General features: G+C 64.8%; 73 protein-coding genes (2 of these 73 cut by a window edge). 68 read left to right on the top strand and 5 right to left on the bottom strand.

Translation table 11 applies throughout. The annotated features are described in order from the left end of the window. On the top strand, window positions 1-661 hold the 3' portion of the coding sequence (locus RQG77_RS14530) for a GNAT family N-acetyltransferase (protein WP_311245348.1). Its footprint begins 5 nt before the window's first position; only the last 661 of its 666 coding nucleotides appear in the window; the start codon falls outside the window, past its left edge; it ends in the stop codon at window positions 659-661. An 86-nt stretch (window positions 662-747) separates the two neighbouring features. Here the strand turns inward: RQG77_RS14530 and RQG77_RS14525 are convergent, their stop codons facing one another. Continuing rightward, window positions 748-1,533, bottom strand: coding sequence for a hypothetical protein (locus tag RQG77_RS14525; RefSeq protein WP_311245347.1), 786 nt, complete (start codon window positions 1,531-1,533; stop codon window positions 748-750). 2,376 nt (window positions 1,534-3,909) lie between these two features. Here RQG77_RS14525 and RQG77_RS14520 point away from each other — a divergent pair. From RQG77_RS14520 to RQG77_RS14445, 16 genes are all read left to right on the top strand, one after another. Next, a complete protein-coding gene (locus tag RQG77_RS14520; protein WP_311245346.1) occupies window positions 3,910-4,278 on the top strand; it encodes a hypothetical protein in 369 nt (122 codons plus the stop codon). Between the two features lie 2 nt (window positions 4,279-4,280). After that, window positions 4,281-4,574, top strand: coding sequence for a hypothetical protein (locus RQG77_RS14515; protein WP_311245345.1), 294 nt, complete (start codon window positions 4,281-4,283; stop codon window positions 4,572-4,574). Beyond that, complete coding sequence (locus tag RQG77_RS14510; RefSeq protein ID WP_311245344.1) at window positions 4,574-4,756, top strand: hypothetical protein; 183 nt, start codon at window positions 4,574-4,576, stop codon at window positions 4,754-4,756. The genes RQG77_RS14515 and RQG77_RS14510 overlap by 1 nt, the downstream gene beginning before the upstream one ends. 18 nt (window positions 4,757-4,774) lie before the next feature. Then, a complete protein-coding gene (locus RQG77_RS14505; RefSeq protein ID WP_311245343.1) occupies window positions 4,775-5,254 on the top strand; it encodes a hypothetical protein in 480 nt (159 codons plus the stop codon). Window positions 5,255-5,256: 2 nt separating this feature from the next. Next, complete coding sequence (locus tag RQG77_RS14500; protein WP_311245342.1) at window positions 5,257-5,835, top strand: DUF3846 domain-containing protein; 579 nt, start codon at window positions 5,257-5,259, stop codon at window positions 5,833-5,835. 22 nt (window positions 5,836-5,857) lie between these two features. Then, window positions 5,858-6,274, top strand: coding sequence for a DUF6283 family protein (locus RQG77_RS14495; protein WP_311245341.1), 417 nt, complete (start codon window positions 5,858-5,860; stop codon window positions 6,272-6,274). 98 nt (window positions 6,275-6,372) lie between these two features. After that, a complete protein-coding gene (locus tag RQG77_RS14490) occupies window positions 6,373-7,344 on the top strand; it encodes a DNA-processing protein DprA (protein ID WP_311245340.1) in 972 nt (323 codons plus the stop codon). Window positions 7,345-7,414: 70 nt separating this feature from the next. Continuing rightward, on the top strand, window positions 7,415-7,576 hold the full coding sequence (locus RQG77_RS14485; protein ID WP_311245339.1) for a hypothetical protein: 162 nt from the start codon (window positions 7,415-7,417) through the stop codon (window positions 7,574-7,576). Between the two features lie 73 nt (window positions 7,577-7,649). Further along, complete coding sequence (locus RQG77_RS14480; RefSeq protein WP_311245338.1) at window positions 7,650-8,126, top strand: hypothetical protein; 477 nt, start codon at window positions 7,650-7,652, stop codon at window positions 8,124-8,126. Further along, window positions 8,123-8,566: a hypothetical protein gene (locus RQG77_RS14475; RefSeq protein WP_311245337.1), complete on the top strand. Its 444-nt coding sequence runs from the start codon at window positions 8,123-8,125 to the stop codon at window positions 8,564-8,566. Before RQG77_RS14480 ends, RQG77_RS14475 begins: the two co-directional genes overlap by 4 nt. 40 nt (window positions 8,567-8,606) lie before the next feature. Beyond that, on the top strand, window positions 8,607-8,777 hold the full coding sequence (locus RQG77_RS14470; RefSeq protein WP_311245336.1) for a hypothetical protein: 171 nt from the start codon (window positions 8,607-8,609) through the stop codon (window positions 8,775-8,777). Continuing rightward, the gene (locus tag RQG77_RS14465) at window positions 8,774-9,046 is read left to right on the top strand and encodes a hypothetical protein (RefSeq protein WP_311245335.1); all 273 of its coding nucleotides are present in this window, start codon (window positions 8,774-8,776) and stop codon (window positions 9,044-9,046) included. Before RQG77_RS14470 ends, RQG77_RS14465 begins: the two co-directional genes overlap by 4 nt. 27 nt (window positions 9,047-9,073) lie before the next feature. Further along, a complete protein-coding gene (locus tag RQG77_RS14460) occupies window positions 9,074-9,496 on the top strand; it encodes a hypothetical protein (protein ID WP_311245334.1) in 423 nt (140 codons plus the stop codon). Window positions 9,497-9,533: 37 nt separating this feature from the next. Then, window positions 9,534-9,851 carry a hypothetical protein gene (locus RQG77_RS14455; protein WP_311245333.1) on the top strand — a complete coding sequence of 106 codons (318 nt, stop codon included), beginning with the start codon at window positions 9,534-9,536 and terminating at the stop codon, window positions 9,849-9,851. A gap of 41 nt (window positions 9,852-9,892) precedes the next feature. Continuing rightward, complete coding sequence (locus RQG77_RS14450) at window positions 9,893-10,330, top strand: hypothetical protein (RefSeq protein WP_311245332.1); 438 nt, start codon at window positions 9,893-9,895, stop codon at window positions 10,328-10,330. 19 nt (window positions 10,331-10,349) lie between these two features. Further along, window positions 10,350-10,985 (top strand): hypothetical protein, encoded by a 636-nt coding sequence (locus RQG77_RS14445; RefSeq protein ID WP_311245331.1) that lies wholly within the window; start codon window positions 10,350-10,352, stop codon window positions 10,983-10,985. Here the strand turns inward: RQG77_RS14445 and RQG77_RS19385 are convergent. Next, window positions 10,982-11,449: a nuclease-related domain-containing protein gene (locus RQG77_RS19385; protein ID WP_396653419.1), complete on the bottom strand. Its 468-nt coding sequence runs from the start codon at window positions 11,447-11,449 to the stop codon at window positions 10,982-10,984. The genes RQG77_RS14445 and RQG77_RS19385 overlap by 4 nt on opposite strands. A 285-nt stretch (window positions 11,450-11,734) precedes the next feature. On the opposite strand from RQG77_RS19385, the gene RQG77_RS14435 reads away from it, so the two are divergent. The 12 genes from RQG77_RS14435 to RQG77_RS14385 all read left to right on the top strand — a co-directional run bounded on the left by RQG77_RS14435 (window position 11,735) and on the right by RQG77_RS14385 (window position 21,964). After that, window positions 11,735-13,018, top strand: coding sequence for a replication-associated recombination protein A (locus tag RQG77_RS14435; protein ID WP_311245329.1), 1,284 nt, complete (start codon window positions 11,735-11,737; stop codon window positions 13,016-13,018). 2 nt (window positions 13,019-13,020) lie between these two features. Further along, window positions 13,021-13,449 (top strand): hypothetical protein, encoded by a 429-nt coding sequence (locus RQG77_RS14430; protein WP_311245328.1) that lies wholly within the window; start codon window positions 13,021-13,023, stop codon window positions 13,447-13,449. Next, window positions 13,446-14,150: a hypothetical protein gene (locus RQG77_RS14425; protein ID WP_311245327.1), complete on the top strand. Its 705-nt coding sequence runs from the start codon at window positions 13,446-13,448 to the stop codon at window positions 14,148-14,150. The genes RQG77_RS14430 and RQG77_RS14425 overlap by 4 nt, the downstream gene beginning before the upstream one ends. 97 nt (window positions 14,151-14,247) lie before the next feature. Then, entirely contained in the window at window positions 14,248-16,191 is a 1,944-nt protein-coding gene (locus RQG77_RS14420) for a DHH family phosphoesterase (RefSeq protein ID WP_311245326.1), read from the top strand. Between the two features lie 7 nt (window positions 16,192-16,198). Further along, window positions 16,199-17,002, top strand: coding sequence for a type II CAAX endopeptidase family protein (locus RQG77_RS14415; protein ID WP_311245325.1), 804 nt, complete (start codon window positions 16,199-16,201; stop codon window positions 17,000-17,002). Window positions 17,003-17,264: 262 nt separating this feature from the next. Beyond that, window positions 17,265-17,627, top strand: coding sequence for a hypothetical protein (locus RQG77_RS14410; protein ID WP_311245324.1), 363 nt, complete (start codon window positions 17,265-17,267; stop codon window positions 17,625-17,627). Between the two features lie 140 nt (window positions 17,628-17,767). Next, the gene (locus RQG77_RS14405) at window positions 17,768-18,235 is read left to right on the top strand and encodes a hypothetical protein (protein ID WP_311245323.1); all 468 of its coding nucleotides are present in this window, start codon (window positions 17,768-17,770) and stop codon (window positions 18,233-18,235) included. A gap of 78 nt (window positions 18,236-18,313) precedes the next feature. Continuing rightward, complete coding sequence (locus RQG77_RS14400; protein ID WP_311245322.1) at window positions 18,314-18,868, top strand: hypothetical protein; 555 nt, start codon at window positions 18,314-18,316, stop codon at window positions 18,866-18,868. Window positions 18,869-18,920: 52 nt separating this feature from the next. Then, a complete protein-coding gene (locus RQG77_RS14395) occupies window positions 18,921-19,850 on the top strand; it encodes a hypothetical protein (protein WP_311245321.1) in 930 nt (309 codons plus the stop codon). A 557-nt stretch (window positions 19,851-20,407) separates the two neighbouring features. After that, window positions 20,408-21,148 (top strand): primase-like DNA-binding domain-containing protein, encoded by a 741-nt coding sequence (locus RQG77_RS19380; protein ID WP_396653417.1) that lies wholly within the window; start codon window positions 20,408-20,410, stop codon window positions 21,146-21,148. Then, a complete protein-coding gene (locus RQG77_RS14390; protein ID WP_311245320.1) occupies window positions 21,141-21,659 on the top strand; it encodes a hypothetical protein in 519 nt (172 codons plus the stop codon). Before RQG77_RS19380 ends, RQG77_RS14390 begins: the two co-directional genes overlap by 8 nt. Beyond that, complete coding sequence (locus RQG77_RS14385; protein ID WP_311245319.1) at window positions 21,656-21,964, top strand: hypothetical protein; 309 nt, start codon at window positions 21,656-21,658, stop codon at window positions 21,962-21,964. The genes RQG77_RS14390 and RQG77_RS14385 overlap by 4 nt, the downstream gene beginning before the upstream one ends. Here RQG77_RS14385 and RQG77_RS14380 read toward each other — a convergent pair. Next, a complete protein-coding gene (locus RQG77_RS14380; RefSeq protein ID WP_311245318.1) occupies window positions 21,961-22,197 on the bottom strand; it encodes a hypothetical protein in 237 nt (78 codons plus the stop codon). The genes RQG77_RS14385 and RQG77_RS14380 overlap by 4 nt on opposite strands. Window positions 22,198-22,305: 108 nt before the next feature. On the opposite strand from RQG77_RS14380, the gene RQG77_RS14375 reads away from it, so the two are divergent. The 27 genes from RQG77_RS14375 to RQG77_RS14245 all read left to right on the top strand — a co-directional run bounded on the left by RQG77_RS14375 (window position 22,306) and on the right by RQG77_RS14245 (window position 43,713). Beyond that, entirely contained in the window at window positions 22,306-22,788 is a 483-nt protein-coding gene (locus RQG77_RS14375) for a hypothetical protein (RefSeq protein WP_311245317.1), read from the top strand. A gap of 40 nt (window positions 22,789-22,828) precedes the next feature. Further along, on the top strand, window positions 22,829-23,125 hold the full coding sequence (locus RQG77_RS14370; RefSeq protein WP_311245316.1) for a hypothetical protein: 297 nt from the start codon (window positions 22,829-22,831) through the stop codon (window positions 23,123-23,125). A 32-nt stretch (window positions 23,126-23,157) separates the two neighbouring features. Then, window positions 23,158-23,817 carry an HNH endonuclease signature motif containing protein gene (locus RQG77_RS14365; protein WP_311245315.1) on the top strand — a complete coding sequence of 220 codons (660 nt, stop codon included), beginning with the start codon at window positions 23,158-23,160 and terminating at the stop codon, window positions 23,815-23,817. Window positions 23,818-23,892: 75 nt separating this feature from the next. Next, window positions 23,893-24,159: a hypothetical protein gene (locus tag RQG77_RS14360; protein WP_311245314.1), complete on the top strand. Its 267-nt coding sequence runs from the start codon at window positions 23,893-23,895 to the stop codon at window positions 24,157-24,159. Beyond that, a complete protein-coding gene (locus tag RQG77_RS14355) occupies window positions 24,156-24,851 on the top strand; it encodes a PIN domain-containing protein (protein ID WP_311245313.1) in 696 nt (231 codons plus the stop codon). Before RQG77_RS14360 ends, RQG77_RS14355 begins: the two co-directional genes overlap by 4 nt. 81 nt (window positions 24,852-24,932) lie before the next feature. After that, window positions 24,933-25,076, top strand: coding sequence for a hypothetical protein (locus RQG77_RS14350; protein WP_311245312.1), 144 nt, complete (start codon window positions 24,933-24,935; stop codon window positions 25,074-25,076). A gap of 42 nt (window positions 25,077-25,118) precedes the next feature. Beyond that, window positions 25,119-25,625: a hypothetical protein gene (locus RQG77_RS14345; RefSeq protein ID WP_311245311.1), complete on the top strand. Its 507-nt coding sequence runs from the start codon at window positions 25,119-25,121 to the stop codon at window positions 25,623-25,625. A gap of 288 nt (window positions 25,626-25,913) precedes the next feature. Beyond that, window positions 25,914-27,056, top strand: a complete 1,143-nt coding sequence (locus RQG77_RS14340; protein WP_311245456.1) for a tyrosine-type recombinase/integrase — start codon at window positions 25,914-25,916, stop codon at window positions 27,054-27,056. A 29-nt stretch (window positions 27,057-27,085) separates the two neighbouring features. Continuing rightward, entirely contained in the window at window positions 27,086-28,036 is a 951-nt protein-coding gene (locus RQG77_RS14335; RefSeq protein ID WP_311245310.1) for a hypothetical protein, read from the top strand. 122 nt (window positions 28,037-28,158) lie between these two features. Next, entirely contained in the window at window positions 28,159-28,479 is a 321-nt protein-coding gene (locus RQG77_RS14330; protein ID WP_311245309.1) for a DUF4190 domain-containing protein, read from the top strand. Window positions 28,480-28,521: 42 nt separating this feature from the next. After that, a complete protein-coding gene (locus RQG77_RS14325; RefSeq protein WP_311245308.1) occupies window positions 28,522-29,019 on the top strand; it encodes a hypothetical protein in 498 nt (165 codons plus the stop codon). A 180-nt stretch (window positions 29,020-29,199) separates the two neighbouring features. Next, window positions 29,200-30,843, top strand: coding sequence for a phage/plasmid primase, P4 family (locus RQG77_RS14320; protein ID WP_311245307.1), 1,644 nt, complete (start codon window positions 29,200-29,202; stop codon window positions 30,841-30,843). A 92-nt stretch (window positions 30,844-30,935) separates the two neighbouring features. Continuing rightward, complete coding sequence (locus RQG77_RS14315) at window positions 30,936-31,682, top strand: DUF2786 domain-containing protein (RefSeq protein ID WP_311245306.1); 747 nt, start codon at window positions 30,936-30,938, stop codon at window positions 31,680-31,682. A 51-nt stretch (window positions 31,683-31,733) separates the two neighbouring features. After that, a complete protein-coding gene (locus RQG77_RS14310; RefSeq protein WP_311245305.1) occupies window positions 31,734-32,486 on the top strand; it encodes a hypothetical protein in 753 nt (250 codons plus the stop codon). Between the two features lie 31 nt (window positions 32,487-32,517). Beyond that, window positions 32,518-35,733 (top strand): hypothetical protein, encoded by a 3,216-nt coding sequence (locus RQG77_RS14305; protein WP_311245304.1) that lies wholly within the window; start codon window positions 32,518-32,520, stop codon window positions 35,731-35,733. A gap of 236 nt (window positions 35,734-35,969) precedes the next feature. Then, the gene (locus tag RQG77_RS14300; RefSeq protein WP_311245303.1) at window positions 35,970-36,323 is read left to right on the top strand and encodes a hypothetical protein; all 354 of its coding nucleotides are present in this window, start codon (window positions 35,970-35,972) and stop codon (window positions 36,321-36,323) included. 35 nt (window positions 36,324-36,358) lie between these two features. After that, window positions 36,359-36,793 carry a hypothetical protein gene (locus RQG77_RS14295; RefSeq protein WP_311245302.1) on the top strand — a complete coding sequence of 145 codons (435 nt, stop codon included), beginning with the start codon at window positions 36,359-36,361 and terminating at the stop codon, window positions 36,791-36,793. Next, window positions 36,790-37,008, top strand: coding sequence for a hypothetical protein (locus tag RQG77_RS14290; protein ID WP_311245301.1), 219 nt, complete (start codon window positions 36,790-36,792; stop codon window positions 37,006-37,008). Before RQG77_RS14295 ends, RQG77_RS14290 begins: the two co-directional genes overlap by 4 nt. 8 nt (window positions 37,009-37,016) lie before the next feature. Next, window positions 37,017-37,262 (top strand): hypothetical protein, encoded by a 246-nt coding sequence (locus tag RQG77_RS14285; RefSeq protein WP_311245300.1) that lies wholly within the window; start codon window positions 37,017-37,019, stop codon window positions 37,260-37,262. 100 nt (window positions 37,263-37,362) lie between these two features. After that, window positions 37,363-37,536, top strand: a complete 174-nt coding sequence (locus tag RQG77_RS14280) for a hypothetical protein (RefSeq protein ID WP_311245299.1) — start codon at window positions 37,363-37,365, stop codon at window positions 37,534-37,536. A 264-nt stretch (window positions 37,537-37,800) separates the two neighbouring features. Beyond that, a complete protein-coding gene (locus RQG77_RS14275) occupies window positions 37,801-38,118 on the top strand; it encodes a VRR-NUC domain-containing protein (protein ID WP_311245298.1) in 318 nt (105 codons plus the stop codon). A gap of 224 nt (window positions 38,119-38,342) precedes the next feature. Continuing rightward, a complete protein-coding gene (locus tag RQG77_RS14270) occupies window positions 38,343-38,906 on the top strand; it encodes a hypothetical protein (RefSeq protein ID WP_311245297.1) in 564 nt (187 codons plus the stop codon). A gap of 127 nt (window positions 38,907-39,033) precedes the next feature. Continuing rightward, the gene (locus RQG77_RS14265; protein ID WP_311245296.1) at window positions 39,034-39,411 is read left to right on the top strand and encodes a glutaredoxin family protein; all 378 of its coding nucleotides are present in this window, start codon (window positions 39,034-39,036) and stop codon (window positions 39,409-39,411) included. Further along, window positions 39,392-39,796 carry a hypothetical protein gene (locus RQG77_RS14260; RefSeq protein WP_311245295.1) on the top strand — a complete coding sequence of 135 codons (405 nt, stop codon included), beginning with the start codon at window positions 39,392-39,394 and terminating at the stop codon, window positions 39,794-39,796. Before RQG77_RS14265 ends, RQG77_RS14260 begins: the two co-directional genes overlap by 20 nt. A 41-nt stretch (window positions 39,797-39,837) precedes the next feature. Beyond that, window positions 39,838-41,937 (top strand): DEAD/DEAH box helicase family protein, encoded by a 2,100-nt coding sequence (locus tag RQG77_RS14255; RefSeq protein ID WP_311245294.1) that lies wholly within the window; start codon window positions 39,838-39,840, stop codon window positions 41,935-41,937. 82 nt (window positions 41,938-42,019) lie between these two features. Beyond that, on the top strand, window positions 42,020-43,510 hold the full coding sequence (locus tag RQG77_RS14250) for a DEAD/DEAH box helicase (protein ID WP_311245293.1): 1,491 nt from the start codon (window positions 42,020-42,022) through the stop codon (window positions 43,508-43,510). Beyond that, window positions 43,507-43,713, top strand: a complete 207-nt coding sequence (locus RQG77_RS14245) for a hypothetical protein (RefSeq protein WP_311245292.1) — start codon at window positions 43,507-43,509, stop codon at window positions 43,711-43,713. The genes RQG77_RS14250 and RQG77_RS14245 overlap by 4 nt, the downstream gene beginning before the upstream one ends. Before the next feature lie 35 nt (window positions 43,714-43,748). On the opposite strand, the gene RQG77_RS14240 is transcribed toward RQG77_RS14245, so the two are convergent. Beyond that, window positions 43,749-44,072: a helix-turn-helix transcriptional regulator gene (locus tag RQG77_RS14240; RefSeq protein WP_311245291.1), complete on the bottom strand. Its 324-nt coding sequence runs from the start codon at window positions 44,070-44,072 to the stop codon at window positions 43,749-43,751. A 121-nt stretch (window positions 44,073-44,193) separates the two neighbouring features. After that, entirely contained in the window at window positions 44,194-44,607 is a 414-nt protein-coding gene (locus RQG77_RS14235; protein ID WP_311245290.1) for a LysM peptidoglycan-binding domain-containing protein, read from the bottom strand. A gap of 140 nt (window positions 44,608-44,747) precedes the next feature. Here RQG77_RS14235 and RQG77_RS14230 point away from each other — a divergent pair, with 140 nt between their 5' ends. The 12 genes from RQG77_RS14230 to RQG77_RS14175 form a co-directional block, all read left to right on the top strand. Next, window positions 44,748-45,812, top strand: coding sequence for a hypothetical protein (locus RQG77_RS14230; protein ID WP_311245289.1), 1,065 nt, complete (start codon window positions 44,748-44,750; stop codon window positions 45,810-45,812). Between the two features lie 84 nt (window positions 45,813-45,896). Continuing rightward, entirely contained in the window at window positions 45,897-46,208 is a 312-nt protein-coding gene (locus tag RQG77_RS14225) for a hypothetical protein (RefSeq protein ID WP_311245288.1), read from the top strand. Next, on the top strand, window positions 46,208-46,900 hold the full coding sequence (locus RQG77_RS14220; RefSeq protein WP_311245287.1) for a hypothetical protein: 693 nt from the start codon (window positions 46,208-46,210) through the stop codon (window positions 46,898-46,900). The genes RQG77_RS14225 and RQG77_RS14220 overlap by 1 nt, the downstream gene beginning before the upstream one ends. Before the next feature lie 31 nt (window positions 46,901-46,931). After that, window positions 46,932-47,354 (top strand): hypothetical protein, encoded by a 423-nt coding sequence (locus RQG77_RS14215; protein ID WP_311245286.1) that lies wholly within the window; start codon window positions 46,932-46,934, stop codon window positions 47,352-47,354. Then, window positions 47,351-47,818 (top strand): hypothetical protein, encoded by a 468-nt coding sequence (locus tag RQG77_RS14210; RefSeq protein WP_311245285.1) that lies wholly within the window; start codon window positions 47,351-47,353, stop codon window positions 47,816-47,818. Before RQG77_RS14215 ends, RQG77_RS14210 begins: the two co-directional genes overlap by 4 nt. Beyond that, window positions 47,815-48,135: a hypothetical protein gene (locus RQG77_RS14205; protein ID WP_311245284.1), complete on the top strand. Its 321-nt coding sequence runs from the start codon at window positions 47,815-47,817 to the stop codon at window positions 48,133-48,135. The genes RQG77_RS14210 and RQG77_RS14205 overlap by 4 nt, the downstream gene beginning before the upstream one ends. 26 nt (window positions 48,136-48,161) lie before the next feature. Beyond that, window positions 48,162-49,124, top strand: coding sequence for a hypothetical protein (locus tag RQG77_RS14200; protein WP_311245283.1), 963 nt, complete (start codon window positions 48,162-48,164; stop codon window positions 49,122-49,124). Window positions 49,125-49,227: 103 nt separating this feature from the next. Continuing rightward, window positions 49,228-49,668 (top strand): hypothetical protein, encoded by a 441-nt coding sequence (locus RQG77_RS14195; RefSeq protein WP_311245282.1) that lies wholly within the window; start codon window positions 49,228-49,230, stop codon window positions 49,666-49,668. A gap of 234 nt (window positions 49,669-49,902) precedes the next feature. Further along, complete coding sequence (locus RQG77_RS14190; protein WP_311245281.1) at window positions 49,903-50,292, top strand: hypothetical protein; 390 nt, start codon at window positions 49,903-49,905, stop codon at window positions 50,290-50,292. A 50-nt stretch (window positions 50,293-50,342) separates the two neighbouring features. Next, a complete protein-coding gene (locus tag RQG77_RS14185; protein WP_311245280.1) occupies window positions 50,343-51,596 on the top strand; it encodes an AAA family ATPase in 1,254 nt (417 codons plus the stop codon). 88 nt (window positions 51,597-51,684) lie between these two features. After that, window positions 51,685-53,367 carry a hypothetical protein gene (locus RQG77_RS14180; protein WP_311245279.1) on the top strand — a complete coding sequence of 561 codons (1,683 nt, stop codon included), beginning with the start codon at window positions 51,685-51,687 and terminating at the stop codon, window positions 53,365-53,367. A gap of 132 nt (window positions 53,368-53,499) precedes the next feature. Then, window positions 53,500-54,275: the start of an AAA family ATPase gene (locus RQG77_RS14175; RefSeq protein WP_311245278.1), read on the top strand. Its footprint extends 1,150 nt past the window's final position; only the first 776 of its 1,926 coding nucleotides appear in the window; it begins with the start codon at window positions 53,500-53,502; its stop codon lies beyond the right edge, outside the window.

Here is a 54,275-nt window from a genome sequence, read left to right as displayed (position 1 = left end):
CACGAAGAAAGCAGTCCGGCGCGAGAAGGTCGACCTCTCCGAGATCATGTGTGAGGTCGCTCTCAGTGCGCAGCCCTTCGGCGCTGGGGAGTACTCGACGTGGACGAGCTACGCCGCCATGACGACCCCTGTCACCCTGACAGCGTCGCGCGTCAGCTTCAGCGAGGCCACCCCAGGCGAACTTTCGGCCCGGCCGCTCGGTCGCATCAACGGATTCGTCATCGACTTCGATGCCGACGGCGGGAGCAACCAGGACCCCGCGACCGGCCTCAAGCACAACAATCCGACGGCGCATGCCATCGTGCAAGAGCTGTTCACCCCACCGACGATTGATGAGGCCATCAACCTGGACTCAGTCTTCGGGGAAGACATGACACGGCTCATCGTCATTGACGAGATCTTCATCGAGCCGGAATACCGCGGGCAGAAGCTCGGCCCCCGTCTCCTTGCTACGCTCGCCAACGCGGTGGCCGGTAGCAGCTTCACCTCGGTGGTCGCGCTGAGCACTGTGCCACGCGAGGGTGACCTCGACGGCGCCGACCCGCTGATGGCTCAGCTGAAGATCTCAGCTGCATTCGAGGCGGCCGGTTTCTCCCACTTCCGAGACGGCATCTTCTTTCACCACACCGCATACGAAGGCCCGGAGAAGCTGGACGTCTGATCAAGTCGTCCCGCCACATGCCCTCGTCACCCTCACCGGGTGGCGGGGGTTCTTCTTTTCCGCCGGCACGGTAGTGGGTTCGCGAGCTAATTCCGCCAGCCGGTACGGGCGACCATCTCGTTGTCGATTCCGAGGATCGCACCATTCACGATGATGTGGAGATGGCTGTGCATGATGTCGCGAGCGAATCGCGCCGCCCCCATCTGGGTGAGAGCCTTGGTCGCCGCGGGTCGAAGCTCTTCTGCGACGACGCCCTCGTTCAAGAAGGCGTTGATGTGGCCATCGTGCGAGATGAGAAGGAACCCGAGATGAACGTGATGCTCGGAGTGGTCGACCTCGAACACATCGAAGTACCGTGACTCCTCCGTGTCGAGTTCCTCGACTTCGTTGAGGTGGATCGTCACTCCCGCTGTGACCCACTCAGGGACTGGGACGCGAAAGTCCGGAGCGTAGAGCCGAGGCTGCCCGGGCTCAGGAAGAGGCTCCGTACCTGCCGCCAGCGCGTCGTTCTTCTCATGCGCGACCCTGTTGAGGTCAGCGGCGAACTCCCAGTAACGCGCGTGGACTTTGCGCAGCCAGTAATCCAGATCGGTATGACGGTCGACGCCCGGAACCGTGAGATCCCCTCCGGGCTGACCCACGACCTCGACTTCATACTCCTCGTTGTAGATGTGGACACGGCCCGTCTCCTCGTCGCCATCGATGGTGACGTGCGGACCGAAGACGTGGGTGAACGGCGACGATTCGGGCAACGGCTTCGGGGCGCGGTCAACGGCGAACGGTCGCCACCGGGACGACGTCGCGCGCTCGAGCTCAGGTCGGATGTAGAGCGTGCGATCCAGGATGCTGTCGATCTCGTCTTCGATGTTCATCGTGCGCCTTTCGAGCCGCTGCCGTCCAGAACATCATCGCGCAGGTGGCTCTCCCGATCCACTGCATCGCGGCTGTTGGGTCGCCCCGGCAGTAGTGACCGCCTCCTGGCCGCCTGGTGGTCATGGCGCGGTCGCTTTGCGCCCACAAAACGACTCGAGAGCGCAGTCCGACGCCAGTTTCGACGGTAATGGCCGCCCAGTGACCGTGATCTGGCCGCAGAGAGGTCACCGCGCGGTCACGGGCGCGTTTCGAGGACAGTCTCCCTCGGACGGAGCCTCGGTCCTGGTGATGGGGGCGTCAGGCGGTCACCTGACGGTCACGATGCGGTCACCATACGCCCGGTAGTGGGCGTGAAGTGACCGTGGCATGGCCGAGAAGTGACCGCCGAGCGGTCACGGTTTCCGATGCGATGCATCGGATTCTGAGGCGATGTAGGTGCGATAGGTGGGCGGGGCCGTGGAGCGATTAAGTCTCGCGAAGGGACTCGAGCTCTACCGTCCCAGGAGCCTTACCAGCTTCCTTCGTCGCCCGCTTCCGTGACTGCGTCACTCGGCGTTCTCCTCCTCGCTGGACGGCACCTACGCCGTTAGAGCGACCACCTGGCGGGTGGGCAAACCGAGTCCCAATACTGCACAGAGGATCCACGGCTGACGGGCCGCTCCCCGCCCCCGCCGATGAGATCTCCTCGAGGAGAGTGAGCCCTCGGCCGACGTCCGAGGGATGCTGCGAACGGGATCTTCGGCGGCGGAGCCTGATCCTGCACAGGCCGTCCCCGGGGCTTCCGCCCCGGAGGCATACAGCACCCGCGCGCTGCCGACTTCGTCCCCAGCTCAACCCCAGAACCCGATCCTGCGATGGCGTACTGATCCCTTAATTTCGAACTGCTCGACAAGGTGTGACAGGGGCCGATGAGGCCTTGTCGAGCAGTTCGAAATGACATGCTCCAACGGGTCCGAACCGATGCGGTTGGATACCGAAAGCCGTGTGAGGTGACAACGCCTCCGGGGCGGAATCTGAGACGGTTCTGCAGCGGATTCTGTGACTCGGCGCAACGGCGATGAAGCGCTGCGCGCGCCGGCTCAGAGACGGACGAAGCACCGGTCTTCCGACCGGCGATCGCATCTGATTCTGAGGCCACCTCAGCGTCGCAGAGGTGGCGCCCTGGTCACTCCATAGTCGTGACCGATCCTTCAACGGAAGTGACTACAGGTGTCGCTGCGCTCCGTGTCGACGGTGTTCCGATGACGGCTCCTACGTCGCCCCCATCGATGCTGTGACGGCCGTCACAAAGGAGGTCTCCGCTGCGCTTCGACCTGCGCTGCTGCGATGCAAGGGCGGCCACCTCCGGGCGGCCGCGGCGGGTTCACAACGGCTCGCTGCGCTCCCCTGACGTCGCTGCGCTCCACCATGGGCCCACGGTGCCACTTCGTTCTAAACCGTGGTCCCATGGGAACCCGCCTGACCAGGGAAAAAGTATGGCCGCGGTCCCACGACCCCCTGCGGGCCCTTCGGGTTCGGTCGTGGTCCCATGACTCATGGGCCCATACTTTTTCCCAGATGCAGCAGCAATTCCAAAGGCGTTTCCTCGCTGAAGCTCGTAAAGCGCCAAGAAAGAGAAAAAGAGCATAAGGGGAGGTGGCACCGCGCGTCGTTTCCTTCCTCGCTTCGCTCGTTGAAATCTCGCTTGGTGGTCGGCACAGCCGACACCTCTTCGGTCACCCGTTCGATCATCGCTTCGCTCCATCTCTCGGCCTCCCTCACCCTCTTCGCTGCGCTTCGAGGGCCCACACTGCGGAGCTGCGCTCCTTGCCCTCCAACGCCCCGTCGGGGGCCTTGTCGGGTGCTCCCGTCGATGCCGCGATTCCGCTTCGCTTCATCCCGGACATCACCGGTTGACCCCCGCCCTTCACGGGCGCGGTGCACGAGCGCGGCAAGCCGCGGGAGCATCCATCAGGAACCAGCGGCGCGGTGCATCGCGACCCTTCGGGATCGATGAAGCGAAGGCGTTGCGCGCCAGTGTCAGGAGGTCGGCGGGTGCCGACCCGGGGGTTGGTTCGATGTCCGTCACAGGCCTGGTGTCTGTGACGTATCGAAGACCGTGATGACCGATATGCCGAGGAGGATTTCCGACCATGGCGAAGAGCAAGGACAGGGGTCATCGCGAGACGAGAAAGCCCCCTCACGAGGTTCCCGAGATCCCGGATCTCGGACGGCTCTCGATGCCCCGAAAGACGAACCGTCGTGCTGCGTACCGCATCGCTGAGGGAGGTCTCCTCTGGGACCGCCGGCGAGTGGCTCGCGCTGCGGAGCGGAAGGCGCGACGACGATATCGCTTCGACCCGCCAGTGCATCTGGACAAGGGGCAGCGTCAACAGATGCTGACGACCATGGTGAACTGGGGATTCGATCGGACGGCACAGCACTTCGTGACGGATGACGTGTCGGCGGAGCGACTGCAAGAACTCATCCACGCCGTGATCGCCCTCGGACCGATCTCGATCCGTCTGAGTATCTCGCACCTCACGCGAGCCCAGTTCGTCGAGGTCTTCGAGCACCTGCATCCGGGGTCTGAGCTCACGCTCACGACCCTGGACCCCACACCTCATCCTTTGCGCCCAACGCACGCGGAATCGACGGAAATCGTTCCGTCGTATTTTCCCCGTAATTCAGCGCGCAGAATTTCCCCGCGATTGCGGCGCACACGGCACGCCTCTCCGCGTGCCCCGATCACTCCGAAGGACTGACCATGGAGACCCCGACGAAGGCTGCTCCCGTCTCGTGCGAGCCGTCAGACGCCCGCACTGTGGAGCTCACGACCGATCAGATATCGCTCGTCATCGGCGCGCTGTACGACAAGCTCGTCGAGACCGAAGGCTACCTGCGCGGATCGCGTACGCCGGCCACACCTCGCCCCGAGCACAAGTGCTGCCCTCACCATCTGGCTCAGTACGAGGCGCAGGTCGACATCTATCGGGCCATGAAGGCGCGACGGAAAGCGGTGAAGCGAACGATCCGTCTCTTCGAGCGGAGTGGCCACTGATGGCGCGCGCGTACACCGCGATTCGCAAGGACTACATCAACGCCCGTCAGGACACTCTCCTGCTCGAGGCGCGCGGGCGCATCAATCGCCGTGACGCCAAGGAGCTCGCCTGTCGCGAGTTCGACGAACTCATCCATCAAGAACGCGAAGCCGCCGTCGCCAAGGCGCTGGCTGGCCGCTGACACAGAAGGGCGATCTTCATGACCGCACCCGACGCACCGATCTTCCACGGCACTCCCGACCAGTGGTGGGAGCAGGCCGAGGTCATCACCTATGCCGAGGCAGCCGATCGCACTCTCGGCAGCTGGTACATCATGCAGGACACCAACCGAGGTGAACCGACGGGGGCTTTCCGCGTCGCCCAGCCGTCGCCGCACAGCAACCACACCCGCAAGGACGAGCTGAACAGACTCGCCCACCTCGGCCAGCGTGACCCTCAGGCGGTCGCCCCACACGTGCGTGCCCTCATTCGCGTTCCCGCGGCGCGTGACGACTGGATGGACGCTGACCTCGTCATCGCGGACGCTGCGGTGGGAAGCGACGAGCGCGTCGCATGGCGTCGCGCGAAGGGTCAGTGGCGCCAGGTGTTCGCCGGCGGCAAGTCGATCAGCGAACGCCGCATGGCCGAGCTGAACCCGATCATCGCCAACATCTCCGAACTCACCTCGAAGGAAGGATGACCATGGCCGTCCGCAGCATCATCATCCCCGCTGACCCGTCCGACGTTGTCGAGATCATCGACATCCTTCCCGGACGGTTCGACGCACGCGTCAACGAGATCGTCCTGGGCACCTACCTGTGCGTGGACCTGAACGAGAACGTCTCGCTCTGGCTCAACGACGAGGGCAAGCACCTCGAGCTCATGTTCAACCAGCGTGCCCAATCGCTCTGGACGCAGCGGCACGGCTCGAACACCGACGTGATCGTCGGACCCGCTGTTCTCACTGGACCTGCGGACTCGAACGGGGCCACTCTCGGTCTGTCGGATGATCAGCTCGCCGCAGTAGAAGCTCGACTCGGAGCCGTGCGCGTCGAGGTCGAGAACACCTACGAGGATGGCCACTCATCGAAGCGCCTGTTCCTCCTCCCGGCGCCCGTCGACATCGAAGACCCCGATGAGATCGAGGGGTGGCTGGAAGACGAGGTCTTCACATGCCTCGGCGACGGGCACGGCGTCGAAAACCCGAAGCTCGGGTCCCTCCACGAAGTGAAGGTTCTCACCGGGCCGGAAGCCCTCGTAGGGAAGACTTACGAGTTCTGAGAAGCGAGAGAGGTGGCGCACAGTGAGCGAGCAGATTCGTCCACGCAAGACTCCGTGCGCCACCTGCCCCTTCCGCCGCGGCAGCTCCCAAGCTGTCTGGGATCGTTCCGAGTACGAGAAGCTCGAGCGATACGACGGTGACATCGCCGACCAGACAGCTACCGGCGTCTTCCTCTGCCACCTCCAGGACGGATGCGCCTGCAGCGGCTGGCTCGGACACCGTGATCCAGCCGAGATGTTGGCTGTGCGGCTTGCGATTGTCAGCGGCCATCTCGCGCCGGAGTCGCTCGACTACTCCACTGACGTGCCACTGTTCTCCTCTGGCCGCGAGGCCGCCGAGCACGGCATGACGAACTACACAACACCCGGCCCTGAGGCCGTCGCATCCATCGAGAAGCTGCTCCGCCTGGGGAAGCTGCGAGAACGCGCTTCGGACTGACCCTTCCCTGCTCTCCCACGACCCCTTCGGCTGACAAGTCGAGGGGGTCTTCTGCTGGTCGCCCCCGGCATAGCCGCGACCCTGACGAACGGAACATCATGCTCGACGACATCATCAGCCAGAAGAACGTTCGCGACGCTCTCGAGATTCTGCGCCCAGGGCGCGACGACAACGAAGACGCCGTCGCCCGGGTTGCTTGGTCGATGATCGCCGATGCAAACGACGCACAGGTCGGTGCGCTGATCGCCGAGCGCGGCGCCGCAGAAGCTCTCCGGGCCGTGCTGCAGCCTGGCGTGCGCACTCCCGGCGCTCGTGACTCCCGTGAGCTGATCGAGAAGATCCCGCGTTGGCGTAGCAACGCCGTAACGGCAGAGGTCGCGGCCGCGATAGTGAAGTCCTCCCACCTGATCGGTGTCCGTCTCATCCTCCCCGGTGATGCAGGGTGGTCGACTGGAATGGATGCTCTCGGCAACCACCGACCGCTGCTGCTGTGGACGCTCGGTGCCGCAGAGCTCCTGAACGCACCTCGACGCATCGCGGTCATCGGCGCGAGGGCTGCGACATTGGACGGTGAGCGGCGCGCCCACCACTTCGTCACCGACCTCGCCGCAAGTGGTGTGGTGGTGAACCATTCCGGTCAGTACGGGATCGACGCCGCCGTTGCGCGAGCCGCCCTGGCCGTCGACGCACCGTCAGTCGCATTCCTCGCCGGCGGACTCGACCGTCTGACCCCGTACGGACACGAGGCGCTGTTCAGCCGACTGGCGGAGACAGGACTCATCGTCACCGAACAGTCGCCGGGCTCCACCGCTACCCGGTGGAAACTCCTCGCCCGGAACAGGCTGCTCGCAGCCAACTCGCACGCGATCGTCATCGTGGAGGCGGGCATGCGGTCGTCGAACCTGAACGTAGTTGGTCACGCCGCCCTCCTGGATATCCCCGTCGCTGCCGTAGAAGGTCCCGACGATGCCCCCGCATCGGCCGGCTGCAACTTCCTCGTGCGAGAGCAGGGTGCGATCAGCGTCGCCTCGCGCGCCGACGTGCGCGCACTGCTTGAACCAACACCCTGACCCGGACCGACCGGGTTCCTTCGGCCGCGCGCTGAGGGGACCCGGTGTCCTCGATCGAAGGAGATCACCCATGGCCCATGACGATCGCGACCAGCGCGGCGGGCACAGGCGGCGCAAGAGCGACTGGCTCAGTTGCGGTTGCTGCCCGAACCTCACCAAGAACTCCCGTGGCCGACGACGCCGCAACCGCGAGCTCGACCGGTTCGAGCGCCGAGCCAACGGAACCGACTGACCATCACGAACCACTCCCCTGCGCCGAACGTCGGCGCGAACATCCACCGCGTCATCGTCCGAAGGAGGACCAGATGTCCAGCCCCACCATCACCGCACCATCCCTGCTGAGCCTCAGCGTGAAGGGTACTGCCGAACGGCCAGCCCTCTCGTTCCGTCTCAGCCATGACGTGAAGTCCGGCGTCTACACCACCATCCACTTCACCGCTGAGCACCCCGATGTGCCGATCACCCCGACACGTCTCGCGAAGATGCGGATCGGAAGCGTCCGGCGCGATGCGCTTCGCAGCGCGCTCAGCGAGAAGAACGCCGAGCTCACCGGACGCGCCGCGGTCAAGAGCTACTTCCGCGGATCTGCGGGCCGGGCCGTGGGCGAGAAGATTCGCCTCGAGCCGAGTGACGAGCACCTCGAAACCGCCGGGGTCATCTACCGACTCGCTCGCCTCGTCGGGGACTTCCCGGTACAGGCTGTCGCACGCAGCTTCGGCCTGGAGCGAGACGACGCCCAGCGCTGGGTCGCCCTGACCAAGAAGAAGGGACACCTCGCGTGAGCACCCCCACCTTCATCGCGCCCCCGACTCTGAGCGACGTCGCGATCCGCGGCGCCGCGATGATCGCCGCTGCCGCGGAGGCCGAGGCGCCCCATCTGACGCGAGTGGCCATCGAATCTCCGTACTCGACCGGATCCTCGACGGGAGCGAAGTACAACCAGCTCTACGGTCGAGCCGCCCTTCGCGACTCGCTTCTGCGAGGCGAGGCCCCAATGGCCAGCCACCTGCTGTACACGCAGACCTTCGTTCTCGACGAAGCCGACGCGACCGAGCAGGCCCTCGGGGTCGCTGCGGGCCAGAGCTGGTTCCCGCTGGTGGAGTCCATCGTGGTCTACACCGATCGAGGCATCACCCCCGCGATGCAGCAGAGCATCGACAGGGCCAAGGCTCTCGGGATCCCCGTCGAAGAGCGATCGCTGCCTGAGTGGCAGCGAGGCTAAACGCCCGCACATCACCACGAACACGAAGGGAGGCCCGGCGATGGGCTCCAAGAACCGCAACCCCCATCGCTGGGCCAACCCCGAGTGGAACCGGACGCAGCACGCGATCGGCAGCTCGAACACCACCCAGCCTCACGTGCCCGCCCCCAAGAAGGGCACACGAACCGCTCACGACCGCCGAGCGATCAACGACCAGAGAGACTCCGCATGACCACGCACGCACCCGCCGAGAACCCGAACGTCTGGGTCGTGGAAGGCGATGACCACGAGGTTCGCCTCGTGGAAGCTCTCAGCGCGAACGAAGCCACGGAGATGGCCGCCTCCGAGTTCGCCGATCAGTACGGCGAGTACGACGAAGATCTCTGCCGCGTCGTCGGCGCATTCACGGGAGACAGCTTCGACACGAGCACCCTCGTGTTCATCGCTACAGCCGGCGCAGACGACGAGTCGGCGGCCCGTGAGGCGCTCGATCGCTGCTGATCCCACCCCCACCACACGAGGAGAACCATGGCGAAGACCACATTCGACCGGGCGCGAGACACGCTCGTCGCGAGCATCCGATCCGCAAGCACCCCGCTCGTCTTGGCGAGCGTGCTGAACGACACCTACGGGCTGAAGGTCGGCTCCCACACCTTCATGGACACCGTAGGCGTCGAGCCGCTGCTGGCCGTCGTGGAGCGGGTCTCAGACGGCCACCGCTACGTCAAGAGGCTCGACCCGTTCTCGCTGAGCGAGGCCGTCGGATCTTCGCTGATCCGCGAAGATCAGATCGACAGTCGCCTCTCACAGTTCACCGCGCAGGAACTGTTCTACATCGACTACAAGTGCAAGATGTCGCCCGCACTGTCCGAGGGGCGAGGCTGGCGATACCTACGGCTCGCCACTCGTGCTGACTTCGCTGACAGAACGATCGCCCACGCCCGTGGGTAACCTCCGCCGCATTCGCCGTGACGCCATCGGAATCTTCGTGAGAACCGACGGCTACGCCTTCCGTCCTGCCGAGGTGGCCGCGCGGCACTTCCCGGACCATGGTCCCGAGCAAATCATCGAACTGCTGAGATCGACACCGACGCTTCACCCGAGCGTGGAGGAGCACAAGGCGGCCGAGATCGCCCGGCTCGAGAACGAACGGGTAGCGCTCGACGCGGCGGCCAAGCGCCCCTCCTCCCACGCCGCAGGCGACATGGTGCCCGCCCGACACATCGGCGGAAGCACCCTCGCGCGCGTCGGGGCCGAACTGTGGGTCAAGTGCCCATCGGACCCTCAGAACCCATCAGACCCGTAGGCACCGCCACGCGGCCGCCTCACCGAACCTGGAGCATCGTCATGATCCGCACCCCGCACACAGTCCTCGTCCGCGACCTTGGCGAGATCGTCGCCGATCCCCAGCGCGGAATGATCAGCCTCGTCGGAGACCACGGGGGCCTGGCCCTCATCACCGGGGACGTCGAGGAGTCGCATGTCATCCGAGACACCATCGGGATCGAGACCGAGCACGGCACCGTCCATCTCGAGCCCGACCTGGAGATCACGATCAGTGAAGAGTCCGCCGTTGACTCCGAGCACGAGTACCTCATCGAATGGTCGATCAACGCCGAAGGTTTCACGCCCGAACAGGCTGCAGCAACCATCTGGGCCGACGTCTTCGGGCGTACCTCGACCACCGAGAGTGACGCATGTGTGTTCAGGGTCACCGACCTCGGGACCAAGGTCGTTCGCACCGTAGACCTGTCCGAGCACGACATACGCGCCCTCCGGGCCTGACACCACCCAGGAGCACCTCATGCCCCGCATCGAGCACCACATCCACGCAGGGGACCTCGCAGCCTTTCTTGAGAACCCCGCGCACGGAGCCCTCTCGCTCGTCGGGCGACGAGGGGGACGGTCTGCCATTCTTCGGGTCGACGTCTACGACCTGATCATCGTCATCGAAACCGAGCACGGCGATCTGAAGTACCCGCTCGACCAACCCGTGATCGTCAGCGAAACGCTGCCCGCCACGGAAGACCCGAGCCACCCATCTCTGCGCGACCGGCTCATCGGGGTGATCAGCAACGCAGAAGCCGGAGGCACCGCGCAGCTGGCCGACGCCATCGTGACGGAGCTGGTGTCCTCCAGCACCCTCCTCGTCTCCTTCGAAGTCATCACCGATCACGAGAACGGCGACTGGGAGTCAGGGATCCAGGGATGGGACTGGTCCACCCTCGGCAACCCCACGATCGTCGGACACGACATCGGAGAAGGCGAGATGGCCCGGCTCTACTTCGAGATCGAAGGCGCCGGCACCCTCAACGAGGGGGACGGCTATGCGCAGCTCGACAAGCTCATCGAGAATCTGGCGGAGCCGACGGCTACCGCCGTCCGGGAGAGAGAGGCTGAGCGCCGGCGCGGCGGTTTCGACCTCCTTCCAAGGAGCTAGGCAGACGGCAACATACGGGCCAGGCGAGCGGACGCCCAATCGACGTCGATGACTGGTTCATCGCCCTCTTGCGAGGTCAGCCGCTTCCTCAGCATCTTGGGGCTTCCCACAAAGACACCTTGAACGGTGAAGGCTCCTCCGAAGAGAGGCCAATCTGCGTCCACGAAGCAGAGCGCTGCGGAGACGGGCACTGAGTGCCCCAGCGCCGCGGTCACGAGTTGTGCTTGCCCGAGAACGCCGTCAACGAGACGGTCGCTCGCGCGGCCTGCGATCCGAAGGCGCTCGGTGCCCCCGAAGCCGAAAACACCCCCTTCGTGCGACAACCTCGGACGCTTGCCTACGTACTTCTTTGCGTCGACAACCCACACTCCGCGTGGCGAGACGAAGATGTGGTCGATGTTCGCGCGACTGCCCGGGATCTTTCGATCGTGCAAGGCCGTGCCCGTTTCTATGGAGTCGAGCATCGCCGCAACGGTTTCTTCTCCAGCGGCACCGACTGCCCACACCGTGGTCCTCGATCGGGGTGTGTCGTCGACCGTCACAGCAGCGACGAAGCGGCCAAGGAGTCCATCGCCCCAGCGCGCGTGTATGTCGGCTTTCTGCTGCAATACGCGGCGCTCATCCCGTTTCGTGCGTCGCTCATACTCTCGCCGAGCGGACTCACCGGCGACACCTCGGTCTGCGCTTCCCGTCATCCCATAAGCATGGCGTAGACCTCAGACACCTCCCCCTGACGAAAGGCGGATCGCGTGACCACCCAACCCCTCGCGGCGCGCATGCGTCCACAATCCCTCGACCAGATCGTCGGGCAAGATCATCTGACCTTCGAAGGATCGCCGCTGCAGCTGCTCACGACAGGTGACGGTGGCGCCTCCGTGCTGCTCTACGGGCCTCCCGGATGCGGCAAGACCACGATCGCCAGCGTCATCGCCAAGACCACGAACCGGAAGTTCGTCGAGCTGTCCGCCACCTCCGCCGGCGTCGCCGATGTTCGCAAGGTGCTCGCGGCTGCGGAGAAAGACCGGGCGGAAGGTGTATCTACACTTCTGTTCCTCGACGAGATCCATCGGTTCTCGAAGGCCCAGCAGGACGTGTTCCTCCCGGCTGTCGAAACCGGCCTCATCTCTCTCATCGGCGCGACGACGGAGAACCCGAGCTTCTCGGTGATTGCGGCGCTCGTATCGAGGTCGATCCTTCTCGTACTCCGACCTGTGGAGAAGGACGACATCGTCGTGCTGCTTCAGCGAGCACTGCGCGATGACCCCGAGCTCGCCGACAAGGTGACTGCCGAGGTTGAAGTCCTGGAGATCCTCGCTGACCTCTCCAGCGGAGATGTCCGCCAGGCGCTCAGTCGTCTCGAAACTGCAGCTGCGACCGCAGTCGCAAGCGGCGCCTCGAGCATCACCGTCGAGACCGTCGAACAGACCACGGGTGCCGCGATCCAGCGATACGACCGCCAAGGCGACCAGCACTACGACATCATCAGCGCGTTCATCAAGTCCATGCGCGGATCCGACCCTCAGGGTGCGATCCATTGGCTCGCGCGCATGATCGAGGCCGGCGAAGACCCGCGCTTCATTGCCCGGCGGCTGGTCGTGCATGCCAGCGAGGACGTCGGCATGGCCGATCCCACGGTTCTTCCGATCGCCGTAGCAGCGGCATCCGCCGTCCAGCTCATCGGGATGCCAGAGGCGCGCATCAACCTCGCCCAGGCGACGATCGCGATCGCCACGGCGCCGAAGTCTCCGGGAGTCATCGCCGCGATCGATTCCGCTCTCGCTGACGTCCGCAAGGGGCGGACCGGGTCCGTACCGATGCATCTGCGCGATGCGCACTACCCCGGCGCCAAGGCGCTCGGCCACGGCCAGGGATACCTCTTCCCACACGACTTCCCGCACGGGATCGTCGCCCAGCAGTACCTCCCCGACGAGATGCTCGGCACCGAGTACTACTCCCCCACCGACAACGGCTTCGAAGCCACGGTGGGACACCGAATGAGCGCCATCGCGCGCACGACCCACCAAGGAGCATGACCATGTCTGTACTCATCGAGATCCCGAACCCGTCCCTCACGGAGATCAAGATGGCGCGCAACCTCGTCGAGACCCACCTCGCCGAGACGAAGCGGGTCGCTGACCACATCCGAGTTCAGCAGGCCCGCGCCGAGCTCAACGCTGTCTTCCTGCAGCGATCCACCGCGGTGTTCATCCGAAACTGGGAGACCGACGAGTACTACCTCGGACAGCTGACTGCGGCGCAGCCGGGCGTCCAGGACCTCGACATCGCAGAGGACGGTACGCACGACCTCTCGGACGACCAGGTGCGCGCGATCGTGAACGCCCAGGAGGCAATCCAGGCGATCGGAGTCGACAACGACATCTGGGCCTTCCTCGACGCCCCCGAGGTGCAGAGCGATGGCTGGTACGAGTTCATCCTGCCCCTCACGGGCGAGGAGAGCGCATGACCGATCCAGCGCGGTTCGAGTCCGAGGCATCCGATGCTCCAGACTGGGATGCGGCCCCACACGATGAGGCCACCACGCCGAGAGAGGGAGCCGTAGTGACGGACGAACAGGAATCCACCAACGAGACGATCACCACGGAGCGAACGCTCGCGTTCTTCGCCGATCCGCGCGCGACGGACCTTCTCCTCGAGGAAACTGTCCAGAAGGTCATCGAGTCCCTCGAGATCCAGCGCGGACTCGTCGACCTGTCCAGCGTGGCGGGTATCACGGTCGCTCAGGCGTTCTACGATGCCGGCATCCCGTTCGATGCCCTCGACTACGGCCAGGATGGTGAGTTCGCCGAAGCTGCTCCCACCGTGCATGGCAGCTGGGCATCTCTCGCAGACGGCATCACGCTCAAGACGCTCACCGACAAGGCCGAGAGTCTCCGCACCCTCGCCTCGAGCGTGGTCGAGGTACCGATCGCAGAGATCGGGGCCATCGACGCCAACGTGATGCTCATCCCGGCGATGGTCGGCAGCGACGAGAAGCTCATCGACTTCAGCCCCGAGACGATCTCGGGTGTCGCGATCACCCAGCTGCAGGAGACGAACCGCGAGTTCACCGTCGTGCTCCCGCCCGAACGAGGTCTCCGCGGACTCGACGACGGATCCTACGAGCGCATCGTGATCCACGTCTCCGAGCACGGAGCATCCGTCTGACCTGACGCCACGCGCATCACGGCGCCGCATCCCACATCGGGGTGCGGCGCCGTTGTGCGTGCACCCACACCTCTACCTGTTTCCGCGAAGGAGCACCATGACAGACCCCGGAGAACCCGGAACCACCGCCGTGGCGGAACCCGACTTCGGAGGGTTCGAGGACAACTCGCTCTTCGCCATCCTGTGCAAGAACCGCGGCTGGACCACCGACTTCCTCCTCTCGATCAACGACCCCAGTCACGACGAGCTCAAGGACGTCGACCGAATGGCTGCGGAACTGCACCGCATCCGCCTCGCCGGCGAGCAGATCGTGGTGCTGCCCGACTACGACATGGACGGCATCACCTCCGGTGTGCTCGGTTGGGCCGGACTCAACGAGATGGGCTTCGACGCTCAGCTCTACGTCCCCGACTACCGCCGCGGTCACGACGTCACTGTCGAGGCTGTTCGCGAGCTGCGCGCCCAGTTCCCCGACGCCCGCGCCATCATCACCTGCGACGGTGGCATCAACAGCAACGAAGGCATCCAGGAGGCTCGTGACCTCGGGCTCATCACCCTCGTCACCGATCACCACATGGAGCTGCCGCCGGGCAGCGTGGCTGACATCGCCGTCGACCCCGTGCGCATCTCAGAGACGTACGCCCACGAGGGCATCTGCGGGGCGTTCGTGCTCCACCAGGTCCTCACGGCGTACGCCACCCACTACGCGCCGGACAAGCTCAGCAGCATCGCCAAGCTCAAGCTCTTCGCGGGAATCGGCACCGTCTCCGACGTCATGCCGCTCTTCTACGAGAACCGTAAGATGGTCCGCGACTCGCTGTCCCTGGCGCGCCTGCTCTACGTGCCCCTCCCGGAGGACGACGAGACCACGCCGTACGACGTGAACCAGAGCACGCTCCTCATGCTGCTGCGATCGCAGCAGCATCACCCGGCGTTCGTCTCGGTGTTCGAGGGCTTCGCTCTCATGATGCGCGCGTTCAAGGAACACCGGAAGCCGGTACTCGACGACAAGGGCGAACCCGTCCTCGATTACGCCGGAAACCCGACATTCAAGGCGGGGAAGCTCCAGAAGATCTCGGAGCTGGACGAGGAGTTCTACGCCTTCTACCTTGCCCCGGCGTTCAACGCGATTCGTCGCGTCGAAGGTTCGATGCACGACGCGTTCGGCGTCTTCACCGCCGCCTCGGCCTACGAGAAGTTCGAGCACGCCAAGGCAGTCATCGCGGTCAACGAGAAGCGCAAGGAGATGAGCGAGTACTACATCGACCGTCTCTGGGATGAGCCGCAGCCGCTCGAGGAGAAGGGCGTCTTCTTCACCGACGCTCCCACGGGCATGCTCGGCCTCATCGCGTCTGACGTGATGCGTGATACGGGTCGTCCGACCGTCGTCGTTCAGCGCACCATGGATCCGTCAGCGCCGTGCGGTGGCTCAGCACGATCGCCCGAGTGGTTCCCGATCATCTCCACGATGACCCCGCTGGGATTCACTGCGGTCGGGCACGAACACGCGTGCGGTGTGCGCGCGGCGAACCTCGAGGAACTGGTCACCTTCGCGGAAGTGATGAACGACACCGCGTCGTCCATCCACGCGCGGATGGTGCTCAGCGGGGAACTCAGCGAAGCCGACAAGGCCGACCTGGTGCTGGGACCCTCGCCCGACTGCGACGCGGGCCTCACCGACCTCGAAGATCTCATGGAGCTCGTCGTCGGGATCGAGACCCTCACTCCCTACGGCCACGGATTCCCGCGGCCGGAGATCGAGCTGGTCATCGATCTCACGCGATCTGCGATCGGGCTCCTCGGCAAGGACAAGAAGCACATCCGCATCATCCTGCCGATCGGGATGAAGCTGCTCTGGTGGAACTCCGCTGAGCACCTGGATGCGCTCGAATCGCTGGCGAAGAACCCCGAGCGCGGTGCGACCACGCTGCGGGTTCGTGCGAAGCTGTCCATCAACGTGTTCCGCGGTCACGAGTCCGTGCAGGCAGTCGTCGAGCGGCTGGTGGAGCCGCTGGAAACCGGAAGCACCGACGAGGAGTGATCGAGCGATGAAGGACCTCTTCGCCACCCTTCCCGCGCCCATGCGGCGCTGGGGGAAGACGCTCGCGATCCTGGGGGCGGCCCTGGCCACGTATGTGGGCACGGCCCTCCTGGGCACGCTGCTGACCGGCGACCCGATCGCCGGCGCGGCGTTATCGAGCCTCGTCGCTCTCGTGATGGCGCTCGCATACCGATGGGGTTCGACTGGTTCACTCCGGGCCGGTCGAGCGTCGCCACGAGCTAGGACCGGACAGTTCTGGCTCGCCGCCGCAGCGGGACTCGTGTCGTGCTGGCTGCTCGGCCAGACCGCCGCGGTCTGGTTGTACTCGGCCATCGGCTCGGAAGGGTTCGATGCGGTGAGCCAGACCCGCATGGACTCCCCTGTCTGGCTTGTGCTCCTCACGGGCATCCTCCTCGCACCGATCGGTGAGGAGGCGCTCATCCGCGGCATCGCATACCCGGTGCTGCGCCGTCATTGGCCTGTGATGGCTGCGGCGGTGCTCTCGGCCGTCGTGTTCGCGCTCCTTCACGGCAACCTCGTGCAGATCGCCCTCACGGTGCCGCTGGGCGTGCTTCTCGCCCTCGTCTATGAGCACAGCCAACGCCTTTGGCCGGTCATCGCGATGCACGTGCTCTTCAACGTCGCGTCGACCCTCACGCCTCCCGCGTTCGTCTCGGCGATCGCGAATCCGTTCATGATCGTCGGGTTCGCCGCGATGGTCGTTCTGAGCATGTACGCACTCGCCCGTGCCACGAGTGAGTCGGCGGCGGAGCAGGGCGATCAGGAGACCGCAGGTGCGGGTTCCCGCTGAGCGTGGGGCGCTGACGCGCCGATATTGGCCAGCAGGTGCTGGCCGACCCGCTCGGGTGCGCTGGTGCGCATTCGAGCGGGTGCATACGTGCAACACGGCGGCACCGAACGGCTGATGCCGTTCGGTGCTGTTCGCCGTGGAGGGTCTTGTGGTGACCGGGGTTGCCGGTCACCCGGGTGGGTGGGTGAGAAGAATGACCAGAGATTCTGGGTAGAGTCTTCTCACGGATCTTCCGCAAGATCAGCCTAAGGAGGTGAGTGCGATGAGGATCGGACGCACTTCCTACACGGCTGAAGGCGAGCTCATGATGCCTCGCGCCCTCGACGTGAAGCTGGCAACGAACGTCGCCAGCGACGTCACCCTCGACGTGGGCTACTACCACCTGGTTCGTCTCTCGGCGTCTAACGCCCGCGAGCTGGGCGCACTTCGGCAGCGTTTCATCAACACGCTCGCCACGGCCCCCACAGGCTCCGTCCTCAAGGTGCGAGACTACGAAGTCCGGATGGACTCGTTCCACACCGTCAACGTCGAGCTCATCTACGTCGTCGAGCCTCCGGTCTCCGAGCGCCGAACGATGACTCCTCAGGACTACCTGATGGACAGCCTGACTCAGTATCAGCGCTGACACCTAGATTCCCCGAGCCTCCCTGAGCGGAGGCTGCCCCTGGGTACCCCCGCGAGGGGCTCTCACCGAGCCCCTCGCACTCTCTCTTCCGCCACATGCCGGCGACCATCCGACCTCGCGAATCCTGGGAGGATGACCGCATGAACAACACCAAGCCCACGCGCCGACAGTTGACATTCCTCAGCCTCACGCTGGGGCTGATCCTCCTCGGCTACGTGATCGCCTTCGTGCTCACGCTCAACCGCATCGACGGCGCAGGGGTAATCGTCGCGACGCTTCCGAGTGTCGCGCTGACTGTGTTCACCCCCGCTCTCGGCGAGGCGACCCGGACGTTCAGATCATGGACGCTCGCCCTGCTGCTCCTCGTCGTCATCCTCGGACAGATCGTGATCGGCATCCAGATCGCCGGCGCATCCGAGAACCCGTGGCCATCGATCATCGTCGCGATCGTCGCCCTCATCATCACAGCCACCGTGTCCTTCTTCGACTGGACGCCCGCTGCTCCAACGAGGTTCTCTCCCGCCGACACGGTAGACGACCAGGACGAGCCGTCGCCTGCCGCAGTTCCTGCGGATGACGAGATTCATGAGGCTGCCGGAGAGCGGTAAGTTAGCTCCGTACGGGCACCCCCAGAACGCTCGTAAAGCAACCAGAACGCGCTTTTCGCAAGCGAGATCGGATTCACCATGTTCCTCGCCCGAAAGGCGCGCCTCGTCGCCGTCGGCGTCCTCGCCGCCCTCATCCTCACCGGGTGCACCTCGGCTCCTTCTGAGCCGGCCGCGCCCTCCAGCGAGCCCTCCGAGGCTGCGCAGACCCGTCCTGAGAATCGGTCGGTCACCGTCGTAGAGGTCACCGACCTCTCCACGCTCGTCGTCACGCCCTCCGAGGAGAGCGATGAGCTGTTCGGTGAAGAGTTCACCGTGCACCTCTCTGACATCGAAGGGCCCGCCGAAGGCGAGTGCGGCTTCGATGAGGCCGTCGCCCACGCCGAGGAGAACCTCTTCGGCGGTCCTCGCAAGATCATGTACGAGTCCGAGCCCGCTGGTGGCGAGTGGATCGATGCTGCCGGGGATCACTACGGATTCCTCGGAGGCGCCGGACTTCCCTACGCCCAGCGGATGATCGTCGACGGTATGGCGCTCACCACCGACGCCTGGAGCGGCTCGTACGAAGGCAACCAGTCCACTGCTCAGGCCAACAACACCGGCCTGTGGGCTCAGTGTCCTGACTTCGGCGCCTGACGTCGCCCTCTTCCCAATACCCAACGTTTCCGAGTCCCCATAGGAGATGACCATGTCTGACGAGATCAGCACACCGCCGGACGCACCGGCCGCGAAGCGCCGCTCGAAGAAGCGCGCCATCGCGATCATCGCTGCCGCAGCCGTCGTGCTCGCCGGCGGCATCACGGTCACCTCCGTGACGGTCGCTCAGGCTGAGGCCGAAGAGACGCTGCGCCAGTGCACCGTCGCCCTCGACGCAGGAGCCACTGCTGCCGAGGCGGCCGCGACGTCCGTCGAGAACGCCAACACCGCCCTCGAGGCTGTCGCCCAGACGGCGCTCCCCGACACCGACGGCTGGGTGAGCGGCAACTACGCCGACCGCGCCGGAGCAGAGGCAATCGACGCGGTCGAAGCCGTCGAAGCGAGTGAAGGGGTCGAGGCTGTCGAAGCCGTCGACGCCGTCCCCGCTCGCCCCAGCGGTGCCGAGCAGATCGCGAACGTCACCGATGGCAGCGTCTCCCTCGCGAACGTCATCATCCCTGACGAGTGCGAGGACCGCACCGAGGCCGCGGCGATCACCAAGCTCGCCAAGTCGACGACCGCTGACGCGGCCGACCTCGACGGGAGCACGCAGGTGCTGACCGACGACTTCGCCGTCTTCCAGGCGGAGGAGACCGCACGCATCGCTGCCGAGATCGAGGCCGCACGCATCGCCGCAGAGCAGGAAGCCGCACGTCTCGCCGCCGAAGAGGCTGAGCGCCAGCGTGCCGCTGAAGAGGCCGCGCGCCAGCAGAACGCCCAGCAGAACTGGAACAACAACGGTGGTTCCAGCAACAACGGCGGCGGCTCCAACAACAACGGCAACAGCGGCGGGAGCCGACCCCCGGCCAACAACGGCGGGACGAAGCCCGGCGGCGGAGGCCCTCCCGGTGGCGGTCAGGTCGGAGGCGGCCCTGGCGGCTGTGTCGTGGACAACGGCATGGGTGGCACACGCCCCTGCTAAGACCGGGGATGGCTGGACCATCCCGCATCTCGTCTACCAACGGTAGAAGGAGAATCCGAGGCCGTCGCTCAGCGGCGCCCTCAGCCCGAGCTCAGCGCCCAGCGCCAGAACGGTTCAAGAACCCCCGGGGAGCATCCGCTCCTCGGGGGTTTTCTCTCCCCATGCAGGCGCGTACCGTTTCGCCGGTACGCAGTGCTAGCAGCACCTGTCGCCGAAAACCCCAGGTGGCGAGGCTCTTTTGATGCCCTCTTGCCGAGCACGCCAGAGGCGCGTACCGGATTGCGTACCGCTTTCGTTGATGCTCTTTTGTGAGCTGACCTGGCAGAAACCCGCAAAGTACCGAATGTACCGCGCCGCTGAACGAACTATATGCGTGTGCGCGTGCATGCGCGCATGTGTGTACTTTCTACGAATTCACGGTACATCGGTTACATCCCCCCTTCTTTCTCTCTTACTTCATTGAAATATCAAGGGAAAGCCGCCCCCAGCGCGTACCGTTTCGCCCCTTTCGTGCTTCTTGAAAACGGTACCCACCGTCATGCCATGCGTGCCCCTTTGTGCTCCTGAGCTGGGGATTCCTGTGTGCAGGTCGGTACCGATTTCGCTATTCAGAAAAGGTACTTCGCCACTTCGCGGGCGCATTCTGCACCCGCGGTACATCACGAAAGGGCACCTCCGTGCGCCACGCTCAAGACCATCTCCTGCTGGCCATCGGCGAGCTCCAGTGCATCCAAGACGGCTCCCCCGCCACGCTCTCTGAGCTCAGCGCCTTGGCGATAGCCCAACGCGAGATCGACGATCTCCTCAGGGCGTGCGTGCAGGAACTTCGCACTGACCCCAAGCAGCCGCGCTCCTGGAGCGAGATCACAGGCGCCGTTCAGTCCGACTCGACCAACGCGGTGAAGAAACGCTTCAGTGTGTCCACGGCCATCGAACTCGAGCAGGTCGCTGCGTTCTGGACAGATCACTCCGAGCAGTTCGCATGGGACTTCCTCCCGAACGGCTTTCTCTACGCCCTCTACCGAGCGTGGCCTCAGGCCACCGGTCGTGGGCTGAGCAAAGAGACCTTCATGCGTCGACTCATCGCCGTCGCGGTCGACAGCGGTCGCTGGGAGCACATTCGTAGCCGCCCCGGATCTCGCATGCAAGCCTCCGAGCCGCTCGTGCGAACCGCGAAGACCTGGTCGCACAACGGAGCGGACTCGCGTGCGCTCTGGGGCCTCCGGAGGGTAGCCCCGGCAGCCGTAACAACCCCACCTACCTCAGCTGATATCCCGAATCGAGAGACCCATGACTGACACGACACCGCGTGAGACTCGCACCATCATCACGACCGCGCAGGTCCGAGCGCAGGACCTGCGTGACGACGACTTCATCCTTATCGACAACCAGTGGCGCGCCGCGTTCGACGTGCACTTCGCCAGCGACTCCGTGATCAAGATGGTCGCGGCCGGGGACGCTGACCAAACCGCCATGCGTGCTGAGATGGCCGGTGTGCGCCTGGACGCGTACCAGGATGGCGCCGACGGCCGGCACATCCAGAGTCACATCAGCCGTCCCGGCGTCCGCCCGGCGCTGTTCCTGTCGTCGCGTACCACGGTCGCCGTCAGAACCTCCTCCGGCGAGTCCGGCATGCAGCCGATGCCCACCACCTCGGCCGTCGCAGCACTCCTCGAGACCAACGAGTACATCGCTGTGCGATGGGTGCGCGACGAAGCGTCGGACGGCAACCAGACGGAGGACGCCTGGGCTGTCTTCCGACGCTGGGACCTCGTCACCATTCAGTTCGAGGAGGAGGTGGCAGCATGATCGCCCTGCTCAAGCGCGAAGCTCTGCCCGTTGTGATCAGGAGCGAACGCGTCCCCACCGAGTACGACATCGAGACGATCAGTCGCGCCGGCATCACGATCGTCACGCTGATCGACGACCGGTCGCGACGGTTTTCCGGGCTGACGCTCGCGAGTGCCTTCCGCCGCGCTGAGGGCGCACAGGATCCCCTCGATCCGATCCATCACGACCCGTACCCGGCTCCGCGAGAGGTGTCGCTGTGGTGGGCGCAGACAAGGCTCAGCCCGATCGGTCGGCTGCTGAACTGGATCGCTCGGCGTCGTTAGCCCGCCTGGAGGCGTTCGAGAAACCCCTTGAACGCCTCCTCCGCGACATCCTTCGACTCGTGCACTCCGAGCATCACCCTGTGGAGGGGCATACCCTCGAGCTTCACCTCGGCCTGAGCCTCGAACCCGCTGCCCATGTTCCGGATCACCGGCATCACGCTCACGACGTGATCGGCGTTGATCCACATCGACGGTGATTTACCTGTCGGGTCGGGCAGCTCCAGCAGTTGCATGCCCCTCACCGTATAGACCATCCCGGCATATGGCTATGCAGCCGCGAGGTGACCGCGGCCCGATCATGACGCCATAGTCGCCATAGACCTCATTCAGACAGGAACCCCATGCTCCGCAAGACGTTCACTCTCACTGCGATCGCAACCGCGACCATGCTCACGCTCTCTGGATGCGCCGCGAGCCCGCAACCGACACTCGAGTACCTCAAGGGCACCTGGGAGTGCGCCGGTACAGACCGTGAGGGTGTCTTCATGCTCCGGGCCTTCACTGCAACGGTTACGGACGAAGCTCTCTCCTTCGAGTCCGACGACCCCAACACGGCTGCACTCCTCGACAACCTCGGATCTGGCGAACCGCTCACGCTGGGTGAGGACGATGACCTGACGAGATTCGGTGACTACGCCGTGCGACTCCCCGAGTCGACCCCAGAAGACGAAACCGTCTCCATGGCCTACGGCCTGGTAGGGCAGCGCATGAACCCTGAGGTCGACATTGTCGCGATCGTGGGCGACCCCGGCGTCCGGGTGAAGCTCACCAACACGAAGACTGGCGCGCTCTACTCAGACACGGGCGCCTGCATCAAGCGGTAGCCTGCTGACCGGCCAGTGACGATACGACGAGGAGTCTGCGATGTCCGACAACCGCTGGCACCAGGCGTACCTCACCCTCCTGGACACGCTCAGAATGTCGCAGCGGGAACGCGAGAAGAGAAGCGAGTTCGTTACGGATGCTGACGGCGGGCAGGAGCTCGGCTGGGTCATCTTCGAACGCGAGCGCATGCTCGAAGCTGTCAACGCCCTTCGGAGCCAAGCGAACACCGCCCCTGTCGACCTGGACGCAGTGCTTCGCGCCGAATCAAGCGCCTGCGGCCACTCCGACTACACGTCGAAGTTCGCGATCCGATGCGCTGACCTCGTCGTCGCATAGCGCCGCAGTGCGCGGGGCGTAAGGTCGCTCGTATGAGCACCCGCGAGATCCACGCCTTCCGCGGTGATGCCGCCGCCTGGTACAGCGCGGTGCTCGACGAAGTGACAGCGGCGCTCCCGTCATCCATCGATCGTGCACGTCAGATCCTCGAGCCGATCGCCGGCGAAGTGTGGATGGGCAGTCTCACCCTTCACGGCGTGGCCACGGCCGGCAGCGATGCCCGCACCTCTCGCCGCGTCTCCGATCGCACGCGTGCCGAGGTGTTCCTCCGCGACGGCTTCCTCTGCACGTACTGCGGGGGCCGCACGATCCCCCGGTGCATCCTCGTCGCGATCAGCGACGTGTTCCCCGACGAGTTCCCGTACTACGCGCACTACCGCCGCGGCACTGTGCATCCGGCGTATTGGGCGCTCGCGCCCGAAGCCGACCACGTACTCGCGCATGCCGGTGGCGGATCGAGCGACCCGTCGAATCTCACAACCCTGCACGCGATGTGCAACACGCGGAAGTCCAGCCTCGCAGTCGACTCTCTGCCGTTGGTCTCCACGACGCCCGCGCGCGATCAAGGATGGGATGGGCTCCTCTCCCGATACCCCGACATCATCGCGGCCGGCGAGACGACAGGCCGCCGGCACTCCGCTCCGGACTACCACTCGAGCTGGCTTCACCGCTTCGGCCAGGGTCTCGCCTGAAGCGACACTTCTTGCCTGTCGCATTCGTTCGCAGTACCCTTAATAACCGATTACTAACGCGTGAGGAGGCCCGCCGTGGCCGCTCGACCCATCAGCTTCGCCCTCGATGAGACGGACATTCCGCTGCTTGACGAACTCTCCGCTGAGTTCGGTGACGGCAACCGCAGCGAGTTCCTCCGCGTCGCCATGGCTGACTTCAAGGAGCGCCTGCGCCTGAAACGGCTACAGGAGGTGCGAAAGGGCATTGAGTCTCTTCATGCCGATGCACTCGCCGAGCGGGGCGGCAAGGTCTTCACGACCGAGGAGACGCTCAAGCTCATCGACGATCTCCGGGTGCCGTGACCGACAGCGCCGCGGCTGCTGCGGCACCCGGCAAGATCCCCGTCGTCCTCGACATCAACGTCTATCTCGACTTCATCGGTCGTGGCGACGGCAGGATGCTCTTCCCCACGCAGAGTGAGATCCCCTCTTCCTCCCCCGCGGCCGACGCCCTGGCGCTTGCTTTCGACGATCGCTACGCGCTCTTCGCGTCGCCGCACATCCTGCGGAACATCAGCCGAGTCATGCGCGAGAACGGTCAATCGCCCGAGACTCGAGAGAGGTTCCTCAAGTTCATCGCCGAGACCTGCGAACTCACCGGCGGAGCGATCGTTGACCCGGTGGTGCTGGATCACGGCATCGGAGATCATGAGGACAACCACATCCTCGCTCTCGCGAAAGACCCCTCCGTCAACGCTGACGTCATCGTCTCCTCGGACCACCACCTGACAGATCTCGGCCCAGCCTGGAACGGACGGCTCATCATGCGCCCGCGACAGTTCACCTCCCATATGGTCCGATCCGCTGCGATGCAGACGCACACCCCCGCTCCGGCTCAGCCTCCGGTTCGGCCGAAGCGCGCCGCACCGACAGCTCCATATTCCGGCATGCCTCGACTGTCCGACCGCTTCCCCGAGCTTCGAGACGTTCACCTCGACCGGCCCGGAATCGGCGGCGCAGTCGGTCGTCAATCGGAAGACGACAGGCAGCTGTAGCCGCCTTCGTCCCAACACACCAAGAGCCGCCCGGACACTGCGTCCAGGCGGCTCTTTCGCGCGCCCGAAAGAACAACTCTCATGCCTGAACCCAAGCCGCTCGACCCCAAGACCGCCCGGCACATCCGCGCCATCGTCATCACGCAGGACGACGCACTGAAAGGTCGACCCTGGCGATCGCTGAAGGAGATCAAGCGCGCGCTGAAAGCGGGCGAGATCAGCTGACAGACGCACGCCGGCAGCCACTCGACCATCCAGGAGAATCCGATGACCGCCATCTACGGCACCACCACTCATGACACCGACGAGATCGTCACACTGCGTGATGAGATCAACGCCCTCGAGGCGGCCTTCGACGCGTCACGCTGGGCGCACATCACAGAGCAGCGCGCCAGGATGGATCGCTACGACCAGCTCATGGCGGCCCGTCGCCCGACCTACCCGACGGCAGAACAGCTGGCCGGGCTCGATCAGGTCGCCACCATCGTGCACAACGGCACTCCCTACGGCACACACCACGGCTGGCCGACCCAAGACGACAAAGCCTCGGGCCTCGAGCTACCGAGAAGTGTGCAGTTCTCCTCCACGGTCAGCCGCATCAACGTCTACGCCCTCGCCCCGTATCGATCGCGCAGCACAACCCGCGCGTGGATCTTCTCTGAGGACGAGATCGAGGCGCTGAGGAGCGAGGTGAAGCAGCGCGCCCTGAGAATCGCGACTGAGTGGCGGCACGAGGACGGCATCGCATTCATCGTCGCGGACGGCCGCGACTGAGGCGCCTGGCCGCCCCGGGTATCAAGTCAGTACGCGGCGGCGCGTCGCCTGAAATCATGCGGAACGCGCTCTCACCTGCTCAGCCCCATCTCACTTCCCTGTCTGGCCCTTTACCGACGATAAGACCAGTTATCGCAGCTATCCGGCGCAGCCCCTCTTTTCCCGGGGAGACGCCGAAAACGGCCAGAATGGAGACCGAGTGATGATCGCCGCCCCCACGACTCCCTCACCAGACGACGCGAAAGCACGCGAGCGCATCATCACCCGCCACGAGGCGGGAGCGTGGCGATGACCGAAGAGCTGACCACGCCCGTCGTGATTCTGCCACCGGGCGCACAGGTGCCCACCAGAACGAGCGCGCCGCTCCCCCAGCGACTGCTGGACGGCATCCAAGAGCACCAGGCCGTCGCCACAGCGCCGAACACAGCGCGCGCATACGAAGCCGACTGGCGCGCGTTCGAACGCTGGTGCGATGAGCACGACCAGGTCTCACTGCCCGCGACCGGTGAGACGGTCGCGGCGTACATGACCGATCGCGCAGCACTCGTGTCCGAGTCCGGCGACTACGTCTATGCGCCGAGCACCATCCAGCGCTGGGTCACTTCGATCAACGTCCACCACCACGGCGCTGGTATGCCTCAGCCGGGCTCGTCGGCTGAGGTCAAACGGACCCTTGCCGGCATCCGGCGCGGTCACGTGAGACCGACGCGAAGGATGGCCCCGCTGCTGCTCGAGGATCTCAAGAAGGTGCTTCTCGGCATCGACCTTCACGGCTTTCCCAACGGGATCCTCGGACACCGCGATGCGGCGCTCCTCGTCATGGGTTTCGCCGGCGCATTCCGTCGTTCAGAGCTCGCATCCCGTCTTGTCGGCGACGTCACCGTGCACACCGAGGACGGCCTGCACGTTCGACTGCTCACCTCGAAGACCGACCAAGAGGGGCGCGGATCCGTGAAGGGCCTCCCGTACGGTGCGAATCCGCTCACGTGCCCGCCGTGCGCCTTCCTGCGGTGGGTGCGCGTTCTTGACTCTGCTCTTCACGCCACGAGGAGCGAGATGATGACTCTTCTCCGCGAGTCCAGCACCGACGTGCACATCTGTCACGGGCCCACCCCTGAGCTCGACCGGCTCGATCCGAAGACGCCGCTGTTTCGCCCTGTGCGCCGCGGTGGCCATGTCGGAGCGACGCCGATTAGCGGTGCGGTGGTCGATCGCGTCGTGAAGCTCCGCCTGGACGGCGCGGGCATGAACCCGAAACGGTTCGGCGGACACTCGCTGCGTGCCGGTTTCGTGACGCAAGCTCTTCGCGCCGGCGCCTCTCCGGCCTCCGTCATGCGGCAGACGAACCACAAACGTGTCGAGACCGTCGAGATCTACCGTCGCGAACACGACCCTCTCCGCCAGAACGCCGTCACCCGCATCGGGCTCTGACACCCATCTGCAGGAGGAGGTTGCTCACCGTGACACGTACAGCCACGCGTCGACCGTCCCGAGAGGCCCGCGAGTGGGCGCTCTTCCTCGACTGGTGCACGTCCACGAAGGCACCGGCCCTACCGACGACGAGTGACACGATCGCGGCCTTCCTCGCTGCCTTTCCCGCCTCCCTCGACGCGCAGGGTCACAGGGTGAGAACCATCCGTCGCGCCCACGCTCGAGCCGGTGAACCTCTCGAGCTGCCGTCGACGCCGCCACGATCGGCGCTGCAGAGCGGTGACGGCTGGGCCTCGCTCCCGGACGCCCTGGCGAACCTGTCGCCCTATCAGCATCGGAAGTACTTCGCCCAGGCGATGCGGGCTCGACGTGACGGCTGGCTTCTCGTACTGATCGGAGTCGTCGGACTGTCCCGAGCGGAAGCTCGCTCTGTCATGCAGGCCGAAGTCACGCTGTTCCCGTCTCTCTCGATCCGCGACGTGCCGATCCCCAAGAGCGACCCTGCCGCGGCATGTGCGGCCTGTGCCGTTACGCGCTGGCTCCGGATTGTCGGGGCTGCGTCGCGGCACTGGTGGACCGACGTGAAGGAGAGTGTGACGCCCGACCAGGATCAGCTCTCGCACGACTGTCGCTCGAGCTTGGATGGTGTCTGGCGCGAGGCTGAGACGCTCCTGCCTGCCATCGACCAGTACGGGCATGTCACGAGCGACCCGATGTCCCCGAAGTCCATCACCGCGGTGATGAAACGCCGTCAGCGAGTCGGAGGATCCGTTGACCGCGATCAGGTCATTCGTACTGTGTCGACCGGGCGCTTCGCCCGGGCGACCCCGAACGAGCTCGCTGACGCGTACGACGATGTCGATGCGCAGCTCGCGGCAGTCCTGCTCCGGTCGGCTCAGATCCTGCAGGAGAGCGACGAGATGCTCGATCGCATCTCGTCCCTCACCCGACCAGTCGAGGCGACCCCTCCTGGTCGATGACTGGGGGCGCGCGCGAAGCGCGCACCGGGTCTGGTTGTGACGTTCCACCCCAACCCGACTTCCTTCCTGCGCATCCGCCAGCGATAACCGCCGGCTGGATCACTCAGCGAAGGAGGTCGGCCATGGGGCTGTTCCAGCACGAAATCACGAGCATCTCTGATGCCCCTCGGCCGCGTGTGAGCCGGACGGCCGTTGTCGCGCTCATCAGCGCAGCATGTGGCTTCCTCACCGCCATCGGCTTCGTCATCGCGATCGTGCTCGGACATCTCGCGCTCATCCGGATGTACTTCCAGCGCAGCAACGGCACGCCGAAGCGCGGACGTCGACTCGCGATTGCGGCGCTGTGGATCTCGTACACCGCTCTCACCATCGCGGCAGCCGCCTTGCTCACGATCTTGCTGATCGCGTACGCCGAGCTGCCGGCTCCTCCCTCCATCTTCTGAACACCACCCGCGCAGATACGGCGCGGCGGAAAGCGAGACCTCATGACCACGCCTGATGAGCACGACGGGCCCGACGGGGAGTCGCCGCCGAAGATCCATCTCGCCTTTCAGACCCCGGTGGGGTTCTTCTCCGAAGGCGCGGACCTCCCGCCAGAGATCAGAGAAGCGCTCGTCAGCCAGTTCTTGGCCGACGATTCGATCCCCGTGGAGATCCGCGAGGCACTCTCCAAGTCGCTTGGCGTGACCATCGAAGAGGCCAAGAGCGCCCCGCACGTCTCGCTCGCCATTCAGGCGCACCGCGAGCAGCTCTGGGACCTCCTCGACAGCGCGTTCCCGAACGATCCTCACCTGTGGAACGCAGGAGAGGCGCTCTTCACGATGTCTGCGAAGAATCCCGCCACGGTCGACGACGCCGGACGCCTCGCCGCGCTCGAATCGGCGAACCATCACCTCCGCCGGCACGCGGCTCGCCTCTCCCCCGAAGTGAGCCCGCAGGATCAGCTGATCGCCGACTTCCGCGAACAGATGGACGGCATCTAACGCCTCGCCTCAGGGCCGCACCCCACCCGGGGTGCGGCCTTGCTTCGTCGCAAGGCTCAGCCGAGCGCGACATCGGACGCCCAGACCTCTTTGCTCCGCCGATACCCACCTCCCTCCACTGCGCCCAAAGCGCACGGCGTGGACCCTCGGCTCGCACGAAATTCCGAAAGGCCTCTGACGATGGCGAAGACCCAGAACGAGATCACGAAGCAGGTGACCACCAAGTACCTCGCTTCTCTCCAGGGCGGCAAGCTCCCCAGCCCCGCGACGATCGAAGAGACACTTCTCGCAGAGACGAACAAGGAGTTCAACGTCGAGAACGCGGGTCGCCAGGGCACCCACAAGATCAACCTCCTGAAGCGACTGACCTTCTCCCAGATCGCGCAGATCCTCATCACGCTCCACAGGGTGGTGCGGATCGCTCCGTCGGGCAAGAACACCGACCGTGACCTGGACCTACTGGCGATGTACGTCGACCGAGGCGAGGACAAGGGTGTGTACGCGACGAGTGAGGATCACATCCGAAGCGTCGGCCGGCTCTACAACCGCGAACTCACCATCAACGAATCTCGAGAGGTGATGACCGTCCTTCGTGAGGAGGCGCCCCGCGTAGGCCGCTGCTCCGACCGCGACCTGATCGCGGTGAACAACGGCATCTTCGACTTCAAGTCGAAGGAGCTCCTCCCGTTCGACCCGTCCAAGGTGTTCCTGTCCAAGGCGCGCGTCGACTACGTCGCCACAGCTCTCTCGCCCGGCATCCAGACCCCCGATGGGGACACCTGGGAGGTCGAGGAGTGGATCCAAGGACTGAGCGACGATCCCGAGGTCGTCCACCTGCTCTGGGAGATCCTCGGCGCCATCGTGCGTCCGCACGTGCGCTGGAACAAGAGCGCATGGTTCTACTCCGAGAAGGGCAACAACGGAAAGGGCACCCTGGTCGAGCTGATGAGGAACCTCGTCGGAACTGCCAGCTACGCCTCGATCCCGATCGCCGACTTCGGCAAGGACTTCCTACTCGAGCCGCTCACGCGCGCGAGTGCGATCCTCGTCGACGAGAACGACGTCGGCACCTTCATCGATCGCGCCGCCAACCTCAAGGCGATCATCACGAACGACGTGATCTCGATCAACCGCAAGTACAAGACGCCGATCGCGTATCAGTTCTGGGGCTTCATGGTCCAGTGTCTGAACGGGTTCCCGAAGATCAAGGACAAGTCCGAGAGCTTCTATCGTCGCCAGTTGTTCGTGCCGTTCGAGAAGAGCTACACCGGTGCCGAGCGCCGTTACATCAAGGACGACTACGTCGGCCGTGATCAGGTCCTGCAGTACGTGCTCAAGCGCGTTCTGCACATGGACTACTACGTGCTCTCCGAGCCCGAGGCGACGCGTCTTGTGCTCGACGAGTACAAGAAGGCGAACGACCCGGTGCGCGCGTTCTGGGACGAGTTCGAGGAAGTCTTCGTCTGGGATCTCCTGCCGTTCCCCTTCCTATACGACCTCTACAAGTCGTGGTTCGCGAAGACCAACCCGTCGGGTTCTCCGATCGGGCGGAACAACTTCATCACGGACCTGGTCGCGATCGTCGACAAGTCAGAGCTCTGGTACTGCCAGGACAAGACCGCGAAGATCCGCCCGGCGAACCGGATGGACAAGCCCGAGCCGCTCATCGCGCGGTTCGACCTCAGGGACTGGATGAACCCCGGCTACCTGGGGACTGACCCGCTCAAGAAGTCGCTGTTCTCGCCGTTGGCCGCGAACTATCGCGGACTGCAGCGGCAGGCAGGAACCGGTGCCGCGGCGCCGGCGCCCACCGACGACGACTGAGTCGTTTGAACGCGGGGTCCGCGAGACCCCGCGTTCAGCACCCATTTCGACCGCCGCCGTATCGACGGCCCCCACCGCAGAAGGGCTCCTCCATGAGCGAGAGCAAGCTGGATCTCATCGCCAAGATGCTGGCGAAGGCCGAGAGCACGACACCCGAGGAGGCTGAGGCCCTCACCGAGCACGCCGAACGTCTCATGCTGAAATACGGCATCGAGCAGGCGCGCATCGACGAACGTCGAGCCAAGCTCGGGCAGTCTCAGGAGCAGATCGTCCAGGAGACGCAGCTGTTCACCGGCGTCTACGCCCGCGACTTGCGCGAGATGGGTGGCCAGGTCACCTTCGCTCTGGGCACCCTGCGTCCTCTGCAGAAAGACGTCGCCGGACTCGGCTCGATCCTCTACATCGTCGGCTTCGAGTCCGATGTTCGCCAGGCCCGACTGCTCATCGCCAGCCTGGAGGTTCAGGCGATGGTCGCTATGCGTGCCTGGTGGCGCGCCAATCGTCCGCTCTTCCGCTACAGCTCCGAGAGCGAGAAGCGTCGAGCGCGCAGCGGATTCATCCGTGGCTTCGGAGCCGGCGCATCCGCCCGGATTCGCCGCAACCGTCAGACCATCGTCGAGGACGCCGGCTCGGGGACCGATCTCGTGCTCTCCTCCCGCCGTGATCGGGTGGACGCGGTCGTCGACGAGAAGAAGCACCCGAAGGCCAGGACTCGCAAGCCGGCCGATGAGCTGACGTACGCCGAAGGCGTGCGGGCGGGCTACGAAGCGAACACCGGTGAGAAGAACCTCACCGCCGGCCGCGCGCTCGAGTCGCACTCCGACGAAGACGCGGCATAGCCGCCGAGCACCCACTCACACCCATCCACTGACCCTCCGGAGAGGAGCACCATGTCCGAGCCCATCTACGAGGCCCTCATCGCGCAGCGACGAGGCGACAACTCAGAGGCTTACCTCTCGCTCCCCCAGGAAGACCTGGTGGACGAACTCGAGATCTGCGCCGACTTCGCCGACGGCACCCTTCGCGGTGACCTCGTGCCCCTCGCCCACTTCATGCGCAACCGGATCGCCGCAGCTCTTCGCACCGCGGCCGCAGCACTTCGCTCTTCACGTGCCGCCCCCGCCCCTACCGGTCACCTCCTGGACCGCGTCGAGGAGGCCATCGAACGAGTGCTCCGCCAGCACGACATCGACCCCGTCGTCAAGCGCCCCGGCTTGGGCTCCGAATGGGCCGCGCGCGTCGCTGCTCGAGCGGCGATCGCCGAAACGCTCAAGCTCAGCGCCGACACCGCCAATCGCGGCATCGAACGGATGGCGAGCGAGCGAGCTCGGCAGATCCATGAAGAGGGCCACGAACCCGCTGCGGACATCGGACGCTCTCGCGAGCTGATGGCAGCCGCGCGCTGCTATCTCGAAGCAGCCGACTACGGCGCTGACGCCTGGCACGACCGAGACGGACGCTACCTGCCGCCCGGCGGCTGGCCCTGGCCGCCTGCGGCTTGGAAGCCGTCCGAGGACGCGAGTCGCAACCTCGAGATCGCCGGTGCGCTCATAGCCGCAGCGTTCGATGCAGACGCGGCAGAACGCGCCATCGCCGAAGCCGTACCCGCGAAACGCCCGAAGCGGCGGCCTCGCTTCACCTGACCCCCACGACACCAAGAGGAAGGAATCTCGCATGTCGAATGCTCTCTTGGCGCCCACCCCCGACGCGCAGCTGACGAAGGCGGCCCGTCCAGTGACGGCGAAGACCGCGAGCTTCGTGTTCTACGACATCGAGGCGCTGAACAACGTCTGGACCCTCTGCGCGTACGCCCCGCGCACCAACACGATCGATGCGTTCTACCTGATCGACCCGACCGGACCTCTCGCCGCGGAGATCGCGGAGAAGCCGGTCAGCCTGCAGGACGCAGCTGAGATGATCATCGCCTCGAACCCCGCCTTCCAGATGGTCGACGGCATGAAGCGCACCGTCAGGCTGCACGACCTGTCCACGTGGCCGGGCAACCTCGCTCTCGCGCAGATGTTCGGGCTCAGCGACGCCGACTCCGTCAACGACCCCGACTCGCGCTCGTCGTACTCGTCGTTCCTCCGGCCGGTCTGCGACACGGACCCTGAGTACGACCCCTTCGAAGCGCACCCCTACTTCGTTGGGTACAACTCGTACAGCTACGACACCACGATTCTGGCGCTGTACTTCATGGAGGCCTTCTCGCATCTCCCGCGTGCGCTCTCGCAGAACCAGCACGCGGCCACCGGCTTCATGCCCCCGGCCGCATCTCGCCTCCGTTCCTACAACGACGAGATGTTCCAGGAGCCGTACAAGAAGTACATGCACACGTACCTCACCGAGGGTCGTGTGGCCGGCGGCAAGAAGTACGGCAGCGTGCCGAACCGGATCCGGGCGTCGATGATCAACTCCGGTCGTCACATCGATGCCGCGCGTCTCAACGAGGCGCAGCGGATGGTCGCCCTGAAGCGGCAGCTCGGCGGCCTGGGTCGCCAGATCATGGAGAGCGACAAGCTCGACTCGCGCAACGCGACGGTCGAGACGCTCCAGCAGTTCTACGAGCTGCTGGCCTACAACGTCTCCGACGTCGTCGGTCTCGCGAAGCTCTTCGAGCACCCCACCTACGCTTCAGGCTTCGACCTGAAGAAGGGCCTGATCGACGAGTACCCCGAGACCATCTACGAGAAGTCGCGATTCTCCAGCAGCCCGAACATCAGCCCCAAGGCTGTTCGACGCGGCCGCCTGACTCCCGACGCATCCTCGGCGAAGCTCGTAGGTCTCATCCTGAGCCCCTACGGCAACCTGGACGACCTCGAGGCTGTCAGCTTCATGTACCCGTCTGAGATGGTCGCGAAGGAGCGCGGCATCCAGCGCGTCAACGTGCTGGATGAGTGCCGAGCGTTCTTCTACGAGAACATCACCGACGAATCCGCGCGCGCGCAGTTCGACGAGGTGTACCGCTACTACAAGTCGATCGAGGGCCAGAACTTCAACGACTCTCGGGAGTACACCGAGACCTACGGGTTCGACAACCGGCCCATGGTCCTGAAGTACATGCCGAAGACCGCGAACAACCTGCCGTATTTCAATGCGGACGGGTCACCCTCCACGTGCTTCGCCACCTTCTCCACCGGTGGCATCCACGGGGCCGAGGCGGCGTGGGATCGCTACATGGCCGACATCGCGCTCTGGGAGCCGAAGAACGACCTGCTCAATGCGGTCAAGAGGGAGTATCGGGATCCGCTCGTGGTGCGCACCACCAAGGGCGGCGTCACGCTCGCCGATGGGCGGGTCGTGCAGCACGCCGAGGTCCTCGCCTCGAAGTCCACGATCAAGAACCTCAAGGCAATGTCCGAGGCACTCGAGGTCGAATACCCCGGATGGGCAACATGCCCTGAAGAGCTGTTCGACCACGAGCGCTACCGCGAGATCGCCGCCCGCTTCCCGTCCGTCGGGTACAAGGAATCGCTCCCGAAGCCGGAGCTGTTCAAGGTGCTCAAGGACGGCTCGACGAAGCTGAACAAGAAGTACACCTACACCTCGGTCGACACCGCGATCCACGAGGACTTCACGAGCTACTACCCGAACATGCTCCGCAACATGAGCGCGTTCTACAACGCCGAGCTCGGGGAGGACCGGTACGCGAAGATCCTCGCGGACAAGGATCGCTACGGGCAGATGATGAAGGCGCCGGGGCTGAGCGACGAGGAGAAGACCCGCCTGGGTGTTCTCCGCAACGGGACGAAGCTCATCCTCAACTCGGCATCCGGTGCCGGCGACACGACCCACCACACCCCGATCCGGGTCAACAACGCCATCATCTCGATGCGAATCATCGGACAGCTCTTCTCCTGGCGCATCGGTCAGGCGCAGACGCTGGCAGGCGCCCGGATCATCTCGACGAACACCGATGGTCTTTACTCCGTCCTGGACGAAGAGACCAACAACCGCGTCCTCGCCGAACAGCAGGCGCTGATCAACGTCGAGATCGAGCCCGAGCCGCTCATCATCGTGAGCAAGGACTCGAACAATCGCCTCGAGATGGAGGTGCCAGAGGACCCGGCAACGCCTCTGTGGGAGGCGCCGTTCGTGTCGGCATCGGGCGGCACGCTCGCGTGCTTCAAGGAGCCTCAGCCCACGAAGAGCCTCGCGCACCCCGCGGTGCTCGACTGGGCACTGGTGAGGTACCTCCGATACATCGTGGGTGGATACGTGCCCTCGTGGCGGGACACTCCGATCAGCATCACCGAGCCGCTCGACAGGCGTCTCGGGAAGCAGCTGATGCTCGAGGCGATTCGGAACAGCGACCCCGTGCTCGCCGCACGGCTGTTCCAGAACGTGATCGCCGCCGCCAACGCGACGGTCACGATCCCGTTCGCGGCGGATCCGCTGGATCCGATCGACCCGAAGCTCGATGAGGTCACAAACCCTCGCAAGCTGCAGCACTACAACCGGATGTTCATCGTGCACCAGGGGAAACCCGGAGCCGTGTCCCTCCGGGCAGCCGGTGCGTGGGCCGTGACGCCGGCCTCCAAGGTGAAGCGCGCGAAGGACCAGCTGTCACCGGTGGTGACGGACCCCATAGCGCTGCAGATCCTCCAGGAGAACGGCTACGCGCGCAGCCGGGTCGAGACGACCCAGACGGGCAGGACCCTCCTTCCCGAGGACCAGGACGTCGTTGTTCGCAAGATCAACGGCATCGACCCTGCCTGGAGTGTCCTCATCGAGAACGGTGACCTGCTCTGCATGGGCGACGATGCGCTGCGCGACCTCCTCGGTTGCCTGGACATCGACGCCTACGTGGGTCTTCTCGCCAGCACGTTCGAGGTGAGCTGGATGAACTCCGCGGACGGCTCCGCAGAGGACGAGTCCGACGAGGACTAGAGCGATCTCGCCCATCCCCGCGAAGGGGTCTCAGCTACACGCTGGGGCCCCTTCGTGCCCGCCTCGAGAACGTCGCCAGCGACTAGTGCGCATCGAGAGATAGTGGCTCCGCTCCAGCCATGCCGGACCATCTGGATTGCGAAGGACTCTGATCTCCCCAGACAGAGTCCTTCGCCAGTGCGCTCAGATCCCCAGAAACAAGCCCACCTTCCACTGATCATAGAGACGAGATCACGATGTACGGCACCCTCGACCCTGAGAAATTCCGAGTCGTTACCTCGGGCGATCGGGAGATCGTCGTTCAGCTCGGACCGGTCAGCGCGGAGTACGCCTTGGCCACGGCCAACCCCGACGGGGTCTACACCGGAGTGCTCGCTCTCGAGCCAGGTTTCTACCAGCCCGCCATCGAAGGCGGGAACATCGACTCCTTCACCGACGACCTCGTCGAACGACTTCACCGCGGCCTTCACGCCTACGGCGCCAGCGAGAGAATCGTCGGCTTCGACCACGAGAACGACCTCGTCCTCGTCCAGGTCAGCAACGACGTCTGCGCAGCCGCAGACGAAGACGACGACCACGTTCCCGCCTGACCTCCACCCACTTCGTCGCCCAGAGAGGCACCATTATGACCACCACCGCCGCCGCCCCCGCCCCGTCCCGCGTCTCCGAGCTCGACAACATCGTCAGCTTCATGGGCTCGGACAAGTCCAACGACTGGTCCGCGGAGATCGACGCTCTGCGCGCGATCGAGTCAGAACTCCTTTCGCTTCAGGAAGAGGTCGAGACCTACCGCGCGAACGTCGGTTCGATCGAGAACATCGTGAAGACCAGCCGCTATGCGCGCCTAGGCCAGTTCGCGGCAGTCACGCTCGGTGCGAACGAAGAGCACCGGAGCTCCGACATCACCTCGGACCTGACGACCTTCTGGCAGGCCATCGCTTCGCCGGCCATCGGCGGGCAGAGCGACGAGGACCTCAAGCATTGGCGCACGCTCGCCGATCTGATGGGTATCCGCCACGACGGACCGAAGCCCGAAGAGATCACCGAGGTGGCCGCATGAGCGAGCGCGAAGAGACACTCTCCCTGGACCGCGCGACGCTGACACCCGTGGAGGACGCGCGTTACGAGGACACGACTCAGACGGTCGCGGATCTCGATGGCTCCGACGACGAGGCGACGTGGCTCCAGCCGGGCTACGTGCTGGAGCGCGAAGACGTGGACTACATCCGATCGCTGGTGCTGCCCGCATCCGTGCGGAGCCACCCGAAGCTGTAGGTCGCCCGATGATGACCGCAGTCCGCGACTTCAACGCGCGGCGCAACGCCCGGTTCTGGAACCAGGCGGTGGTGAGCATCACCTGCGACGGAAAGCACTCAGACGGCAAGGGGCGAAGCGTGCGCGATCTCGATGCGCGACTCGGCCGCCAAAGCGCTCGAGCCCAGGGGTGGGCCGTCGCAGTCAAAAACCCGAAGAGTCGTCGTCGACTCGACTACTGCCCCGAACACGAGATCGGAGACATCCATGGCTGAGACCCAGGTCGCCACCCCCTGCCCGGAACCCGACTGCAGAGCCCCCATGGAGCGGACTGCTGATGCAGCGGGCGTCCGTTTTCACTGCCCTGTGTGCCAGATGAGCTGGAGCGAGGCCGAGGTGATCGATCTCGCGGCCGCCGACAAGGCGCCGTGCTCCATGGTCACCGAGAAGCCCTACGACTTCGCGTGGTGCGAGACCCACGATGAGACCTTCCCGCTCGGCAGCATCTGCCCGCTGCATCCGAAAGCCCCGAAGGACGGTGCCCCGTGAGTATGACCGTCAGCATCACCTGTGACGACTGCGGAACCTCTGCCGAGGCCAGCACGGCCTACGACTCCGGTACGAACGAGATCGACTCGGCGCTCGAAGTCGGATGGACGCACGAGGCAGGCGAAGATTTCTGTCCCGACTGCTCCGGCGAAGATGCGGGCGTGGATGACGACCCGTGCCCGGCGTGCGACGCCCCCAAGGCGGAATGCACCAGCCGATCGAACGTCTGCTGCGACGACTGCCGCCACGATCACGGAGACGCCGATGGGTAAGGCCGAGAACTACGTCGAGCACTACCTCCGCGATCGCGTGAAGCGAGCCGGCGGGGTCTGCTGGAAGTTCACCTCTGCCACCTCCGGAGTCCCTGATCGCATCATCGTCCTGAACGGGCACACCGTGTTCGTCGAGACGAAGGCTCCGGGAAGGACCCTCGACCCGCTTCAGCGCGTACGCCGAGACGAGATCCTCGCGTCCGGCGGCGACGCGCGAAAGATCGACAACCGGGACGACGTCGACCTCCTCATCGAGGAGCTCACCCTCGGACGTGATCTGACCTCCCTCGAGAGAAAGGCTGCTGCATGAATCCTCGACCCGTGGGCCACGGCCCCACCCGCATCGAGTGAGCCGCCCCGCCGCGTTCATCGCGTCCCCTCGCCCCTTCGCTGCCGCCCATGCAGGCACCTGTGCCGACTGCGGCGGCAGCTTCGCGCCCGGGGACAGCATCATCCAGGCCGAGGTCGGCTGGGCCCACGCACCGTGCCCGCCAGCACTGCTCCTCGTCCGCTGACCCGATACCGGAGATCACCATGAGCCCCTCTGTTCCGCCTGTTCCCACCACGACCGTCGAGCGAGGGGGTGCGTACGCCCAGAGTCGCTACGCGACGGCTGATCCTGCGCGAGCGCTCGACATCATCACGTCCTACGACGCGGCGACCAAGACCTACGTGTCGATGGTGCGTGCCGTGCACTTCCTGGAGGTCGGGACGGCATTCACGCACGCGCGCGACGCGGAGCTCGCCGGCTACACGCCGAACCGCACCGATCCGGTCGCCAGGGACACACGCGACGGACTCCTCGGCTCTGACCTCCTCGCGCGCCTCGCCTTCGCTCCGCAGATCCCCCAGATGCTGCGGTGGGCGACCGACCCCAAGAAGTACACGCCCGTCGACGTCGCCCGCCCCGCAGCGGCTGCCCATGTCGAGGCGATGGTCTCGCGCACCGACTCCACAGCGCTGAAGGCTCTCAACATCGCTCGAGAAGCCTTCGATGATGCCGGTCATTCCGTCAGCGCACCGGGGCAGGCAGAGCCCGGCGAGTTCTACGTCGAGATCGACGGCGTGAACCTCGCGGTTCGTATCGAGACCCTCTGACCCTCGCACGCGGATCGATTCAGATACGAAGCGAAACGAATAATTCGCCCATAAATCAGGAAATACGGTTAGCCTGTTCTCGGCTGCCCCACACCCTGGGTGCACCGCACCCAGAGAGGACTCCCCTATGACTGCCGACGGCAGCAGCACCGCAACCCTCGAGGCTCCGGCCGAAGCACCCGCGCTCTCGATGACCATCTTCTCGAAGAACGACTGCCACAAATGCGTCGCCACCGAGCGTCTCTTCGAGCGCAAAGGCGTCCCGTTCACAGAGATCAACGTCGAGGAAGACCTCGCACCGCGTGACGAGTTCGGCGGGCTGACGCCGTTCGAGTACGTCGTCGAGAAGTACGGCCGCGAGATGCCCGTCGTGGTCATCAAGTCCGAGGACGGATGGGTCACCGACTGGTGGTCCGGCGGCCGCATGGACAAGTGGACGGAGACCGTCCAGAACTTCGAGGCAGAGAACCTCATCATCCCCGAAGATGAGCGCGTCGTCCGCTGACGCCGCTGCAGACATCGCCCACCTCTGCGACCTGTTCCTCTTCGAGGATCTCGACGCGCAGGGGTGGGCGTTTCTGTACCCGGATGAGTCCGAGTGGGAGTCCCCCGACTGCGACATCATGAGTCGGCGCTTTCTCGAGCTCGCGCGCCGAGAGGGTCTCGACGGCGAGCTCGTGCACGTCACATCCGTCGACGAGGGGCCTCACTGGTTTGCGGTTCTCGCGGACAGCCGTGGGGTCAGCATCGCGGTCGACTGGACAGCGAGACAGTTCTACAACGCCGGCTACCCAGCGTCCCCGACAGACCCCGAGTTGATCCCCTGCCCTCTCATCTTTGCGTGGCCCGGAGCGTATCCTCTCGCGGTCGTCGAGTTCGAAGTCGCATAGGAGCAGCTGCCGCCGCCACCATCCCACGAGTAGGAGTCCACATGGGTACCATCGACAACCTTTCGCGTCGTGCGCTTCGTCCTCACCAGGTGGCCGCGCACGACGACATCGTCAATTCGCTCGAGAGCCTCGACCGTGCACTCTTCGTATCTGCGTGCGGCACGGGGAAGACCATCACGTTGCAGGCGGTATGCAACACAGTCGCCCCTGCAGGTCTGATCGGAGCGTTCTTCCCGTCCCTGTTCCTCGTCGGCCAGACGCTACGCGAATGGCGCACCCAGTACGAAGACCGCTGGAACACCCCCATCGTCGTCTGCTCGGATGCGTCTGTCGCGGACCGCGGTGATGATGAGACCCGTGTCTCCGCAGAGGATCTTGAGGCCTACGGCGCGATAGTCACCACTGATCCCGTCCATCTGTCAGGACTTCTGGCCCAGGCCTCTCCGGATCTGCCGCAGGTCGTCTTCGCGACCTATCACTCAAGCGACAAGATCGCCGAGGCGCAGGCCCGCATGGTCGCCGTCGGGCACCCCGCGGCTTTCGAACTTGTCATACTCGACGAAGCCCATCGGGTGACGCCCGGGAGCGCCCTTGGCCTTCACGTTCTCGACGCTTCGTCGATCCTCGCCCACAAGCGCCTGGCCGCAACCGCAACGCCACGCCAGTTTCACATCACCGCCGAGGGTGAACGTGGCGACGAGGGCGACCTTCTGGACGAGACGATCTATGGCCCCATCGCACACGAGTACGGGTTGCGCCAGGCTATCGGCGACGGGGTTCTCTGTGACTACAGCGTGCACGCAACTGTCATCGCCGAAGAGCACCTTGGCGCACTTGTTGATCTGGACGATGATGAACTCCGCCTCCACCTTGGCGTAGCCGCGCTCCACCGCGCACGCCACCAGCTGGGGGCCGGTCGAATCATCACATACTTGCGAAGCGTCGAACGCGCCCGTCGCTTTGTCCTCATGGCGCAGGATTCGGGTATCGATGCCTTCGTGATTACCGGGGATGACCCAGCCAGCGATAGGCGCGCGATCTTGGAGGCCGCATTCGGCGATTCCCCTCATGGGGTAGTCGCCAACGTGCGGTGCTTGACCGAAGGTGTCGATGTCCCCAACCTCGATGCCGTCCTGTTCGTGGATCCGCGGAAAGCCAAAGTCGACACGGTACAGGCGGTGGGCCGCGTGCTTCGGCGCGCACCCGGGAAGCACGTGGGTCGCATCATCATCCCAGTCCTCGCCGGCCCTGAAGAACCGGACTCTTGGATTGATCGGCCCGGCTGGGACATCATGGCCTCAGTACTTGCGCAGATGGCGGAAAACGACACCGCGATTCGTGGCGAGCTCAGAACCTACGCATCGGTTCCGCGCGATGCCGACGCCGTCGCAAACTACCCGGGGAGTCGACGCATCCACGTCGACTTTCCTCACAACGCGGTGTTCGACCTGGGAGATCGACCGTTCTTCGCGTTCGACACGCTGCTCGCCGATCTCTCGCTGCGCGCCGTCCGCGTCTTCGATCGCGGCTGGGATTGGAACCACCGGCTCCAAGCGGTGCTGGATTTCAAGTCGCAGCACGATCGCCTCCCGAGTAGGTACGCCGGCGACACTGGTGAGTCTCAGCTCGCGAGATGGCTTGCGAAGCAGCGTGCCACCGCGACGAACCAACAATCCGCGGTTCTCGATGATCAGGTACCCGGTTGGAGGGCGACTCGACGATCCGAGTACACCTGGCTGCGAAACCTCGATGCCCTGATCGCGTTTCACGAGATGTATGGGCGAATGCCAAGGAATAACGCTGCCGATCCCATCGAATCGTCGATCGCGGGGTGGGCGCGAGTCCAAAGACGAAGCGTCGATCTTCACGAGGACAGGCGCACTCTCCTCCAGAGCCGGTTTCCAGAGGTGGACTGGAAACCCCGAGAGACGCCTCTCTGGGTCGAACGTTTTGAGGCACTTGATGCGTTCATCAAGGTGCGCGGCAGATTGCCTCGCCCGGACGACGGGCGTGAAGCATTCCGTCTTCGTGGCTGGTTCCAACAACAGGGCAAGTCCAAGCGCCTCTCTGCCGAAAGAGTCGGGCTGTTGAACGAGCGAATGCCGGGATGGCAGCGCAATACATACTCGCCGCCCGCATGAATCTGGCAGTGAAGAAGCCCCCGATGCACTGAGCCCTTGGGGGCTTCTTCACGCGCCCACACACCCGACCCTGGAGGTCATCGTGACGTTCACCATGCCGACGCTCCTTCCCCATCAGGAGATCGTGCGCGAATTCATCATCCGCAACCCCAAGTGCGGCATCTTCCTCACGATGGGCGGCGGCAAGTCGCTCTGCACCCTGACCGCGCTCGCGCACGTACGCCCGGCCGGTCACATCCTCGTCGTCGCGCCGATCAACATCGCTCGCTCCACATGGGTCGACGAGATCGCGAAGTGGGGCTTCCCCCTGAGGGCGGTCAGTCTGATCGTCGACGAACGCGACAAGAAGCTGAGCAAGCAGAAGCGGCTCGCGCGCTATGAGGAGATCTTCAACTCTCCGCCCTCGATGTACTTCATCAACGTGGATCTGATCACCGATCTGGTCGACAACATGCCGGTGGAGCAGATCGACGGCGTTGACACGATCCTCTGGCCGTTCCAGACGGTGATCGTTGATGAATCGCAGACGCTGAAGGGTCACTCCGGCGTCCGCTTCGGCGCACTCGCGAAGGTCGCCGGCGCCACGATCCGCTTCATCGAGCTCACCGGAACCCCGACCCCCAACGGGCTAGAGGATCTCTGGAGCCAGATGTTCCTGCTCGATGGCGGACTCGCGCTCGGTCGTTCGATCACGGAGTTCCGCGACCGCTACATGACGCCGGACCTCATCGTGCAGAACCGTGTGGCGAAGTGGAAACCTCGTCCCGGAGCCGAGGAGGAGATCTACGCCCGCGTTCGCCACCTGGTCATGAGCGCAGAGAATACGAAGATCCCGATGCCTGAGGTCTCCGTCGAGGACATCTCTGTGGTGCTCCCCAGCGACGTGCTGGACGCCTACAAGCAGTTCACCCGTGACCAGGTTCTGTATCTCGCGAGCCCTGACGAGGACAACCCCGGAACGCTCACGCTCACGGCCGACAACGCAGCGATCCTCTACGGGAAGCAGCTGCAGTACGCATCGGGAACGATGTACGTCGACGAAGACCGCAACTACGCGGTCATCCACGAAGAGAAGTTGGCGATGGCCGACTACCTCATCCGGAACAACGGCGGCTCGCCCGTGCTCATCGCCTATCGCTACCGCTCGGACAAGAAGCAGCTGCTGAAATACCTGGCGGCCGCGGGGCACGACGTCCGAGCGTTCGACGGCAGCCGCGACATGATCGCGCAGTGGAACGCGGGACGGATCCCCGTGATGATCCTGCAGCCCGCGAGCGCGGGCCATGGGCTCAACCTGCAAGACGGTGGCTTCACGCTGATCTGGTACACGCTGCCCGATTCGCTCGAGCACTACCTGCAGACGAACGCTCGCCTCGCTCGCATGGGGCAGCCGCACCCCGTCACGATCTACCGTCTCCTCACCAAGGGGACGCGTGACGAGAAGATGCCTGGCATGCTCCGAAGGAAGTACCTGGTGCAGCAGGGGCTCCTGGATGCTGTCCGCATCGAGATCGTCGAGATCGATGAGGACGTCGCAGAGATCCTCGGCGAACTCGCACTGGCGGCCGCGTGAGTGCCGCGAGCGTCACGCAGAACGACGGCGCCGGAATCGACATCCGACCCGGCGTCGTCGTCGTCGACCTGGCGACAGTGGACCTTCGCACTCTCACCCGAGACGACCTGGCCGACTGCTTCGAGGATGCGACAGGGCAGCTGCGTGAGAAGGAGGCTCATCCGCTGGATGACGTCGGCGACATCGACAACTGGCCGCTCTGACGACACGCCCTGGGCGACTGGGCGATCGCCTCTGACTACGGCTGGATCGATCCCCGTCTTGCTCGGAGCGCGATCTCCTGGGCCAGCTCAACATCGGTGAAAGCGCTGAGGCCCAGCGGCTCGACCGTGATGGTCTCGGAAAGCTCATCCGGCTCGAGGTGCCCTGCGGCGACGAGTCCTTCGAGCGGTGACCGACCGTACTCCCGCGAGACGCGGATGGCCTCCTTCACTGTGGGAGGCCTCTCGGAGCGACGCCAGTAGCTCACCTTGGAGTCGGACACCCCGAGGCGCCGAGCGACTTCGGCGCCGGATGCGCCGGCGGTGAGCCTGCGAAAGTACGTGCCCCAGTCGTCGCTCATCAATCCAGTGTCTCCGTGCTCCTCGAAGGCGTGCAAATCCGGCGCTGGTTGTCCAACTCCCGGAGAAGACGAAGACCCCGCGGCTCCGAGGAGAGCGGGGTCTTCGTCAAGGTCTGATGGGTTACTGGCCAGCCACAGGCGGTATGTACAGGTACGGCACGCGGAGAACTGCGCCCTCGGAGATCACGTTGATGTCGCGCACTGCGTTGTATTCGGCGATCGCGTCCACACTCACACCGAGTTCCGCAGAGATCGACGTGAGGGTGTCCCCTCGCTCGATGTAGTAGATCGTGTCTTCCTGAGGAGCTTCCAGATTCTGATCGCTATCGCGATCCGGGGGTGTTGAAGGGTCCGAAACCGGTGTCTCGACACCGGTGGTCGGTGCCGGCTGAGCCGGGTAGCGCGGGTTCGCCATCGCGCCCGCTGCGCCAGCAACTCCGACGATCAGGACAGCGACGAGTGCGAGCGCCGCGACACCTGCCGCGATCACAGGAACCATCCGGTTCTGGCTGTTCGCCGCCTGCTCTTCGGTCATCGCATGCCTCTCGTTTCTGTGGAAGGAGCGAACTCGAACCGGAACCCAAATTCGCTCATTTATCAGTATATCTGAGCACCGCTCGACTTACGAGCCCCATCACTTCACAGAGTCAAACCCGAACCAGAAAGCAGGTCACAATGACCAAGATCGCCGCCGAGTCCCTCCGCGAGGGTCAGCAGATCATCGTCAAGGGACTGACGTCCTTCTCCCGCATCGCCAAGGTCATCGACGGTGAGGCTCTCGCCGCCCGCATCAAGCAGGAGCGCGACCGCGGGGCCTACTACCCCACGGAAGTCCCGCACACCACGATCAGCCTCGTCGACGCGCAGGTCGCCTACGCCAACCCGGCGGCGCCGACGAACGAGGAGCTGTTCGTCTCGCAGAAGCTCTTCGCTCTGAAGAAGGGCGACAACGCTGGCCGCACGGGCTTCAGCATCGACAACAAGTCGACCACGCTGCCCGTCGTGCTCGAGCCGGACCCCGACAACGAGGGTCAGTTCCGCCAGGTCATCCTGGAGCGCGACCTCGCGAGCGACCTCCCGGTCACGCTCGTGATCAACGTCTTCGCGCCGAAGAACTACGCGAAGAAGGGTCTCGGTCTCCAGCAGGTCGTCGTGCACGAGCCCGTGCGCTACTACGGCTCCGCCGGCATCGACACCGCAGCCCTCCAGGCGCGTGGCATCGTCGTCAACGGCCCCGTCGTCACCGTCAAGGGTGCGACCCCTGCGGCAGCCCCTGCTGCCACCGCGGCGGCCGCGGCTCAGTTCCAGCAGGAGGCGCAGCTGACCGGCTTCCCGACCCCGCTGAACACCGGTGTCGACGCGAGCGGGTTCCCCGTCCCGATGCCGGGCGCGCAGGGCATCGCTCCTGCGGCAGCCCCGGCTGTCGCGCAGTTCCCGGTCTCGACCCCGGCTGCAGCGCCGGTGGCCCAGGCGGCTCCCGTCGCTCAGGTCGCACCCGTGGCTCAGGCTGCGCCGGCCGCCGCTCCGGCTGCGGCCGCCGCAACGGGCGAGACACCCGAGCAGGAGCTGGCTCGTCTGCGTCAGCAGCTGGCGAACTCCGAGGCCGCGAACCTCGCGTCCGGTGGCCCTTCGGCGTTCGACGGCGCCGTTCCGGCGGCTGCGGCTCCCGTGGCTGCGGGCGCCGGCTCGCTGTCGCCGTGGGACCTCCCCGGCCAGGCGCCGGCCGCGTTCCAGGGCTGACCCAGCCCACCCATGAAGAAAGGCCCGGTGCTTACGCCCGGGCCTTTCTTCATTTCACACCTTCCCCGACATCACGGAGTTTCGATGACGACCGCACCCGCCGCAACTGATCCCCGCACCATCGCGACCCAGGCGCTCACCTACTACGAGTCCGCGGACCCGAAGACCATCAGCCGCAGGGACACCATGACCGGCGATTCCTACAGCGTGCTCGATGCCGCCTCCCAGCTCGCGGCCGCGGTGCGTCTCCTCCTCGAGTCGCAGCCGTTGACGAGAGAGATGACCACGCCCGAGATGCTGTCGCATCTGCAGCTGGACTATCGCCCCTCCGTCGACGACGAGGAAGCACCCAGCTGGCACATCCGCGACCAGCACATCGAACGCGAGGAGGACTGATGAGCGCCAGAACGATCCCTGACGGCTTCTGGCCTCAGATCGATGACCAGCTCGCCCGCATCTCGACGGCACCCGTCGACACGTTCGACGCTGTGCGTGAGATCCTCCTCGATCCTCGATACGACCAGATCGTCACGGAGAACGACCGCAACGCCAAGCGCGTCTTCGACGCTGACTCGGCGTTCTTCGCCGGCTCCGGAGGGGACGCTCAGCTCAAGAGCGCCCTGATCCGCGGGCAGTGGCGAATCGTCCGCTTCTCCTCCTCGCACTACTACGTCATGCGCTCGATCCTCGGGGAGACACTGACGTACTGCGAGGGCGATGTCCTCCGCGGCGACCACATGTTGCCACCTCTGTCGTCGAACACCTCCTCTGAGCCCGTGGGTTTCCATCGCCTCTGGATCAAGAGTGCCTCGGCATCTGATCAGGGCGCGGCCACGGCCCCAGAGGGCGCGGCTAAGCAGCTGGAGACGTACACGGCTGCGGCTGCAGCTCGTCTTCCGCTGACGGAGTACGACGAGCTTCGCCGAGACCAGTGGGAACCGTGGTCTACCGCCCACCGCTGGACCCATGGTGTCGCATCGAGCGCTGACCGTCTCAAGAGTGCACTCGACCGTCCAGACACTGCGGGCAAGCCGCAGGCCATCGAGGCGGCGGCCAACGAGCTGCTGCGAATGCTCGGTCACCGATAACCCGAATTCAACTCTGCCCATGGAGGCATGCATGACCATCAAGTCGGACAGTGAGCAGACGCTTCAGCAGGCCCTCGCCGCGTGGGACGCGCTCAACCCGGGAGACCCCTCCGGGGAGGTCGAATCCGCCGCTGAGGCTCTCGCCGTGGCGGCTCGTGCGATCAGCGCGGCGCCGGTATGTACACGTTGTACACAATGCGGTCAGCAGGCAGAGGTGAAGAGCCCGATGCTCATCGCACGCGAAGCGATGGACCGCGCCTACGGCATCGACAGCCCATGGGAAGAGCCCAACCCGTACGGCGAAGAAGGGTTCACGCGAGCCCAGGCCGAGTCGGACATCGACGCTGACGAAATCATCTCCGTCATCGTCTCCGCCATCGAAGCCGATCGCGCGAACCGACGGATTCCCTCGCGCTTCGCCGCGACACCCGAGCACGAAGGACCCAGCAAGTGACCGTTTTCAGCCTCAACATCCAGATCGACGGCGACAAGGTCGCCACGTCGGCCGACGTCGCCGGCCATCTCCGCGCACTCGCGGACAGGCTCTCCGCCGAAGTCATCCCGATGGTCGAAGCGAACGCCCTGTCCCACGACCAGTACATCGCGCATTTCGATCGCAGCATCCAGGCGGACGGGCAGCTCGTCGGATCGTGGAACGTCGAGGAGCCGCTGCAGTACCTCGCCCAGAAGCGCTGGTTCCCTGAGGACTTCGAGTCGCGCCTCGAGGAGCGCATCGACGACGGAGTGATTCCGGAGCTCACCGAGTCGCAGAAGCGCGGAGTCATCGACTCCCTCACGACCGGCGACTGCAAGATCCTCACGAACTGCGATGACGACTGGGTCGCCGTGGACATCATCCTCGATGACGTTCTCAGGAATCAGGGATTCGTGACCTCAGATGAGGAGGGAGCCGAGTGAACACCGCGGCCCCCGATGACCCCTCGATGTCGGACGCGCACACCGATCCCGTCATGGTCGCCATGTGGAACGCGCAGCCGGAGCTCCCCGATGGCGAGAGCTACTTCGAGCCGACCATGACCATCTCGGTCACCGAGACGATCATCACCACATACAACGTCACCGAGTCACAGCTGGCAGCACTCTCGCTGCCATTCGATGCAGACGAGCTCGAGGAGCGTGACGGCGACTTCATCACCACCTCGCTCTCCGAGCAGCACGACGCCACGACCGAAAGCGTCATCGAACGCGATCTCACCTTCACCATCGCCAAGTAGTCGCCGTCGGCGCAGAGAGGAACCACGTGAGTCCCACCGACCCACGCTCCGCGTACCCGGAGTTCTACAACAACCCCATCATCGGCGCGATCGCCGGCATCCCCAGATGGACCGTGTCCGACAACGAGAAGGTCCCCATCAACATGCGGGAGCTCATGACCTCCGGCCGCATCTGGGGAGCGCACGAGATCAGCGAACAGTGCCTCGTGAGCCTTCCCGATCTCACGGACGCTCTCCCGTCGGCATCGAACAACGCCTTCTACCTGCGGGCGCAGACCGATGGTGTCCTCGTTCTCGACATCGAGCCGAAGTGCCCGCCGGAAGTGGCGCGGGAGCTCCTCGCTCTGCCGAACCTGTATGACGAGCTCTCGATGAGCGGCAACGGCTATCACCTCGTGATGCCGATGCCGGCCAACTTCTGGGACTACCCGATCGCCACCGGCAAGCTCGTGCTGAAGGAGACCCACGGCTGGTACGAGATCCTCCTCGACCACTGGGTCACCTTCACCCGCAAGCCCATCCCCGAAGGCCGCAGGGTGGACAAGAACTTCGAGCCGGGTGCATGGGAGCAGCTCTACGACTCCCTGGCCAAGAACGCTGTCGAGGCGCCCACCGTCGACTTCAACCTCGATGACACCAGGCCCGAGATACCCCGACGTGAGCAGATCCTCGATCTGATGACGCGGGTTGCCGTCACCAAGGGGATCGACGACTACCACGGTGACGCCTCCCGGTACGAGTTCGGCACTCTCGCGGTGCTCTTCAACCGACTGAAGACGATCCTCATCGCGATCCGGGAGGCCGAGCCGGACTTCGACTACAACGAGTCCGCGATCGCATGGCTTCTCTTTGAGGCCGCCACCCAGATCCTTCCGCCGCGCGACAAGCACATGGAGACGCGAAACGGCATGCCCCTCCTGCTCAACACCGCTGTCGCTCTCGTCGCGAGACGGCTCGGCGACCAGCAGGCCGAGGACGCCAAGGGATAGCTCCCCACCGCAGCACATCATCCAGAGCCAAGTCGCGGACACAGTCCGTGATGCGGCAGCCGCAAGCGCAGCGCGCAGCATTCGACAGAGCCTAGGAGGGCCCGTGTCACACCCCACAACTGAAGAGACGACGGATCCCAACGTCGTCCACGTCATCCAAAGCACGTATCACTCGCGTGATGAGGACGGTCGCCCCACCGCTACCGACAGCATCCTCGAGAACGAAGGATGGTTCGCCGATGCGGAGTCGGCCTCGATCCGATGCGCACAGCTCAATGAGCAGAACAGATCGATCTACGACGTGGCCATGAGCCGCGCCAGGCGAGATCGCGAGTCGAAGATCGCAGCGGCGGAACAGACGAACCGCGAGGCCGCCATCCTCCGCGCGAACGGCATCGAGAAGCCGTCCGTGTATGTGCCGGCCGAGTTCGTCCCGACACCTTTCGAGGGATACGTCCCTGACCACAGCCACACCAGCTACACGGTCATGTCGATCGACCGATCAGATCACGACGGCATCGCTCAGGCAGTGGATCCTGACTGACGCCATGGAAACGGGGGGCGGACACCGGGAACGGAACCGGTGTCCGACTCTGCGTTCCGCAGAAGTCTCTCTGGCCTCGTGGCCAGAGCAGCTGCGCAGTGCGCAGCCGGGAGTAGTTGCGACGACCGGAGCAGGGGCATAAGCCCTGCCCGGTGTCGCTGGAGGAAGGGCTCGCCTTCCACGGGGGACTTTCGTGTCCCCTTTCCAGTTTCGACTCGCCTGGCTGGAGGACTCGTGACCAGAAGAACCGTCATGGCCGGCCAGTTCGGACCTGCATCGCTTCGCAACGGAGCACGCAGCGTCTATGTCTGCCTCCCCGACACGACATCGATCCACCAACACGAACGCATCAGTGTCGTACTCGCTGGCCTCGTTCGAGCATCCGATCGACTGCTCTACGCGCCCGCGGCGAATACCGCGGCGCCTGTCATCGCATTCGCCGAGAAGTACGGCAACCCCGCCTCCTCGATCGTCGATGAGCGACCGCCGCCGGATCTGATCCTCATCGTGATCGACCCTCTCGGCGATAACGCCTCCGCACTCGAAGCTCGTGCTCTGGCGACCCACGGCAACTCCGACATCGTCATCGCCGAGTTGCCCGAACTCATCAGCACCCCGCTCTGACCCTCAGACCGCATCATCTCCGGCCCTGCCGACAAGACAAGGAAATCGACATGAAGTTCTCCGACACTCTCACCGAGATCGTCAGCCTCGACCTCAAGGTGGGCGCAGTCCCCGCCCTGATGGGCGAACCTGGGATCGGCAAGTCCTCGTTCGTCGAGAGCCTGGCAAAGGCGATGGACACGCGGGCGTTCACCCTCCCCTGCAACCAGCTCGCGGACAAGGCCGACCTCACCGGCGCACGCCTCGTGCCGTACGAGCACAACGGCGAGCAGAAGTGGAAGCAGGTCTTCTACCCGCACCAGGTGATCCAGGACGCGATCGACTACGCCAACGACAACCCGCGTGAGTGGCCGATTCTCTTCCTCGATGAGATCAACCGCTCCACTTCGGACGTCACCTCGGCCGCCCTCTCGCTTCCGACCCAGCGCAGCATCGGGTCGCAGGCGCTCCCGTCGAACCTTCGACTGATGATCGCCGGGAACACCAAGGGCAACGTCACCACCCTCGACCAGGCCTCGCTGTCTCGGTTCTCGATCTACAACGTCGAGCCTGACGCCCAGACGCTGATCAGCGTGCTGCCCAACCTCAACGCGTACGTCGCCGCCGTGCTCGCCAAGCACCCGCACCTGATCTTCGCCACGAGCACGCCGATGGTCGCGGCGATGGTCGACAGCGGTCCGAACGACGACGACGATGACGACGCACAGACCACGATGCTCATGACCGACATCATGGACGCCGGTGACGAGATGCTCCAGCTCACGACGCCTCGCACCATCGACGCCGTGAGCCGCTGGCTCAACGAGATCGACCCGTCCAAGCTCGCCGAGTGGATCCAGCAGACCACGGTCGCCGCAGACGGCTCCGAGGTCACGGTGCTCGCAGAGGCCGTCGAGGCGCACATCGGACGCACCGAGTTCGCCAAGCACTTGGTCGCCGAGATCGCGGTCGCGCTGAACTCCGGCGCCGCAGCCCAGCTGCAGCAGCTCACGGCTCCCAAGCCGAACTGCTTCACCGACCTCAAGGGCGCCCCGACGGTCGACCATCTCGAGGCGATCATCAACGGGCTCACCGACCACGAGAAGTCCGGTTCGCTGCTCTATGCGCTCTTCGAGCGTGTGGACAACAAGGTGATCGTGCAGCAGCTCGCGCAGCAGACCACCGAGCTGGAGCAGGCGCACGCCCGTCGTCTCATGGAACTGGCCATGGCGAACCAGCTCGAGGAGGACAACGTCACCGCGCTGTTCAACACGAGCACGCCCGTCGGCGAGACCGCGAAGGCGATGCTCAGCGCCTTCATGTGACACCCACGGAGGGCCCTACCCACTCGGGTAGGGCCCTCCACCCACTCGTCGAGTACCCCGACGAGCCGATTCGAACCGAGGAGGAGACGTGACCCTCACGCTCAGCGGGCAGAAGCCCGCCACCATCAGCCCCGTGTACACGCTCCCGATCCGGGGTGCTTACGACCCGCAGGCCGCCATTCGTCGTTCCATCATCGAGCCCCTTTTCGAACCGCTCGTGCCCGGCGGATCCGTTCGCGTCACGAACCAGAAGAACTCCTCGCTCGACGAGGACGACATCGAAGGGCTGTTCTGCAGCACCGTCGGTCCCACCGCGAACGCCGCAGCAGATCAGGAGATGAAGACGCTCCTGCAGCAGGGCCTCGTCAACTACGACTCCACCAACCCCCTGCTGGTCAACGAGATGTTCGTCGTGCAAGCTGGCCACGCCAACCGCATGCCGCCGGCGTCCAAGGCCATGTACACCCCTCAGCACGACATCATCCCCTCCGCCAAGAACCTCCTCGCGGGGAACGCGAAGGATGACGGTGAGTTCTTCGCCAGCATCGCCTACACCTACCACCCGGAAGCCCTCGGCTTCTGGTTCATGAGCGCCGCGCACTTCGACGATTTCAAGGCGTGGCTCATGCTCGAGCTCGCAGTCCTCGGACCGGTGCTTCCGCCGGACACGACGCGGCTCATCGGCGACTTCGCGAAGACGTCGCTCACCGGGCTCCTCGAGGGGTACGTGCTCCGCAAGGACGACACCGACGGCAACGACGACTACTCGTTCGCCCGACTCATCGTCCACATGCTGATGAAGTACCAACAGCAGAGCACAGCCGCAGGCTCCCCTCAGGGCGTCGGCACCCTGCCGTTCGTCGTGTCCGAGCTGTTCAACCCTCGAACCATCCTCCTGGTCAACGTCGAGGCCCACGCCCGATCGACCCCTCGAAAGGTCGACAACGAGTGGCGTCTCATCAACGCGTCGATCGCCTCACCCGTCAAGGTCATCTCGAACAAGGCTCTGAGCAAGCTGACGGCCCTGCCACGTGCAGCGGCTAAAGCCCGCGCTGTCGCCGCGAACGCTCAGACCAACGCGGGGGCGAAGAACGGCCGATCGGCGAAGATCATGTTCCGGAAGCAGGCGCCCACCAAGGTGGACATCCTCAACGGTCTCCTCCGCGTGCTCAAGCGCATGAAGGAGGTCAGCCGATCGACGAACATCCTGAAGAAGTCGCGCACGAGCTACGCACGTGCGAACCGCCGCGACGCGATGGACTACAACCGGCCGGGACGGGTCACCTCGACCCACTACCTGCCCGACCTGCATGTGTACATCGACACCTCGGGATCGATCTCGGAGGCGAACTACCAGCAGGCGATCATGATGCTGATTCGCCTCGCGAAGATGATGAACGTGAACCTGTACTTCAACTCGTTCTCGCACATGATGTCGCAGGAGACCCTGCTGAAGACGAAGGACAAGTCCGTCGCGCGCATCTGGGAAGAGTTTCGCAAGGTCCACAAGGTGGGCGGTGGCACCGAGTACAAGCAGATCTGGGAGTACATCAATGCCTCGGAGAAGCGCAAGCGCCGACTCTCGCTCGTCGTCACCGACTTCGAGTGGACCGCCCCGAGCCAGCGCTTCGAGCATCCCGCGAATCTCTACTACGCGCCCTGCTCGAGCATGAACTGGTCGATGATCACCGGCAACGCGAAGGACTTCACGAACTCGATGCGACACATCGATCCGGCCATCCACCAGAAACTCATCGGCCTGGTCGTCTGACCAGGCACGACTGAGACGGCAAGACCAGCGAACGGCCTCGGCCGCGGAACGTCACCCAACGGGCGCTCCGCGGCCGAGGCCGTTCGCAGTCACACTCACGAGAGGAAATTACCCGCCATGGGTCTCCACAACATGACTTCCAACGATGACGACACGAACGGAACCGGGGCCGGATCCGGCTCAGGTGGCGGCAACGGCGGTGCGCCGACGCTGCCCTCGTTCCCGCCGATGACCACCGCCACAAGGGGCGTCACGGACATCGCCGAACTTCTCATCGACTACAACGAGCGCTTCAAGGCTGCAACGCCTGCGCTGTTCCGCGATGCTCTCATCGCTCAGACGATCTCCGTCCTGATCGGCAAGAGCAAGCCCAACCCGCTGCTCGTCGGTCCCGCCGGTGTCGGAAAGACCCGCATCGTCGAGGAGATCGCCCGGGCGATCGCAACCGGAAACCCGCTCATCCCGTCGATGCTGCGTAAGTCGACCGTCTACGAGCTCCCGCTGAGCAACCTCGTCGCCGGCGCCGGCGTCGTGGGTCAGCTCGAGGAACGACTCGCGATGCTCGTGGACTGGGCGTCTGACAAGACGAACGACGCGATCCTCTTCATCGACGAGATTCACCTGCTCCAGGACAGTCACGACCCCGTCTACAAGAAGGTGTCTCAGATCCTGAAGCCCGCTCTCGCGCGCGGTGAGATGCGCGTCATCGGCGCGACGACGATGAACGAGGCGAAGGCTTTCGATGATGACCCCGCATTCCAGCGGCGATTCTCGCGGCTCGTCGTGGACGAGCTCACCCGCGACCAGGCCACGCAGATCCTGTTCGCCGCTCGTCCTTCGTTCATCGCCCACTACGACCACAAGGTCGCGATCGACGACGACGTTCTCACGAAGCTCGCCGTTATCGC

The organism is Microbacterium sp. WCS2018Hpa-23 (genome assembly GCF_031843845.1).
GTDB lineage: Bacteria > Actinomycetota > Actinomycetes > Actinomycetales > Microbacteriaceae > Microbacterium.
The sequence above is the reverse complement of the archived record's forward strand: the minus strand, read 5'-3'. Positions and strand labels throughout refer to the sequence as shown.

Coding starts and splice junctions, on each gene's coding strand:
- RQG77_RS14365 (WP_311245315.1), top strand. CDS start 23,158: ATGAGCACCCGCGAGATCCACGCCTTCCGCGGTGATGCCGCCGCCTGG.
- RQG77_RS14385 (WP_311245319.1), top strand. CDS start 21,656: ATGATCGCCCTGCTCAAGCGCGAAGCTCTGCCCGTTGTGATCAGGAGC.
- RQG77_RS14415 (WP_311245325.1), top strand. CDS start 16,199: ATGAAGGACCTCTTCGCCACCCTTCCCGCGCCCATGCGGCGCTGGGGG.
- RQG77_RS14295 (WP_311245302.1), top strand. CDS start 36,359: ATGACCACCACCGCCGCCGCCCCCGCCCCGTCCCGCGTCTCCGAGCTC.
- RQG77_RS14340 (WP_311245456.1), top strand. CDS start 25,914: ATGACCGAAGAGCTGACCACGCCCGTCGTGATTCTGCCACCGGGCGCA.
- RQG77_RS14500 (WP_311245342.1), top strand. CDS start 5,257: ATGGCCGTCCGCAGCATCATCATCCCCGCTGACCCGTCCGACGTTGTC.
- RQG77_RS14525 (WP_311245347.1), bottom strand. CDS start 1,533: ATGAACATCGAAGACGAGATCGACAGCATCCTGGATCGCACGCTCTAC.
- RQG77_RS14370 (WP_311245316.1), top strand. CDS start 22,829: ATGTCCGACAACCGCTGGCACCAGGCGTACCTCACCCTCCTGGACACG.
- RQG77_RS14460 (WP_311245334.1), top strand. CDS start 9,074: ATGGCGAAGACCACATTCGACCGGGCGCGAGACACGCTCGTCGCGAGC.
- RQG77_RS14465 (WP_311245335.1), top strand. CDS start 8,774: ATGACCACGCACGCACCCGCCGAGAACCCGAACGTCTGGGTCGTGGAA.
- RQG77_RS14280 (WP_311245299.1), top strand. CDS start 37,363: ATGAGCTGGAGCGAGGCCGAGGTGATCGATCTCGCGGCCGCCGACAAG.
- RQG77_RS14420 (WP_311245326.1), top strand. CDS start 14,248: ATGACAGACCCCGGAGAACCCGGAACCACCGCCGTGGCGGAACCCGAC.
- RQG77_RS14425 (WP_311245327.1), top strand. CDS start 13,446: ATGACCGATCCAGCGCGGTTCGAGTCCGAGGCATCCGATGCTCCAGAC.
- RQG77_RS14430 (WP_311245328.1), top strand. CDS start 13,021: ATGTCTGTACTCATCGAGATCCCGAACCCGTCCCTCACGGAGATCAAG.
- RQG77_RS14290 (WP_311245301.1), top strand. CDS start 36,790: ATGAGCGAGCGCGAAGAGACACTCTCCCTGGACCGCGCGACGCTGACA.
- RQG77_RS14490 (WP_311245340.1), top strand. CDS start 6,373: ATGCTCGACGACATCATCAGCCAGAAGAACGTTCGCGACGCTCTCGAG.
- RQG77_RS14375 (WP_311245317.1), top strand. CDS start 22,306: ATGCTCCGCAAGACGTTCACTCTCACTGCGATCGCAACCGCGACCATG.
- RQG77_RS14380 (WP_311245318.1), bottom strand. CDS start 22,197: ATGCAACTGCTGGAGCTGCCCGACCCGACAGGTAAATCACCGTCGATG.
- RQG77_RS14225 (WP_311245288.1), top strand. CDS start 45,897: ATGACGACCGCACCCGCCGCAACTGATCCCCGCACCATCGCGACCCAG.
- RQG77_RS14350 (WP_311245312.1), top strand. CDS start 24,933: ATGCCTGAACCCAAGCCGCTCGACCCCAAGACCGCCCGGCACATCCGC.
- RQG77_RS14320 (WP_311245307.1), top strand. CDS start 29,200: ATGGCGAAGACCCAGAACGAGATCACGAAGCAGGTGACCACCAAGTAC.
- RQG77_RS14445 (WP_311245331.1), top strand. CDS start 10,350: ATGCCCCGCATCGAGCACCACATCCACGCAGGGGACCTCGCAGCCTTT.
- RQG77_RS14325 (WP_311245308.1), top strand. CDS start 28,522: ATGACCACGCCTGATGAGCACGACGGGCCCGACGGGGAGTCGCCGCCG.
- RQG77_RS14270 (WP_311245297.1), top strand. CDS start 38,343: ATGAGCCCCTCTGTTCCGCCTGTTCCCACCACGACCGTCGAGCGAGGG.
- RQG77_RS14285 (WP_311245300.1), top strand. CDS start 37,017: ATGATGACCGCAGTCCGCGACTTCAACGCGCGGCGCAACGCCCGGTTC.
- RQG77_RS19385 (WP_396653419.1), bottom strand. CDS start 11,449: ATGCTCGACTCCATAGAAACGGGCACGGCCTTGCACGATCGAAAGATC.
- RQG77_RS14305 (WP_311245304.1), top strand. CDS start 32,518: ATGTCGAATGCTCTCTTGGCGCCCACCCCCGACGCGCAGCTGACGAAG.
- RQG77_RS14315 (WP_311245306.1), top strand. CDS start 30,936: ATGAGCGAGAGCAAGCTGGATCTCATCGCCAAGATGCTGGCGAAGGCC.
- RQG77_RS14470 (WP_311245336.1), top strand. CDS start 8,607: ATGGGCTCCAAGAACCGCAACCCCCATCGCTGGGCCAACCCCGAGTGG.
- RQG77_RS14275 (WP_311245298.1), top strand. CDS start 37,801: ATGGGTAAGGCCGAGAACTACGTCGAGCACTACCTCCGCGATCGCGTG.
- RQG77_RS14515 (WP_311245345.1), top strand. CDS start 4,281: ATGGAGACCCCGACGAAGGCTGCTCCCGTCTCGTGCGAGCCGTCAGAC.
- RQG77_RS14235 (WP_311245290.1), bottom strand. CDS start 44,607: ATGACCGAAGAGCAGGCGGCGAACAGCCAGAACCGGATGGTTCCTGTG.
- RQG77_RS14405 (WP_311245323.1), top strand. CDS start 17,768: ATGAACAACACCAAGCCCACGCGCCGACAGTTGACATTCCTCAGCCTC.
- RQG77_RS14330 (WP_311245309.1), top strand. CDS start 28,159: ATGGGGCTGTTCCAGCACGAAATCACGAGCATCTCTGATGCCCCTCGG.
- RQG77_RS14260 (WP_311245295.1), top strand. CDS start 39,392: ATGAGCGCGTCGTCCGCTGACGCCGCTGCAGACATCGCCCACCTCTGC.
- RQG77_RS14520 (WP_311245346.1), top strand. CDS start 3,910: ATGCTGACGACCATGGTGAACTGGGGATTCGATCGGACGGCACAGCAC.
- RQG77_RS14410 (WP_311245324.1), top strand. CDS start 17,265: ATGAGGATCGGACGCACTTCCTACACGGCTGAAGGCGAGCTCATGATG.
- RQG77_RS14255 (WP_311245294.1), top strand. CDS start 39,838: ATGGGTACCATCGACAACCTTTCGCGTCGTGCGCTTCGTCCTCACCAG.
- RQG77_RS14265 (WP_311245296.1), top strand. CDS start 39,034: ATGACTGCCGACGGCAGCAGCACCGCAACCCTCGAGGCTCCGGCCGAA.
- RQG77_RS14505 (WP_311245343.1), top strand. CDS start 4,775: ATGACCGCACCCGACGCACCGATCTTCCACGGCACTCCCGACCAGTGG.
- RQG77_RS14345 (WP_311245311.1), top strand. CDS start 25,119: ATGACCGCCATCTACGGCACCACCACTCATGACACCGACGAGATCGTC.
- RQG77_RS14480 (WP_311245338.1), top strand. CDS start 7,650: ATGTCCAGCCCCACCATCACCGCACCATCCCTGCTGAGCCTCAGCGTG.
- RQG77_RS14185 (WP_311245280.1), top strand. CDS start 50,343: ATGAAGTTCTCCGACACTCTCACCGAGATCGTCAGCCTCGACCTCAAG.
- RQG77_RS14215 (WP_311245286.1), top strand. CDS start 46,932: ATGACCATCAAGTCGGACAGTGAGCAGACGCTTCAGCAGGCCCTCGCC.
- RQG77_RS14400 (WP_311245322.1), top strand. CDS start 18,314: ATGTTCCTCGCCCGAAAGGCGCGCCTCGTCGCCGTCGGCGTCCTCGCC.
- RQG77_RS14485 (WP_311245339.1), top strand. CDS start 7,415: ATGGCCCATGACGATCGCGACCAGCGCGGCGGGCACAGGCGGCGCAAG.
- RQG77_RS14450 (WP_311245332.1), top strand. CDS start 9,893: ATGATCCGCACCCCGCACACAGTCCTCGTCCGCGACCTTGGCGAGATC.
- RQG77_RS14390 (WP_311245320.1), top strand. CDS start 21,141: ATGACTGACACGACACCGCGTGAGACTCGCACCATCATCACGACCGCG.
- RQG77_RS14310 (WP_311245305.1), top strand. CDS start 31,734: ATGTCCGAGCCCATCTACGAGGCCCTCATCGCGCAGCGACGAGGCGAC.
- RQG77_RS14220 (WP_311245287.1), top strand. CDS start 46,208: ATGAGCGCCAGAACGATCCCTGACGGCTTCTGGCCTCAGATCGATGAC.
- RQG77_RS14300 (WP_311245303.1), top strand. CDS start 35,970: ATGTACGGCACCCTCGACCCTGAGAAATTCCGAGTCGTTACCTCGGGC.
- RQG77_RS14510 (WP_311245344.1), top strand. CDS start 4,574: ATGGCGCGCGCGTACACCGCGATTCGCAAGGACTACATCAACGCCCGT.
- RQG77_RS14240 (WP_311245291.1), bottom strand. CDS start 44,072: ATGAGCGACGACTGGGGCACGTACTTTCGCAGGCTCACCGCCGGCGCA.
- RQG77_RS14395 (WP_311245321.1), top strand. CDS start 18,921: ATGTCTGACGAGATCAGCACACCGCCGGACGCACCGGCCGCGAAGCGC.
- RQG77_RS14230 (WP_311245289.1), top strand. CDS start 44,748: ATGACCAAGATCGCCGCCGAGTCCCTCCGCGAGGGTCAGCAGATCATC.